The 55922-nt window shown below is 58.2% G+C and carries 55 protein-coding genes and 1 riboswitch (1 of these 56 running past the window's edge); of the genes, 35 read left to right on the top strand and 20 right to left on the bottom strand.

Going from position 1 to position 55922, the window contains the following annotated elements; all coding sequences use genetic code 11:
* Positions 1-487, bottom strand: partial view of an alpha/beta hydrolase gene (locus J7413_RS17520; RefSeq protein ID WP_209100595.1) — the 5' portion only. Its footprint begins 359 nt before the window's first position; 487 of the gene's 846 nt are visible here — the first part of the coding sequence; its start codon is at positions 485-487; its stop codon lies off the left edge, out of view.
* Positions 487-1173 carry a haloacid dehalogenase type II gene (locus tag J7413_RS17515; protein ID WP_209100593.1) on the bottom strand — a complete coding sequence of 229 codons (687 nt, stop codon included), beginning with the start codon at positions 1171-1173 and terminating at the stop codon, positions 487-489. Before J7413_RS17515 ends, J7413_RS17520 begins: the two co-directional genes overlap by 1 nt.
* Positions 1174-1313: 140 nt before the next feature.
* Here J7413_RS17515 and J7413_RS17510 point away from each other — a divergent pair, with 140 nt between their 5' ends.
* Together J7413_RS17510 and J7413_RS17500 are read left to right on the top strand one after the other, a co-directional pair.
* Positions 1314-1742 carry a peptidylprolyl isomerase gene (locus tag J7413_RS17510; RefSeq protein ID WP_209100591.1) on the top strand — a complete coding sequence of 143 codons (429 nt, stop codon included), beginning with the start codon at positions 1314-1316 and terminating at the stop codon, positions 1740-1742.
* Between the two features lie 564 nt (positions 1743-2306).
* The gene (locus J7413_RS17500; RefSeq protein WP_209100587.1) at positions 2307-3359 is read left to right on the top strand and encodes a nitronate monooxygenase; all 1053 of its coding nucleotides are present in this window, start codon (positions 2307-2309) and stop codon (positions 3357-3359) included.
* A 25-nt stretch (positions 3360-3384) separates the two neighbouring features.
* Here J7413_RS17500 and J7413_RS17495 read toward each other — a convergent pair whose 3' ends face one another.
* Entirely contained in the window at positions 3385-4176 is a 792-nt protein-coding gene (locus J7413_RS17495) for an enoyl-ACP reductase (RefSeq protein WP_209100585.1), read from the bottom strand.
* A 5-nt stretch (positions 4177-4181) separates the two neighbouring features.
* Positions 4182-5411: a beta-ketoacyl-ACP synthase I gene (gene fabB / locus J7413_RS17490; RefSeq protein ID WP_209100578.1), complete on the bottom strand. Its 1230-nt coding sequence runs from the start codon at positions 5409-5411 to the stop codon at positions 4182-4184.
* 196 nt (positions 5412-5607) lie between these two features.
* Here fabB and J7413_RS17485 point away from each other — a divergent pair, with 196 nt between their 5' ends.
* Positions 5608-7086, top strand: coding sequence for a DNA/RNA helicase domain-containing protein (locus J7413_RS17485; RefSeq protein WP_209100577.1), 1479 nt, complete (start codon positions 5608-5610; stop codon positions 7084-7086).
* A 94-nt stretch (positions 7087-7180) separates the two neighbouring features.
* On the opposite strand, the gene fabA is transcribed toward J7413_RS17485, so the two are convergent.
* The gene (fabA, locus tag J7413_RS17480) at positions 7181-7690 is read right to left on the bottom strand and encodes a bifunctional 3-hydroxydecanoyl-ACP dehydratase/trans-2-decenoyl-ACP isomerase (RefSeq protein ID WP_209100576.1); all 510 of its coding nucleotides are present in this window, start codon (positions 7688-7690) and stop codon (positions 7181-7183) included.
* Positions 7691-7888: 198 nt separating this feature from the next.
* Here fabA and irr point away from each other — a divergent pair, with 198 nt between their 5' ends.
* Together irr and J7413_RS17470 are read left to right on the top strand one after the other, a co-directional pair.
* Complete coding sequence (irr, locus tag J7413_RS17475; RefSeq protein ID WP_209100575.1) at positions 7889-8335, top strand: Fur family transcriptional regulator Irr; 447 nt, start codon at positions 7889-7891, stop codon at positions 8333-8335.
* A gap of 115 nt (positions 8336-8450) precedes the next feature.
* Positions 8451-9434, top strand: a complete 984-nt coding sequence (locus J7413_RS17470; RefSeq protein ID WP_209100574.1) for an NADPH:quinone reductase — start codon at positions 8451-8453, stop codon at positions 9432-9434.
* A gap of 163 nt (positions 9435-9597) precedes the next feature.
* Here the strand turns inward: J7413_RS17470 and J7413_RS17465 are convergent, their stop codons facing one another.
* Both J7413_RS17465 and J7413_RS17460 read right to left on the bottom strand, forming a co-directional pair.
* Positions 9598-10191 carry a hypothetical protein gene (locus J7413_RS17465; RefSeq protein WP_209100573.1) on the bottom strand — a complete coding sequence of 198 codons (594 nt, stop codon included), beginning with the start codon at positions 10189-10191 and terminating at the stop codon, positions 9598-9600.
* Positions 10192-10286: 95 nt separating this feature from the next.
* On the bottom strand, positions 10287-11156 hold the full coding sequence (locus J7413_RS17460) for a hypothetical protein (RefSeq protein WP_209100571.1): 870 nt from the start codon (positions 11154-11156) through the stop codon (positions 10287-10289).
* Positions 11157-11298: 142 nt separating this feature from the next.
* Here J7413_RS17460 and miaB point away from each other — a divergent pair, with 142 nt between their 5' ends.
* The 12 genes from miaB (at position 11299) to cmk (ending at position 23197) form a co-directional block, all read left to right on the top strand.
* Positions 11299-12639: a tRNA (N6-isopentenyl adenosine(37)-C2)-methylthiotransferase MiaB gene (miaB, locus tag J7413_RS17455; protein WP_209100569.1), complete on the top strand. Its 1341-nt coding sequence runs from the start codon at positions 11299-11301 to the stop codon at positions 12637-12639.
* A gap of 302 nt (positions 12640-12941) precedes the next feature.
* Positions 12942-13448 (top strand): OmpA family protein, encoded by a 507-nt coding sequence (locus J7413_RS17450; RefSeq protein ID WP_247743599.1) that lies wholly within the window; start codon positions 12942-12944, stop codon positions 13446-13448.
* A gap of 12 nt (positions 13449-13460) precedes the next feature.
* On the top strand, positions 13461-13760 hold the full coding sequence (locus J7413_RS17445; RefSeq protein WP_209100568.1) for a hypothetical protein: 300 nt from the start codon (positions 13461-13463) through the stop codon (positions 13758-13760).
* A gap of 172 nt (positions 13761-13932) precedes the next feature.
* Positions 13933-14973: a PhoH family protein gene (locus J7413_RS17440; protein WP_209100566.1), complete on the top strand. Its 1041-nt coding sequence runs from the start codon at positions 13933-13935 to the stop codon at positions 14971-14973.
* Between the two features lie 64 nt (positions 14974-15037).
* Entirely contained in the window at positions 15038-15544 is a 507-nt protein-coding gene (gene ybeY, locus J7413_RS17435; protein ID WP_209100564.1) for an rRNA maturation RNase YbeY, read from the top strand.
* 55 nt (positions 15545-15599) lie between these two features.
* A complete protein-coding gene (locus tag J7413_RS17430; protein WP_209100548.1) occupies positions 15600-16496 on the top strand; it encodes a hemolysin family protein in 897 nt (298 codons plus the stop codon).
* Positions 16489-18003, top strand: a complete 1515-nt coding sequence (gene lnt, locus J7413_RS17425) for an apolipoprotein N-acyltransferase (RefSeq protein WP_209100547.1) — start codon at positions 16489-16491, stop codon at positions 18001-18003. The genes J7413_RS17430 and lnt overlap by 8 nt, the downstream gene beginning before the upstream one ends.
* 35 nt (positions 18004-18038) lie before the next feature.
* Positions 18039-18088: riboswitch (SAM-SAH riboswitch) on the top strand.
* 4 nt (positions 18089-18092) lie between these two features.
* Entirely contained in the window at positions 18093-19274 is a 1182-nt protein-coding gene (gene metK, locus J7413_RS17420) for a methionine adenosyltransferase (RefSeq protein ID WP_209100545.1), read from the top strand.
* Positions 19275-19433: 159 nt separating this feature from the next.
* Positions 19434-20294, top strand: coding sequence for a bile acid:sodium symporter (locus tag J7413_RS17415; protein WP_209100543.1), 861 nt, complete (start codon positions 19434-19436; stop codon positions 20292-20294).
* A 55-nt stretch (positions 20295-20349) separates the two neighbouring features.
* Complete coding sequence (gene trmB / locus J7413_RS17410) at positions 20350-21075, top strand: tRNA (guanosine(46)-N7)-methyltransferase TrmB (RefSeq protein WP_209100541.1); 726 nt, start codon at positions 20350-20352, stop codon at positions 21073-21075.
* Positions 21076-21215: 140 nt separating this feature from the next.
* Positions 21216-22568, top strand: a complete 1353-nt coding sequence (gene aroA / locus J7413_RS17405) for a 3-phosphoshikimate 1-carboxyvinyltransferase (RefSeq protein WP_209100539.1) — start codon at positions 21216-21218, stop codon at positions 22566-22568.
* Between the two features lie 20 nt (positions 22569-22588).
* Positions 22589-23197 carry a (d)CMP kinase gene (gene cmk / locus J7413_RS17400; RefSeq protein WP_209100537.1) on the top strand — a complete coding sequence of 203 codons (609 nt, stop codon included), beginning with the start codon at positions 22589-22591 and terminating at the stop codon, positions 23195-23197.
* Positions 23198-23216: 19 nt separating this feature from the next.
* On the opposite strand, the gene J7413_RS17395 is transcribed toward cmk, so the two are convergent.
* A complete protein-coding gene (locus J7413_RS17395) occupies positions 23217-23603 on the bottom strand; it encodes a helix-turn-helix domain-containing protein (RefSeq protein WP_209100528.1) in 387 nt (128 codons plus the stop codon).
* Positions 23604-23761: 158 nt separating this feature from the next.
* On the opposite strand from J7413_RS17395, the gene J7413_RS17390 reads away from it, so the two are divergent.
* The 4 genes from J7413_RS17390 to J7413_RS17375 all read left to right on the top strand — a co-directional run bounded on the left by J7413_RS17390 (position 23762) and on the right by J7413_RS17375 (position 27668).
* Positions 23762-24397, top strand: coding sequence for an NAD(P)H-dependent oxidoreductase (locus J7413_RS17390; RefSeq protein ID WP_209100526.1), 636 nt, complete (start codon positions 23762-23764; stop codon positions 24395-24397).
* A 129-nt stretch (positions 24398-24526) separates the two neighbouring features.
* On the top strand, positions 24527-24787 hold the full coding sequence (locus J7413_RS17385; RefSeq protein WP_209100524.1) for a DUF6525 family protein: 261 nt from the start codon (positions 24527-24529) through the stop codon (positions 24785-24787).
* Between the two features lie 219 nt (positions 24788-25006).
* Entirely contained in the window at positions 25007-26686 is a 1680-nt protein-coding gene (gene rpsA / locus J7413_RS17380) for a 30S ribosomal protein S1 (protein WP_209100522.1), read from the top strand.
* A gap of 112 nt (positions 26687-26798) precedes the next feature.
* On the top strand, positions 26799-27668 hold the full coding sequence (locus tag J7413_RS17375) for a hypothetical protein (RefSeq protein ID WP_209100520.1): 870 nt from the start codon (positions 26799-26801) through the stop codon (positions 27666-27668).
* Here the strand turns inward: J7413_RS17375 and J7413_RS17370 are convergent.
* The gene (locus J7413_RS17370; RefSeq protein WP_209100518.1) at positions 27659-28420 is read right to left on the bottom strand and encodes an isocitrate lyase/phosphoenolpyruvate mutase family protein; all 762 of its coding nucleotides are present in this window, start codon (positions 28418-28420) and stop codon (positions 27659-27661) included. The genes J7413_RS17375 and J7413_RS17370 overlap by 10 nt on opposite strands.
* Complete coding sequence (locus J7413_RS17365; protein ID WP_209100516.1) at positions 28417-29484, bottom strand: trifunctional transcriptional activator/DNA repair protein Ada/methylated-DNA--[protein]-cysteine S-methyltransferase; 1068 nt, start codon at positions 29482-29484, stop codon at positions 28417-28419. The genes J7413_RS17370 and J7413_RS17365 overlap by 4 nt, the downstream gene beginning before the upstream one ends.
* Before the next feature lie 117 nt (positions 29485-29601).
* Here J7413_RS17365 and J7413_RS17360 point away from each other — a divergent pair, with 117 nt between their 5' ends.
* Together J7413_RS17360 and J7413_RS17355 are read left to right on the top strand one after the other, a co-directional pair.
* Positions 29602-29985 carry a VOC family protein gene (locus J7413_RS17360; RefSeq protein ID WP_209100514.1) on the top strand — a complete coding sequence of 128 codons (384 nt, stop codon included), beginning with the start codon at positions 29602-29604 and terminating at the stop codon, positions 29983-29985.
* On the top strand, positions 29978-30733 hold the full coding sequence (locus J7413_RS17355; RefSeq protein WP_209100512.1) for a class I SAM-dependent methyltransferase: 756 nt from the start codon (positions 29978-29980) through the stop codon (positions 30731-30733). Before J7413_RS17360 ends, J7413_RS17355 begins: the two co-directional genes overlap by 8 nt.
* Before the next feature lie 54 nt (positions 30734-30787).
* Here the strand turns inward: J7413_RS17355 and J7413_RS17350 are convergent, their stop codons facing one another.
* From J7413_RS17350 to J7413_RS17340, 3 genes are all read right to left on the bottom strand, one after another.
* Positions 30788-31699: an ABC transporter permease gene (locus tag J7413_RS17350; protein WP_209100510.1), complete on the bottom strand. Its 912-nt coding sequence runs from the start codon at positions 31697-31699 to the stop codon at positions 30788-30790.
* A complete protein-coding gene (locus tag J7413_RS17345; protein WP_209100508.1) occupies positions 31692-32699 on the bottom strand; it encodes an ABC transporter permease in 1008 nt (335 codons plus the stop codon). The genes J7413_RS17350 and J7413_RS17345 overlap by 8 nt, the downstream gene beginning before the upstream one ends.
* Before the next feature lie 112 nt (positions 32700-32811).
* Positions 32812-34512 (bottom strand): peptide ABC transporter substrate-binding protein, encoded by a 1701-nt coding sequence (locus J7413_RS17340; protein WP_209100505.1) that lies wholly within the window; start codon positions 34510-34512, stop codon positions 32812-32814.
* 295 nt (positions 34513-34807) lie between these two features.
* On the opposite strand from J7413_RS17340, the gene J7413_RS17335 reads away from it, so the two are divergent.
* From J7413_RS17335 to J7413_RS17325, 3 genes are all read left to right on the top strand, one after another.
* Complete coding sequence (locus J7413_RS17335) at positions 34808-36628, top strand: ABC transporter ATP-binding protein (RefSeq protein ID WP_209100503.1); 1821 nt, start codon at positions 34808-34810, stop codon at positions 36626-36628.
* 137 nt (positions 36629-36765) lie between these two features.
* Positions 36766-37929 carry an acetylornithine deacetylase gene (gene argE / locus J7413_RS17330; RefSeq protein WP_209100501.1) on the top strand — a complete coding sequence of 388 codons (1164 nt, stop codon included), beginning with the start codon at positions 36766-36768 and terminating at the stop codon, positions 37927-37929.
* Between the two features lie 162 nt (positions 37930-38091).
* Positions 38092-38913 carry an arginyltransferase gene (locus J7413_RS17325; RefSeq protein WP_209100499.1) on the top strand — a complete coding sequence of 274 codons (822 nt, stop codon included), beginning with the start codon at positions 38092-38094 and terminating at the stop codon, positions 38911-38913.
* Between the two features lie 154 nt (positions 38914-39067).
* On the opposite strand, the gene J7413_RS17320 is transcribed toward J7413_RS17325, so the two are convergent.
* The 4 genes from J7413_RS17320 to J7413_RS17305 all read right to left on the bottom strand — a co-directional run bounded on the left by J7413_RS17320 (position 39068) and on the right by J7413_RS17305 (position 42996).
* Positions 39068-40147: an extracellular solute-binding protein gene (locus tag J7413_RS17320; RefSeq protein WP_209100497.1), complete on the bottom strand. Its 1080-nt coding sequence runs from the start codon at positions 40145-40147 to the stop codon at positions 39068-39070.
* A 240-nt stretch (positions 40148-40387) separates the two neighbouring features.
* On the bottom strand, positions 40388-41020 hold the full coding sequence (locus J7413_RS17315) for a 50S ribosomal protein L25/general stress protein Ctc (RefSeq protein WP_209100495.1): 633 nt from the start codon (positions 41018-41020) through the stop codon (positions 40388-40390).
* Between the two features lie 103 nt (positions 41021-41123).
* Complete coding sequence (locus J7413_RS17310) at positions 41124-41750, bottom strand: hypothetical protein (protein ID WP_209100493.1); 627 nt, start codon at positions 41748-41750, stop codon at positions 41124-41126.
* Positions 41751-41829: 79 nt separating this feature from the next.
* Positions 41830-42996: an alpha-hydroxy acid oxidase gene (locus tag J7413_RS17305; RefSeq protein WP_209100492.1), complete on the bottom strand. Its 1167-nt coding sequence runs from the start codon at positions 42994-42996 to the stop codon at positions 41830-41832.
* 143 nt (positions 42997-43139) lie between these two features.
* Between J7413_RS17305 and J7413_RS17300 the strand changes: the two genes are divergently transcribed.
* Both J7413_RS17300 and J7413_RS17295 read left to right on the top strand, forming a co-directional pair.
* Positions 43140-43685: a heme NO-binding domain-containing protein gene (locus J7413_RS17300; RefSeq protein ID WP_209100490.1), complete on the top strand. Its 546-nt coding sequence runs from the start codon at positions 43140-43142 to the stop codon at positions 43683-43685.
* Positions 43685-45064, top strand: a complete 1380-nt coding sequence (locus J7413_RS17295) for an ATP-binding protein (protein ID WP_209100483.1) — start codon at positions 43685-43687, stop codon at positions 45062-45064. The genes J7413_RS17300 and J7413_RS17295 overlap by 1 nt, the downstream gene beginning before the upstream one ends.
* Before the next feature lie 90 nt (positions 45065-45154).
* Here the strand turns inward: J7413_RS17295 and trpA are convergent, their stop codons facing one another.
* Complete coding sequence (gene trpA, locus J7413_RS17290) at positions 45155-45946, bottom strand: tryptophan synthase subunit alpha (RefSeq protein ID WP_209100481.1); 792 nt, start codon at positions 45944-45946, stop codon at positions 45155-45157.
* Between the two features lie 86 nt (positions 45947-46032).
* Positions 46033-46518: an acyloxyacyl hydrolase gene (locus tag J7413_RS17285; protein WP_209100479.1), complete on the bottom strand. Its 486-nt coding sequence runs from the start codon at positions 46516-46518 to the stop codon at positions 46033-46035.
* A 266-nt stretch (positions 46519-46784) separates the two neighbouring features.
* On the opposite strand from J7413_RS17285, the gene ychF reads away from it, so the two are divergent.
* The 7 genes from ychF (at position 46785) to urtE (ending at position 54461) form a co-directional block, all read left to right on the top strand.
* Positions 46785-47882 (top strand): redox-regulated ATPase YchF, encoded by a 1098-nt coding sequence (ychF, locus tag J7413_RS17280; RefSeq protein WP_209100477.1) that lies wholly within the window; start codon positions 46785-46787, stop codon positions 47880-47882.
* Positions 47883-48341: 459 nt separating this feature from the next.
* Positions 48342-49622, top strand: a complete 1281-nt coding sequence (gene urtA / locus J7413_RS17275) for an urea ABC transporter substrate-binding protein (RefSeq protein ID WP_209100474.1) — start codon at positions 48342-48344, stop codon at positions 49620-49622.
* A 62-nt stretch (positions 49623-49684) separates the two neighbouring features.
* On the top strand, positions 49685-51652 hold the full coding sequence (urtB, locus tag J7413_RS17270) for an urea ABC transporter permease subunit UrtB (protein ID WP_209100472.1): 1968 nt from the start codon (positions 49685-49687) through the stop codon (positions 51650-51652).
* A 3-nt stretch (positions 51653-51655) separates the two neighbouring features.
* Positions 51656-51856, top strand: coding sequence for a hypothetical protein (locus tag J7413_RS17265; protein ID WP_209100470.1), 201 nt, complete (start codon positions 51656-51658; stop codon positions 51854-51856).
* Positions 51846-53027: an urea ABC transporter permease subunit UrtC gene (urtC, locus tag J7413_RS17260; protein WP_209100469.1), complete on the top strand. Its 1182-nt coding sequence runs from the start codon at positions 51846-51848 to the stop codon at positions 53025-53027. Before J7413_RS17265 ends, urtC begins: the two co-directional genes overlap by 11 nt.
* Complete coding sequence (urtD, locus tag J7413_RS17255; protein ID WP_058238114.1) at positions 53024-53764, top strand: urea ABC transporter ATP-binding protein UrtD; 741 nt, start codon at positions 53024-53026, stop codon at positions 53762-53764. Before urtC ends, urtD begins: the two co-directional genes overlap by 4 nt.
* Before the next feature lies 1 nt (position 53765).
* Positions 53766-54461, top strand: a complete 696-nt coding sequence (urtE, locus tag J7413_RS17250) for an urea ABC transporter ATP-binding subunit UrtE (RefSeq protein WP_209100467.1) — start codon at positions 53766-53768, stop codon at positions 54459-54461.
* 46 nt (positions 54462-54507) lie between these two features.
* Here the strand turns inward: urtE and J7413_RS17245 are convergent, their stop codons facing one another.
* Positions 54508-55428 (bottom strand): restriction endonuclease, encoded by a 921-nt coding sequence (locus J7413_RS17245; RefSeq protein WP_209100465.1) that lies wholly within the window; start codon positions 55426-55428, stop codon positions 54508-54510.
* Between the last annotated feature and the right edge of the window lie 494 nt (positions 55429-55922).

Below are 55922 nucleotides of genomic sequence, written 5' to 3'. Positions count from 1 at the left end.
CGTTGTGAAAACCGGGCAGACGCTCTGCCAGCGCCTCGGCGGCTTCTGCGCGGGTTTTCCAGATTGGCTTGCGGCCAATGAAGACAAGGATGATTTCCAGACCTGAGGTTTCGATCACCGGGCCGATGTCATTGAAGCAGACGCCAGTGATGCGGTGCGGGGCCATGTCCATCAGCGTGAGGGCGATGAGACCACCGCGCGACGTGCCAAGGATTGCGGTCTTTTCCAGCCCCAGATGGTCCAGCAGCTCGAGCGCGTCCTGGGCTTCGCGCGGCAGGCTGTAGGTGCTGAAATCTTCGGCCCAATCCGACTGCCCGCGCCCGCGATAATCCATGCGGATCACGCGGGCGTCGGTCAGATAGGGCATAGCATAGTCAAAATCCGTGGCGTTGCGGGTGAGGCCCGCAAGACACAGGACGGCGGGGCCGTCGCCACCGGTGTCATCATAATAAATCGACAGGCCATCGGAGGAGGTGAAATGGGGCATCAGGCGCTCGCAAGATCGGGGATGGTGGTCAGGTCAGACAGGATATGGGCCGGTTGCCAGGGCAGGCGGTCCACCGGCTCGCCTGCGCGGTTGACCCAGGCGGTGGTGAAGCCGTAGCCGGTGGCGCAGCCCGCATCCCAGCCATTGGAGGAGACAAACAGCACCTCATCCTTGGCACAGTTGAAACGTTTGCCCACCAGATCATAGACCGATGCGGCAGGCTTGAAGATGCCCACATCCTCAACGCTGAGCACATCATCGAGAAATTCCCCAACCTGCGCCGATTGCACCGCGCCATTGAGCATATCCGGTGAGCCATTGGACAGGATCGCCGTATTAAAACCGGCGGCTTTCAGCGCGGCCAGCATGGCGGGCACCTCGGGGTAGGCCGACAGCTCCCAATACAGCGCAAGCAGGCGGGCGCGCAGCTCGTCATCGCCCTGCAAACCCGAAGCCTCCAAGGCCCAATCCAGACCGTTTTGCGTGACCTCCCAGAAATCGGTGTGGGCCTCTGCCACGGCGCGCAGCCATGTGTATTGTAGCTGTTTGAGGCGCCAGTTGTTGGCCACATCCTGCCAATGGGCCGCAAATGCCTCTCGTCCCGGCTCGCCTGCGGCTTCCCGCGCCGCAGCGGCTACATCAAAAAGCGTGCCATAAGCGTCAAAAACACACGTTGTGATCGCCATGTGATCCTCCCGTTTTGCCAGCAGCTTGGCAGGTTTGGCGCAGGGCGGAAAGGCCTGTTTGCCAATTAACACCAAGGTCTATAGGGTGCGGCGCTCAAGCCGACGCTTTGGTCGGGACATGCTGACAGATGGGACATTTCATGACCGCAGCAAAATCGGGCGACACCGTCCGTATTCACTACACCGGCACCCTGAGCGATGGGTCGGTTTTCGACAGTTCCGAAGGGCGTGACCCGCTGGAGTTCACCCTTGGCTCTGGTCAAGTGATCGCAGGTTTTGACAGCGCCGTGGACGGCATGAGTGTCGGTGACAAAAAGGTGGCGGAGATCCCAGCGGATCAGGCCTATGGCCCGCGTCATGACGAGGCTGTGCAGGATGTGCCGCGCGAACAGATCCCGGCAGAGATCCCGCTGGAAGTGGGTTTGCAGCTGCAGATGCAATCTCCGACAGGTCAGATTGTGCCGGTGACCGTGGTGGAAATCACTGACGAAAGCGTCAAGCTGGATGCCAACCACATGCTGGCGGGCAAGGATCTGACATTCGCAATTGAGCTTGTGTCGATCAACTGAGCTGACGCTCCCAATACGTTTTGCAGAGCCCGCCTGTATATGGCGGGCTTTTTGCTGTGTGCCAAAGATTGTGAGCGCTTGCGACAGGTTTTGAAGGGCGCGGTTTTTTATCGCCCGATCCAGTCCAGCATTTTTGCGGGGCGTGCCGAAGAGCTTTGCGGCAAGGGGCTTGCGCTATGGGGCGTCGAGGTGAGCAGTGCCCAAAAGACGATCCCCAGACTGAGTGCAACAAGCAGGGGTTCCAGCTTTTTGAGACGGGTTCGCTCGCTCAGGATATTGGCGGCCAGAACAAACAAGAGCACGACCCCAGAGATGGCCAAGAGAACTGCATAAAACTGCATTTGGGTTGAATCCGAAAACTTGTGAAATGAAGGTTTCTATATTGCGCAAAAAGAGGGCATTCCAAGGGGTGTGGCTATGCTGTTCGCGCTGGGCCGCTATGAGATTTTTGAAAGGCTTGAGGCGCTCTGAAAGCGCTTTGAAAGGGTCATTTGGGGCGATGAATGCGTTTCTGGGTGGCCTTTTGAGCGCGGTGCAGTAGCGTGGGCGCAAGGAGGACAGGCAATGGATCTGGTCAAAAAACTGGGCCTCACGTGGCCCTTGTTTCAGGCGCCTATGGCGGGGGTGTCCACGCCTGAGATGGCAGCGGCCGTCAGCAATGCCGGAGGGCTTGGTGCGCTGGGGCTTGGCGCCGCGGGTGTGGACGGTGCGCGCCAGATGCTGCAGGCGGCGCGCGCGCTGACGGAGCGGCCGATCAATGCCAATCTGTTTTGCCATGCGCCTGCCGTGCGGGATGCGGATGTGGAAACTGCGTGGCTGGCCGCACTTGCGCCGACTTTTGCGCGCTACGGGGCACAGCCGCCGGAAAAGCTTCATGAGATCTACAAGAGTTTCGCCGTCGACCGGGCGATGTGTGACATGCTTTTGGAGGAGAAGCCCGGTGTGGTGAGTCTGCATTTTGGTCTGCCGGATACTGGGTGGATTGCCGAGCTGCAGGCGGCGGGCAATCTGGTTTTTGCCAGTGCGACCAATGTGGAGGAGGCACACGCCTGTCAGTCGGCGGGCGTGGATGCGATTGTGGCGCAAGGCATTGAGGCTGGCGGGCATCGCGGCATGTTTGATCCAGAGGCGGAGGACGCGGCGCTGTCGACATTGGCGCTTGTGCGGGCGCTGGGGCCGGAGGTCGATGTGCCGATCATTGCCGCCGGTGGGTTGATGGATGGTGCAGACGTGGCGCGTGCGCTTGCCACTGGTGCGGCGGTGGCACAGCTGGGCACCGCCTTTTTGGATTGTACGGAGTCCGCGGCAGATGCGGGCTATCGTGCGGCACTCAGAGATCCGGCGCTGCAGCCTTCAGAGCTCACGCCCACTTTATCAGGCCGCCCGGCGCGGTGCTTGCGCAACAAATATGTGGCGCTGGGAGAGGCGCTGCATGCACGGGTGCCGGACTATCCTGTGGCTTATGATGTGGCGAAACAGCTGAATGCAGCGGCCAAAGCTGCTGGGGAGCCCGGGTTTGGTGCGCAATGGGCAGGTGCGGGCGTGGCTCGGGTGCGCCAAGGCGGTGCCGCAGAGATCTTGCAGGCCATTGGCGCAGAGTATGAGGCGGCGCAGTGAGCGCGGTCCCCGTCAAATTGGCAGCTTAGAGGTTTTCGGTGAGCGGCATGCCCAGCACATGAAAGCCCCCATCCACACGCAGCACTTCGCCTGTGGTGCAGGCGCCTGCGTCCGAGGCGAGATAGACCGCTGTGCCGCCCACCGCGTCGAGCGTGGCATTGGCACGCAGCGGGGCGTTTTCCTCAGCGTGTTTGAAGGTGGCGCGTGCGCCACCGATGGCTGCACCCGCGAGGGTTTTCATCGGGCCGGGGGAGATTGCATTCACGCGGATGCCATCGGGGCCAAGGTCACTGGCCAGATAGCGGGTTGCGCTTTCCAGTGCGGCTTTGGCCACGCCCATAACGTTGTAAAACGGGGTCACGCGGTTGGCGCCCTGATAAGTCAGGGTCAGGATAGTGCCGCCGTTTTCTGCCATCATCGGGTGCGCGCGTCGGGCGACTTCGATCAGCGAATAGCAGGAAATATCCAGCGAATTCTTGAAGTTGTCGCGTGTGGTGTCAACAAAGCGTCCGGTCAGCTCGTTGCGGTCTGAATAGGCGATGGCATGCACCACAAAATCGATGGTGGGCCATGTGTCCGCCAAGGTGGCAAAGGCCGCATCGAGCGAGGCGTCATCGGTCACATCCACATCAAGCAGAAGATCACTGCCGACACTTTCGACAAGCGGTTTGACCCGCTTGCCAAAGGCGTTGCCTTGGTAGGTGAAGGCGAGCTCGGCCCCAGCCTCATGCATGGCGCGGGCAATGCCCCATGCAATCGAGCGCTCGTTTGCGACGCCCATAATCAGGCCGCGTTTGCCCGCCAGAACACCTGTCATGGGGATTACCCTTTGTATTTGCTGAGAACCATGGAGCCGTTGGTGCCACCAAAGCCGAAGCTGTTGGTCATCACGCTATCAAGGCCCGCGTTCTCCACCAAAGAGGTCGCCACTTCGCCCGGCTCGATGCCGGTGGCCAGCGTGTCCACATTGATCGACGGGGCGATGAAATCCTGATCGAGCATCAGCAGGCAGAAGATGGCTTCCAGCGCGCCTGCCGCACCTTGGGCGTGGCCGGTCATGGATTTGGTGGAGGAGATCGGCGGCACGTTGCCTGCGCCAAAGACGCGGCGGGCGGCCTCAACCTCACCCACATCGCCCACAGGCGTGGAGGTGCCGTGGGCGTTGATGTAATCCACTTTGCGCCCCTCAGGCAGGGTGGAGAGCGCCAGACGCATTGCGCGCTCACCGCCTTCGCCGGATGGGGCCACCATGTCGTGACCATCAGAGGTTGCGGCAAAGCCGGTGACTTCGGCGTAGATTTTTGCGCCGCGTGCCAGTGCGTGTTCCAGATCTTCCAGCACCACAATGCCGCCGCCGCCGGAGATCACAAACCCGTCGCGGTCTTCATCAAAGGCGCGGGAGGCTTTTTCCGGGGTGTCGTTATACTTGCTGCTCATCGCGCCCATGGCGTCAAACAGGCAGGAGAGGGTCCAGTCGAGCTCTTCACCGCCGCCGGCAAACATCACGTCCTGCTTGCCCATCATGATCTGCTCTGCGGCGTTGCCGATGCAGTGCAACGAGGTCGAGCAGGCCGAGGTGATGGAATAGTTGATGCCTTTGATCTTAAAGGCGGTGGCGAGGTTGGCCGAAATGGTCGAGCTCATGCATTTTGGCACCGCAAACGGCCCGATGCGCTTGGTCGCGCCGGTTTTCTCGACAGTCTGGTGTGCGACCAGCATGGAAGAGGTCGAGGGGCCGCCAGAGCCAGCCACAAGGCCAGTGCGCTCGTTCACAACCTGATCTTCGGCGAGGCCGGAATCGGCAATCGCCTGTTGCATGGCGATATGGGCATAAGCCGCACCGGGGCCCATGAAGCGCAGGGTGCGTTTGTCCACATGTTCCTTGGGGTCGATGTCAATATGACCGGCGATCTGGCTGCGGAAGCCATGCTCGCTCATTTCCGGGCTGGCAGAGATGCCAGATTTGCCCGCTTTCAGCGAGGCGGTGACTTCTTCGGCATTGGTGCCGATCGAGGAAACGATACCCAGTCCGGTAACGACGACGCGACGCATGTGCGCTCTCCCTTAGTTTGCTGGCGTCTATGTAGGGGATTTGTGCGGGTAGGCGCAAGGTGGGTTGGGTGTGGGGATCAATGGGCATTTCATGCAGGGTGGCACTGCAGGATGTGCTGAAGTTTAAGTTTCCAGCTTTACGAAGAAATTTGATTGTGCGAGATGGGCGCATGATAACAATCTATGGTAGAGTTGCATGCTTCGTTCGACAAACCTTAAATCTCTTATTCAGGCAAAGCAGCGTTTGGCTCCAGATGTTTTCAAGAGTTATCTTAAGCATCTCAACGCTTCGATCAAAGACTATGAACTGGAAGATCTTGCCAAGTTGGTTGAGCAATTATCTACCCATGAGGGGGGAGCATTAGCTTTTGACGGCTTTTTTGTAGGCTATAAAATTCCTCAAATTGGCAAAGAGTTTGACTTACTGCGGTTTTGTAAAGATGGCGTTATCAACATCGAGATCAAGAGAAAAGCAAGTCGCGATAAAATTGCTAAGCAGCTCAAGCGAAACAGGTACTATCTTTCACCGACTGGTGATCTTGTAGAAACATACCTATTTGTAGCTGAAAGTAGAGAGTTTTTCGGTTTGAACCTGAACGATGAACTTGAGATAGTCGACGCTTGTCAGATCAACGTTTCTCTTCATGAAAGGGAATTTGACTCAGTTTGTGATCCCGATCAAGTTTTTGAGCCGGGAAATTTCTTAGTCTCACCATTTAATTCGACTGAAAAGTTTTTAGAGGGTCAATTCTTCTTGACGCACCAGCAAGAAGAAATTTTGGTAGAAGTAATATCCAAAATAGAAAACACTGGTGGGCCGAATTTCATTTCGATTGAAGGTGCTGCTGGTACCGGTAAGACACTTCTGTCTTACAGTTTGGCAATGGAGCTGCAAAAGTCCCAAAAGAGGGTCTTAATTATTCATTGCGGAAAATTAAACTCGGGTCATTTATCCTTAATCGAAGCGGGGTGGGTGATCACGTCGGTGAAAAACTATTCAAGTAAGATATTTGATGAATTTAGTTGCATAATTGTAGATGAGTCTCAAAGGCTTCGGAATGGCCAGCTTGAAGATATCAAGGCCCGAGTTGAAACAAGTAAGGCAAATTGTCTGTTTTCGTTCGATCGTCGTCAAACATTGGCGAGCTTCGAAACAAACTCAGGGGTTACGGATGAAATATTAAATTTGCCAAATGTGAAAAATTACAAGTTGACCGAGAAAATTAGAACCAATAGGGAGATTTCCGACTTTATTAAAGGTCTCTTCGATGGGAAGCGAAACACTAAGTGTTCAAGCGGGGAGAACGTTTCTCTATTGTACTTTGAGGATGCCGCTAGTGCTCAAGAGTATCTTAGTGCTCTGGATCCCAAGAGAACTACGGTTCTAAATTTCACGCCATCTAGGTACCAAGCAGAGTACCATGAACGCTATGCAATCAGTAGTGCAAATTCGTCCCATGGCGTGATTGGGCAAGAGTTTGACTCCGTAACCGTAGTCGTTGACGATTTTTTTCAATACGATGAGAGTGGTTATTTGGTATATTTCGGCAAGACTTATTATGACCCATCAAAAATGCTATTTCAAAATATAACAAGAACAAGAAAAGAATTGACCGTGGTGTTTGTCGGGAATGCGGATCTATTCAAAAGGTGTATGAAACTATTGTCAGTATGAGTGTTATAGTGTGCTGAATTGGACACTTTTCGCCTGTCCTCCAACAAAAAAGGCCCCGCGGGGCCTTTTCCTTTTCCTCACATGTCGCCCAAAATCAGCTCTCGCTGAGCGCAACCTTCATGTCTTTGACCTCATAGATCACTTCGCCGTCGGCTTCGACGATGCCGTCGGCCACGCCCATGGTCAGGCGGCGGGTTTGGATGGCTTTGGTGAAGTCGATCTTATAGGTCAGCATCTTGCGGTCCGGGCGCACCATGCCTTTGAGTTTCACTTCGCCCACACCCAGCGCGTAGCCGCGGCCGGTCCAGCCGCGCCAACCGAGGTTGAAGCCGGTCAGCTGCCACAGGCCATCCAGACCCAGACAGCCGGGCATGATCGGGTTGTTGGGGAAGTGGCAGTCAAAGAACCAGAGGTCAGGCGTGATGTCGAATTCTGCCAGAATGTGGCCTTTGCCATGGGCGCCGCCGTCGCTGGAGACCTCGGTAATGCGGTCCATCATCAGCATGGGCGGGGCAGGGAGCTGCGCATTGCCGGGACCAAAGAGCTCGCCGCGCGCGCATTTCAGCAGATCGTCTTTGTCAAAGCTCGTTGGATAGTCGGCCATTCTGGGGTCCCTTATCAGTCCGTTTGATTTGGACCCCTCTAGCACTTGCGCCCATGCCCCTGCAAGGCGGCTGTGGGGGCGCCTCTTTCGGGCAGACCCGCTGTCTGAAAGGGGCTGTTTCCCACTTGCGACTCATTTTCAATTGAAACTGCCCTTTAAAATGCGCTAAACATGACCCGCACAATCAGGATTTGACCCATGAGCACGACAGACGGCACACAGGCACATATCTCAGATACCCCGGTACAGGTCGGCACCAAGTGGCTGGCATCCGGTGGGCTGCGCCCGACGCGTCAGCGTGTGGCGCTGGCGGCGCTGCTGGTGGGTGACGGCAATGACCGCCATGTGACGGCGGAAAGCCTCTATGCCTCTGTGCAGGATTCCGGAGATCGTGTGTCGCTGGCGACGGTTTACAACACGCTGCGTGCGTTTTGTGAGGCCGGTCTGATGCAGGAAATCACGGTTGATGGCGCCAAAAGCTATTTTGACACCAACACCGGCGATCACCCGCATTTCTTCTGGGAAGATGACCGTGTGTTGACCGATGCACCGTCTGAGCAGCTGAAGATTGCCCGCTTGCCGGATGCGCCCGAGGGCGCTGAGATTTCCAAGATCGACGTGGTGATCCGCCTGCGCCGCACCTGATCGGCGCCTGACTTTCTGACATGTTGTGACGTGGCGGCCGCGCAATTGTGCGTGGCCTTTGCCTGTGTCAGCATGCGCAGAAAATGACCTTACAACAACAGAGAGGGAGCGCGCGATGAAGGCAGTGACCTGGCGCAAATTTGGCGCAGCGCAGGATGTTTTGCAGGTGGAGGAATTGCCAAAACCATCCCCAGCCGCGGGAGAGGTTTTGGTGCGGGTTGCCTTTTCAGGCGCGAATCCCTCGGACGCAAAGGCACGCAGTGGCACGCGCCCCGGTGTGACCAAACCGCCGTTTGAGGTGATCGTGCCCCACAGCGATGGTGCCGGTGTGATTGAGGCGGTTGGCGCGGGCGTGGATGCGGCGCGCGTCGGCGCGCGTGTCTGGATCTGGAACGGTCAGTGGCAGCGCCCCTTTGGCACCTGTGCGGAATATGTGGTCTTGCCAGCGGATCAGGCCGTGACCCTGCCGGAAACGGTTTCTCTGGAAGTGGGGGCTGTGTTGGGCATTCCCGGTCTGACCGCGGCGCAAACTGTGTTTGGCGACGGGGATGTGACGGGTAAGGTGGTGCTGGTTTCCGGTGGCGGCGGCTCTGTTGGCTTTCTGGCGGTGCAGCTTGCGGCCTGGGGCGGGGCGACGGTGATCGCCACCTGTGGCGCACGCGATATGGCGCGGGTGAAAGCGGCAGGGGCGACACATGTGTTTGACTACGCAAGCCCGACCTTAGCGGAGGACATTCTGGCGGTCAGCGGTGGTGGGGTGGACCGTGCGGTGGAGGTCGAGTTAGGGCCCAATCTCGCGCTGCTTGCCGAGGTCATGAAGCCGTTGGGCACCATTGCCGCCTATGGCTCTGCCAAGGACATGACACCTGAGATGCCGTTTGGCCCCATGCTGTTCAAGGCGCTCAAGCTCGACATCACCTTGATTTATATCCTGCCCAAAGCGGCGCGGGATGCGGCGATTGCACGTCTGCATGCCGCGTTGATGGCGGGCGCGCTGACCTTTGAGACCCCCAATGTGTTTGCCCCGGACGCGGCAGGTGCCGCGCATAATCTGGTCGAGGCCGGTGGGCGCAAGGGCGCGGTTTTGGTGGCGTTCTGAGGGGCTGGAGCATCGCCCAACACGCCGGAAACACCTTCATAGGCCAGCCCCCGGCCCTGGGTGGGGGTGAAGCCCCCTCCCATGGGGAGGGTCGGGGGCTGGTCGGCTTCGCCTTCCGTGGACTGGGGAGGGTCGCGTAAGCCTGGTTTCAATAATGAGGCGCTTACCCGCAATAATGTTCCGGCTTAGAGGTGCCCGTCAGTTCAAACACTGGCGGGCCAAAGCTGTCATTTGAAAAGCTGTATTCATGCACGTGGCCATCAATCACGGCTAAGGCATGCGGGGAGCGAAAGTCCTTGGCATGATGCGCTAAGGCTCTTTGCAGATTGAACGATGAGACGCAGATGGCGTCTTGGCGTTTGCCTGCGGACTCAATCCGCATCTGGGCGATGAATTCTGTTGTTTTCAGGCTGAGGGCCACGCTCACCAAGACAATCACGGGATGCACCAGCGCGCGCCACATGCGACTGCGTGGCGGTTTTGCCAGTTGCAACAGAGCAAACAGACTTGCGCTCATGATAAGCGGCAGCGCCAAGCTTGGGAAAAACAGCTCTGGCATGAGGTAGGCGTATCTGGAGAGGGAGATGAGATACAGCAGGAAGACCGGAGGAAAGGTGACTGCCAAAATGGGCGGGATCAGCGAGAGGTAAAGCGCGCCCAGAACAAAAAGCACAGAGATCTGTGCCAGCGGTATGTAGAGGCTGCGCGTCGTTGTGGTGCCCCGCGCTTTCATGGCTCTGTAGAGCGAGACCGCCATGGTGCCCCACCACGTTGCGCAACACGCAAGCGCGACGAAAGCCAAGAACCAAACGGTTGCCATGCTAGTGAGCACCGCCTGTCAGAACCGCCATGCTAGAACCACTGCCCCGGCTCCATCAGGCCAAGGTCGAGCAATTGGCGGGAGTGCCATTCAAAGCGCACGGAGTTGTGCCAGTTGAATTGCTGAATGTCGAAGGTCGAGCCCGGATTGGATTTCAGCGCTTTGGCCGTGCGGAAGGAGCACACCGCCGCGGTCAGGTTGTTGTGCCAGGGGCAGGCGTAGGTGTTGTATTCCTGATCGTTGAAGGTGAAATCCTCATTGAGGATCAGGCCGGGTTTGCTGCGGAAAATCGAGATCCGGTCGATCTTGCGTCGGTTGGAGGGGATGTGCTCCTCAAACCGCCAGCGCAGGCCGCCAAAGAAATCCAGCTGCCGCTCTTTGGGGTGATCGTGGTTCTCCGCGTCAGGCCGCGCCAGCGCGTAGTAGCCGGAGCGGTCGAGCTGTGCGGTATCAAGTGACACGGCATTCGGGTTTTGCGCGAGATCTGCCGCATAGAGATCAATCACATAAGTGAGCATCGCATCGCGGCGCTCCTCAGAGTGAAAGGCGAGCATCTCGCCAATGCTGCGCGTTTCACAAAACGGATAAAACAGATACTCCGCGTTGAAGCAGTAGTAGAGCCAGATGTCAGGTGCGGCTTTGGTGATGGCGTTCACCGCATCGCGCATGGGTTGGCCATTGGCCCGCTCCATGGTCACACGCTGGCAGCGCTCTGTCAGATCTGCGGGCAGTTTGAAGCTGTGCGGCATAAAGGCGATGACAGATTGAAAGCCCAGCGACAGGTGGTGGCGCAGCGTGCTGGCAAGCTCCACATCATCTTCGGCAAAAATCAGGGCGACCGGGCCTTTGGCAAGGTGGTCCTGACCGGTTTGCAGGAATTGCTCCAGCGAGTCGTATGTCATGCACTGCCCCACATGCGTTTTTGCGCGTTCTTTCATGCGCTTGGTTGTGTTAAAATCTGCCAAAACCCTCTGCATTGCAAGCACCCCTCTTTTTGATGTAGAGACGCGCCTTGAAACCGCGAGACGCGACAGGATGAGTGCCATGGCCGAAAACACTGCAGCTGATAAAAAGAAGCTCTTCATCAAGACCTACGGGTGTCAGATGAATGTCTACGACAGCGAGCGCATGGCAGAGGCCATGGGGGGCGCTGGTTACGAGACGACGGACAACGCAGATGACGCGGATATGATCCTGCTCAACACCTGTCACATCCGGGAGAAAGCGGCGGAGAAAGTTTATTCCGAACTCGGGCGTTTCAAGGGGCTGAAGGCGGAAAAGCCAAACCTGAAGATCGGTGTGGCGGGGTGCGTGGCGCAGGCTGAGGGCGAAGAAATCATGCGCCGCCAGCCGCTGGTGGATCTGGTTGTGGGGCCGCAGGCCTATCACCGTCTGCCGGAGATGGAGGCCAAAACCCAGGAGGGTGTGAAGGCGCTCGACACGGATTTCCCGGAAGAAGACAAATTTGAAAAGCTCAAGCGTCGCCCTAAAGCCAAGCGCGCGCCCACTGCGTTTCTGACCGTACAGGAAGGCTGTGACAAATTCTGTGCCTTCTGTGTTGTGCCCTACACCCGTGGCGCCGAGGTGAGCCGCCCGGTGGATCGCGTGCTGACCGAAGCGCGGGATCTGGTGGAGCGCGGCGTGCGTGAAATCACCCTTCTGGGCCAGAACGTGAACGCCTATCATGGTCTGCATGGCGCGGGAGATATGACCTTGGCGGGGCTGATCTGGGAGCTCGACAAGATCGATGGGCTGGAGCGTATTCGCTTCACCACCAGCCACCCCAACGACATGATGGACGATCTGATCGAGGCCCATGGCACCTGCGAAAAGCTGATGCCCTATCTGCACCTGCCGGTGCAGTCCGGCTCCAACAAGATCCTGAAACGCATGAACCGCAGCCATGACCGCGACAGCTATATCAAGCTCATCGAGCGTATCCGTGCCGCGCGGCCGGATATGCTGCTGTCTGGTGATTTCATCGTCGGCTTCCCAGAAGAGACCGAACAGGATTTCCAGGACACGATGGATCTGATTGAAGAGGTCCGCTACGGGCAGGCCTACAGCTTCAAATATTCCACCCGTCCCGGCACGCCTGCGGCGGAGCGTCCGCTGGTGGATGAGGCAGAATCCAGCGACCGTCTGCAACGTCTTCAGGCGTTGCTCAGCACGCAGCAACGCGAAATTCAGGACAGCATGGTCGGGCGCGAGGTGAGCGTGCTTTATGAAAAGCCGGGGCGTCTGGATGGGCAGATGGTGGGCAAGTCCGATTATCTGCATGCGGTTTATGTGCATGATCCCAAAGGGCAAATCGGCGAGATCAAACGCGTGAGAATCGTGGAGAGCAGCACCAACTCCCTGGGGGGAGTGCTGATCGGCGATTGATCGCGCTGCGGAAACATTGTCGGGTACAGCCAAAAATTGATGACGGCGCTCCATTTTGATGGGAGCGCCTTTGTCACATTATGACCATATTTTTATGTGCCAGCCGCGAGAACTTTGCATTTCTTCTTCACTTAATGCGCTTTTCACTGCATTTTAAGACAATGTTGAAAGCCTTGATTTAGAACGTGTTTCGATTGAACGAAGCTTTCGGGGGATATGGAGAGGGTATCGCTGTGGCGAAAAATTCCAAAAATAAAATGCGGGCGATTTGGGGGAGTGCAGCAGCTGCCTGTGTTGCGCTTATGTCCATTGCCGAACCCGCCCTCGCGCAGAACCAGCGCACGGTGCTTGGTCAGCGCTATGTGCCAACTGTCTGGGTGGATCCGGATGGCTGTGAGCACTGGGTGATGGACGATGGCGTGGAAGGCTACATGACCCCACACGTCAACCGCCAGGGTATTCCGGTCTGCCGCCGGGGCAATATCTGTGGCGTGATGAACTCTGACCAGTTCTTTGCCACGGACAAACATTACATCAACACGGCCAACCGCCAGAAACTGGCGGAGTTTTTCAAAAGCGCAAACGCCTCTGCCTTTATCATCTTGGGCCACACGGACAGCCGCGCCAGCGACAGCTACAACATGCGCCTGAGCTACAACCGTGCCAACGCGGTGGCGAAAGTTGCCCGTCAGAGCGGTGCGCGGGTTGCGGATGTGCGCGGCTACGGCGAGCGTATGCCACGCGCCACCAACCGCACGTCAGCGGGCATGGCGGAAAACCGTCGCGTTGAAATCATCTGCCTGCGCTGAAGGGGAGCGAGCATGAAACGGATCAAAGGTGTTCTTCTTCTTGGGCTGGCCGCGAGCGTGTCTGCCTGTGTGGAGCCAAAAATTGACAAGACTGTGGACAATGGCCGCGACTCTGGCCACCTGAGCAACCTTGTTGCCGGGGTCTGGGTCGATCCAAATGGGTGTGACCACTGGATCATTGATGACGGTGTAGAGGGTTATCTGTCTCAGCGTCTGGATCCCTATGGCAAGCCGGTCTGCTCCGGTGCGGCCCCTTCCGGCGTGGCGACAGGGCCTTACAAAGAAGGTTCCAAGTTCGGCGATTGGATCTGATCAGATTCAGATCATCACAAATGCGCGCCGTCAGCCCTGTGCTGGCGGCGTTTTTCTTTTGTGCGCCTGTGATGAAATTTGCAGGCGTCATGGAAAATTCACTGGCGTGCGCTTGCACGTGGCGGCCCAACTTGGCACGATAGGCACAGACCCTTCGCTACAGGAGAAGTGATTGCCCACCGGCACAACGTCCCAACCGCCCGCCACCACCGCGCCCAAACCAGCGTCGGTCGAGTTCCCAGACAACCGTTTGCTGATCGAACTTTGCGGCGAATACGATCGCAATCTCGCAGATATAGAGCAGAAGCTTGGCGTCCAGATCCTGCGCCGGGGCAACCAGCTTGATATTCACGGCGAAGAGCCTGCACAGGCAGAGGCTGTTGAGGTGCTGACTGGACTTTACACACGGCTGGAGAGTGGCAAATCCGTCGATCCCGGAGATATTGATCGCGAGATCCGCATGGGACCCTCAGAGGCAGAGACCGGCGCACGTGAGGGCGACCAGCTGGAGATGTTCAAGGGCGGCCCGGTTGAGATCAAGACCCGCAAAAAGCTGATTGAGCCGCGCACAGACGCGCAAAAAGCCTATGTTTTGTCGCTGTTTAACAATGAGCTGGCCTTCGGCATTGGTCCTGCGGGTACGGGTAAGACCTATCTCGCCGTGGCTGTGGGCGTGAGCATGTTCATCTCCGGTCAGGTGGACCGGATCATTCTGTCGCGTCCTGCGGTGGAAGCGGGTGAAAAGCTTGGCTATCTGCCCGGCGACATGAAGGACAAGGTCGATCCCTACATGCAGCCGCTTTATGATGCGCTGAATGATTTCTTGCCCGGCAAACAGCTGGCCAAGCTGATCGAGGAGAAGAAGATCGAGATCGCGCCATTGGCGTTTATGCGCGGGCGCACGCTTGCCAATGCCTTTGTGGTGTTGGATGAGGCCCAGAACGCCACCACCATGCAGATGAAAATGTTCCTGACCCGTCTGGGCGAAGGCTCGCGCATGGTGATCACCGGCGACCGCAGCCAGATCGATTTGCCGCGTGGCGTGCCCTCGGGCCTGAAAGATGCGGAGCGCCTGCTCAAGGGCATTCCCAACATCAGTTTCAACTATTTCACTGCCGAGGATGTGGTGCGCCATCCGTTGGTGGCGGCGATCATCAAAGCCTATGATGCCGATGCGGTGCGCGCCCTTGCGGAGAAAGAGAAAAAAGCATGAGCCTTTTTCATTCTTCAAATATCCACGGGGGTCCGGGGGCCGTCAGCCCCCGTGCAACTGCGCCATGCTGACCGACGTCATTGTCGAAGACCCGCGCTGGGAGAGCCTCGATTTTGAAACCCTCGCGGAAACCGCAGCCCAAGCCACTTTGGCGCATCTCGCGCTCACCGCAGCAGATTTCGAGATCGCGGTGCTGGCCTGTGATGATGCGCGGATTGCCGTGCTGAACGCCGACTTTCGCGACAAGGACAAAGCCACCAATGTGTTGAGCTGGCCCAGCGAAGAGCGTGGTGCAGAGGAAGATGGGGGCACGCCCGATGCGCCAGAGCCGTCGATGATGGGCCTGCCGGAAGAGCTGGGGGACATCGCGATTTCCTATGACACCTGCCTCAGAGAGGCGGAGGCGGCAGGTAAATCGCTGACGGATCATTGCACGCATCTTGTTGTTCATGGCGTGTTACATCTTTTGGGGTATGATCATATCCGTGACAAAGATGCCACTTTGATGGAAGGTCACGAGGTGGCCATACTTGGCAAACTGGGTCTGCCAGACCCATATGACGACAACTAAGGGGCGCGACAGCCTCGCATAACAGACCAATGACACCGATCATCGGAAAGGACAGATGGGCGACAGTACAGACGGGTCTTCTAACGCAGCGCTCCGCGCGCAGCCGGAAGGCAAGAAAAACGCATCAAAAGGCTGGTTGAGCCGCCTTTTGGGCTCCAAAGACACCGTGCAGCCGGGCGCAACGCGCGCGGTCGCCCCCTCCGCCCCGGCGGGTCAGGTCCATGGTATGGTCAACCTGCGCCGCATGCGCGTTGAGGATGTGGCGGTTCCCAAGGCTGATATTATCGCGGTGCCCAACACCATCACGAAAACAGAGCTGGTGCAGCTGTTTCGCGACAGTGGCATGACCCGTCTGCCGGTCTATGACAACACGCTGGATACGCCGGTCGGCTTTGTCCACCTGAAAGATTTTGCGCTGCGCCATGGCTTTAACGGCAATGGCGATGCGGATTTTGATGTCTCCAAAGTGCTGCGCCCGCTGTTGTTTGTGCCCCCCTCCATGACCATTGGCGTGCTGCTCACCAAGATGCAGACCGAGCGGCGGCATATGGCGCTGGTGATTGATGAATATGGCGGTGTCGATGGTCTGGTGACCATTGAGGATCTGATCGAACAGGTGATCGGCGACATCGCCGATGAGCATGACGTTGAAGAGGCGGATCTGTTTGTTGAGGAAAAGCCCGGCTGCTACCTCGCCTTGTCCAAAACCCCGCTGGAGGATTTTGAGGCCGCCATTGGCCGCTCGCTGACCCATCACGAAGAGGTGGACCGCGAGGAGATCGACACGCTTGGCGGGCTGGTCTTTATGCTGAGCGGCCATGTGCCCGCACGGGGGGAAGTGGTGGAAAGCCCGGATGGCGTGGAATTTGAGGTGGTGGATGCCGATCCACGCCGCATCAAACGCCTGCGTGTCTTTGTGCCCAGCCCCTCGGTGGTTGTGCAGGATGGCTGACACCCAATCGTCGGAAGGGCGGCGCGGCTGGCGTACTGTGCCTTTCCGCATTGCCGCTGGCGGCGCGTTGCTGGGCAGCATGGCGGGGCTGGGCCATCCGCCATTTGATCTCTGGTGGGCGACGCTTCTGAGCTTTGCGGCGGTGTTTTATCTGCTGCATGAGGTGCAGCGTGGGCGCGAAAGTGCGTGGTTGGGCCTGGGATTTGGCACCGGCTATTTTGCCATGTCGCTGCATTGGATTGTGGAGCCTTTCTTTGTGGATCCGCTGCGTCATGGCTGGATGGCGCCCTTTGCCATTGTCTTTATGGCGGTGGGGCTGGCGCTGTTTTGGATGGCGGCTTTCTGGGGGGCGAAACGGCTGCATCTCAGCGGCTGGCCTGTTGTGCTGACGCTGACGGGGGCAGAGCTTGCGCGCGCCTATGTGCTGTCTGGTTTTCCCTGGGGCATGCCCTCCTATGTGCTGGTGGATCGGATCGCCGGGCAGGGCGCGGCGTTTGTGGGGCCACATGGGCTGAACCTGCTGCTGTTTGCGGTCGGTCTTGCGCTGGGGCTGTCTTTGGTTGCCAAACGCGGGCGGCGCCTGTTGGCCCCGTTGGGCATCGCCGGTGCGGTTGCGCTGGCAGGGCCGATGCCGACACCAGAGCCGATCGCAACGGATGATCGTCCGGTGGTGCGGCTGGTGCAGCCCAATGCCCCGCAACATCAGAAATGGGATCCTGAGTATACCGGCATTTTCTTTGAGCGGCTGGTGCGGGCCTCAGCGGCGGGTGACGTGCGACCGGATCTGATTGTCTGGCCAGAAACTGCGGTGCCGGTACTTTTGAATTACGCCGAAGAAACGCTTCAAATCATCAACCGCTCTGCGGCGGGTGTGCCCGTGGTTTTGGGGATCAACCGGTTTGAAGGGCTGCGCATTCACAACGCGGCGGTGCTGCTCGACGCCAGTGGCACTGTGGCTGCGACCTATGACAAACACCATCTCGTGCCTTTTGGCGAGTACATCCCGCTGGGCAATTTGTTGTCGCGCGTTGGGATCGCGGGCTTTGCGAGCCAGAATGGCGAAGGGTTCTCGCCGGGGCCGGGGCCTGCGCTGATGGATCTTGGGGCGCTGGGCAAAGCCCTGATGCTGATCTGTTATGAGGCGGTTTTTCCGCAGGATGTGTTTGGCGCGCCCGCGCGGCCGGATTTCATCCTGCATCTGACCAATGATGCCTGGTTTGGCAGTTTCTCTGGCCCGTTTCAGCATCTGGCACAGGCCCGGATGCGGGCGATTGAAAGCGGGTTGCCGGTGCTGCGCGCTGCCAACACAGGCGTGAGCGCGGTGATTGATGCGCAGGGGCGTGTGCTGGAGTCACTCCCTCTCAACACAGAGGGGTATCTGGATGCCGCCTTGCCTAAACCTCAAGCGCTGACCCTTTATGCACGCACCGGAGATTGGCTCTGCTTTGCTGTGGTGGTCTTGCTGATATGCGCTGTGGCCTTAACGATGAGGCGCAATAGCGATTGACCCGGCCCGCCCGCTCAGATAGGGCGAAACACACTTTGTCGTCACAACGGCTTCCTGACGTGGCGATCGATTATCCAATGGAGCACTTCATGACACGACAGAACTACACGTTTACTTCCGAAAGCGTTTCGGAAGGCCACCCAGACAAGGTCTGTGACCGTATCTCGGACGCCGTACTTGATGCCTTTTTGGCAGAAGAACCAGAGGCCCGCGTTGCGGCAGAAACCTTTGCCACCACAAATCGCGTGGTGATTGGCGGCGAGGTTGGTCTGTCGGATCAGGACAAGCTGCATGACTATATGGGCAAGATCGACGAGATCGCGCGCGCCTGTATCAAAGACATCGGCTATGAGCAGGAAAAGTTCCACCACGAGACGGTGGAAATCACCAACCTGCTGCACGAGCAATCCGCCCATATCGCGCAGGGCGTCGATGCGGCCGCGGACAAAGACGAAGGCGCGGGCGATCAGGGCATCATGTTTGGCTATGCCACAACAGAGACTGAGGCGTTGATGCCCGCCCCGATCCAGTATTCACACGCGATCCTGCGTCGACTGGCCGAGGTACGCAAATCTGGCCAAGAGCCAACATTGGGCCCGGATGCGAAATCCCAGCTGTCGGTGGTTTATGAAGGCGGCAAACCTGTGGGTGTGAGCTCCATCGTGCTGTCCACACAGCACCTTGATGAGACCATGAGCAGCGCCGATGTGCGCGCCGTTGTGGAGCCTTACATCCGCGAAACGCTGCCTGAGGGCTGGATCACCGATGCCACCGCGTGGCACGTGAACCCGACCGGCAAGTTTGTGATCGGTGGCCCGGATGGGGACGCAGGTCTGACAGGCCGCAAGATCATTGTGGACACTTACGGCGGCGCAGCCCCACATGGTGGCGGCGCGTTCTCTGGCAAAGATCCAACCAAGGTGGACCGCTCCGCAGCCTATGCCGCGCGCTATCTGGCCAAAAACGTGGTGGCCGCAGGCATGGCGGAGCGCTGCACCATTCAGCTGTCTTACGCGATTGGCGTGTCTGAGCCGCTGTCGGTCTATGCAGACACGTTCGGCACAGGTGAGGTCGCCCCGGCGGAGATCGAAAAAGCGATCCGCAATGTGATGAGCCTGACCCCACGCGGCATTCGCGAAAAACTGCAGCTCAACAAGCCGATTTACCAGCGCACCGCAGCCTATGGCCACTTTGGTCGCACCCCGGATGCGGATGGCGGCTTCAGCTGGGAGCGCACCGATCTGGTCGAAGAGCTGAAAAAAGCAATCTGAGCACCGCTGTGACCTGAGATTTGAAAAGGCCCGCCGGAGATTTCGGCGGGCCTTTTTCTTGTGTTGCCGCTTGTTGGTAGGCGTTGGCCGGCAAAGGAAGCCTTTGGACTTCTCTACTTTTGTGTCACGGTCATAGCGGGACACTGGGAGGACGACGGGATGCTTTTAGAAGTGGCACTGCCGCTTGCGCTGGCCATAATCATGTTTTCGCTGGGATTTGGGCTGACATTTGCGGATTTTGGCCGCGTGTTCAGCCTGCCGCGTGCGGTGATTACAGGAATCTTGATGCAGGTGATTGCCTTGCCTGTGGTGGCCTTCGTGCTGGTCAGCCTGTCTGATCTGCCGCCGGGATTGGCGCTGGGCGTGATGATACTGGCGTTTTGCCCCGGCGGGGTGACATCCAGCATGCTCACAAAACTTGCGGGCGGCTCGGTGGCTCTGTCGATCACACTCACGGCAGTGATCAGCCTGTTGTCTGTTTTGACGGTGCCCGTGTTGGTGGGCTGGTCCACCGATCACTTTCTGGGCAGCGCGGCCCCGGAGCTGAATGTCACCGCGATTGGCATGAACATGTTTGTCATCACGGCGGTGCCCGTGGTGATTGGGGTGCTTTTGCGGTTTGTCGCACCGGGATTTGCGGATCGCTTTGAAAGCAAGGTTTCTCTGGTAGCGCTGGTGCTGTTTGTCATCATCGTGGCGGCGGCGCTCACAGCCAACTGGACGATGTTCATCTCTAACGTGGGCACACTTGCGCCGATCCTGATGGGGCTGAATGCGGTGCTGTTGGTGCTGGGCGTGGCTGTCGCGCGGCTTGTCGGCCTGTCTGGTGCGGATGGGCTGTGTATTTCGGTGGAGATGGCGGTTCAGAACGCCACATTGGGCATCGCGGTGGCAGGCATGGTGGCGGCAGCGGCGGGCATTCCGGAATATGCGGTGCCCTCGGCGGTCTATGGCATCACCATGTTTGTGGTGACCCTTCCCGGTGTTGTGGTGTTGCGCCTGATTTTCGGCAAAACTTGACCTTTGGCGCGGCTTTGGGCAAAGGCTGCGCGCAAAGATCGAGGATCACGCTGCCATGTCTGACGACACCAAACCCACAAACCATCCCTCAGGCGCGCCCTGGCGCAACTTCTATGGCCGGTTCAAAGGCAAGGGCCTGCGCCCCAGTCAGGAAGCCTATCTGGATGAGGATCTCGCGGCGCTGTCACCGGGCAAGGTGAGTTGGGAAGACAACCCGGAGCGCGAACAGATTGATCTGAAGGCGCTGTTTGGCGACAAAGATGTCTGGCTTGAGGTCGGCTTTGGCGGCGGCGAGCATATGGTGCATCAGGCGGTGCAGAACCCGGATGTGGGCATCATCGGCTGTGAGCCTTACATCAACGGTGTTGCCATGTTGCTGGGCAAGATCCGGCAGGCCGGGGCAGACAACATCAAAGTGCATCCCGGCGATGCGCGTGACATGTTTGATGTGCTGCCGGATGGCTGCCTGAGCCGGGCGTTTCTGCTGTATCCGGATCCGTGGCCCAAGAAACGCCACCACCGCCGCCGCTTTGTGACGCCGGAGCATCTGGAGCCCTTGTCACGCAAGCTCAAGCCCGGTGCGATTTTCCGGGTGGCGACGGATATCGAAGACTACGTGCGCCAGACGCTGGAACAGGTGCCGCGTCATGGTTTTGAATGGCTGGCCGAAAGACCGGCGGATTGGCAGGAGCCGTGGGAGGATTGGATTTCCACGCGCTATGAGCAGAAAGCTTTCCGCGAAGGCCGCAAGCCGCACTATCTGACCTTCCGAAAGGTGTGAGGGGGCCAGCCCCCTCAGCCAGTTTCTGGCGAACCTGGCCTCACCCCCGGGATATTTTTGGCAAGAGGAAGCGCCGCGCATTTACGGGGCGCGTCTGTTGCGCTAACAGCTTTGGCAACTGAACAAAGGATGACGCGCATATGTCCGGCCATGGCACCCCGATCCCGATGACTTCTTCCCCCTGCGGCCCGCTTTCTGGTGAGGCGCATGTGCCCGGCGACAAGTCGATCAGCCACCGCAGTCTGATCCTTGGCGCAATGGCGGTGGGTGAAACCAAAATCAGTGGTCTGCTCGAAGGCGAGGATGTGCTGGACACCGGCAAAGCCATGCAGGCCTTTGGTGCCGAGGTGGTGAACCATGGCGGCGGCAATTGGTCTGTGCATGGCGTGGGTGTGGGCGGCTTTGGTGAGCCCGACACAGTGATTGACTGTGGCAACTCCGGCACCGGTGTGCGCCTGATCATGGGGGCGATGGCCACCAGCGATATCACCGTGACCTTCACCGGCGACGCAAGCCTGAATGGCCGCCCGATGGCGCGGGTGACCGATCCGATTGCGCTGTTTGGCGCCACGTCCGTTGGCCGCTCGGGTGGGCGTCTGCCGATGACCATTGTGGGTGCGCGCGATCCTCTGCCGGTGCGTTATGAGGTGCCGATGCCGTCGGCGCAGGTGAAATCTGCGGTGCTGCTCGCTGGGCTCAATGCACCCGGACAGACCGTGGTGATTGAGAAAGAAGCCACGCGCGATCACACAGAGCGCATGCTGGCGGGCTTTGGCGCAGAGATCAGTGTGGAAGAAACCAATGAAGGCCGCGTGATCACCCTGACCGGTCAACCAGAGCTGAAGCCGCAGACCATCGTGGTGCCCCGTGATCCAAGCTCTGCTGCTTTCCCGGTTTGTGCGGCGATCATCACGCCGGGCTCTGATGTGCTGGTGCCCAACATTGGTCTGAACCCAACCCGCGCGGGGCTGTTTTATGCGCTGCAGTCCATGGGCGCGGATCTGACCTTTGAAAACGAGCGTGAAGAGGGCGGGGAGCCTGTGGCAGACCTGCGCGCGCGCTTCTCTCCCAACCTCAAAGGCGCAGAGATTGATCCGCTGCGCGCGGCCAGCATGATTGATGAATACCCCGTGCTGTCGGTTGTGGCGGCCTTTGCTGAGGGCGACACGGTCATGAAAGGCGTGAAGGAGTTGCGCGTCAAAGAAAGCGACCGGATTGACGCGATGGCCAAGGGGCTGCGCGCCAATGGTGTTGAGGTTGAAGAAGGCGACGATTGGTGGATCGTCAAAGGGCGCGGTCACGGCAATGTGCCGGGGGGCGCGACTTGTGAGAGCTTCCTTGATCACCGCATTGCTATGAGCTTCATGGTGATGGGCATGGCCTCGCAGAAGCCGGTGAGCGTGGATGATGGCAGCCCGATTGCCACATCTTTCCCGATTTTTGAACCGCTGATGGCGGGGCTTGGCGCGTCTATCTCACGCACAGCTCAATAACAGCGCAGTAAGGGCAACACATGGCATTTACCATTGCGATTGACGGGCCTGCGGCGGCGGGCAAAGGTACGATTTCCAAAGCGATTGCGGCGCATTTCGGCTTTGCCCATCTGGACACGGGCCTGCTGTATCGTGCAGTGGGCGCGCGCACGCTGGACGGCACCGATCCGATTGACGCTGCTCGCGCGTTGACGGCTGAAGATCTTGAAGCGGATAATTTGCGCACGCCTGAGGTGGCGCAGGCCGCCAGCCGGGTTGCGGTGATTGGCGAGGTGCGTGCCGCGCTGGTGGATTTTCAGCGCGCCTTTGCCCGGCGGGCCGGTGGCGCGGTGCTGGATGGGCGCGACATTGGCACGGTGATCTGCCCGGAGGCGGAGGCCAAGTTGTTTGTCACGGCCAGTGCTGAGGTGCGGGCCGAGCGCCGCTATCTGGAACTTGTCGGCAAAGGCCATGACACCAGCCGCGAGGCTGTGCTTGCGGATGTGAAAGAGCGTGACGCGCGGGATATGGAGCGTGCTGAAGCGCCGCTGAAACCTGCTGAGGATGCCGTTCTGATTGACACGTCTGAGCTGGCGATTGACGCAGCCGTGCAGGCGGCCATCGCGGCGGTCGAGGCGCAGCGCGCGTAATCGGGATGCTGGAGTGGCGTCAGGCGCTGTCTTTCAGCGCCGCCGCCTGATCATAGGTTTCTCGCGCCGCGTCAATGGTGGGCAGGTTTTCCAGCGCCCAATATCCCATGGCTTTCACAGGCTCCAAAAACGAATGCCCCAGATCGGTGAGGGCATATTCCACTTTCGGTGGGATGGTCGGGTGATAGGTGCGACTGACCAGCCCGTCACGCTCCAGCTCGCGCAGCGTGAGCGACAGCATCCGTTGCGAAATGCCCAATCTGCGCTTCAGTTCATTGAAACGCAGAATGCCATATTCGCCAAGGGAGATGATAATCAGCACAGACCAGCGGTCGCCGACCCGGCTCAGCACCTCGTTGATGCGTTGACAGTTTGGGCATTGCGCCTTTGGTGTCGTGTCCGGCATGTGAGGCTCCTTTGGGGTGGTTCCCTCGGTGTGACCGGGGATTGAAAATGTGACTTCTTGCGGCGAGATCTGGTTCTTTCTATATCGCCAGTATCGAAAATATACCACCCTTTGCGGCTCGTACCTCCGGCGTGTCGCAAGACAGAGAAAGACCCAAAATGACCGCACTCAAAGATCTGATGAGCTGGCGCTATGCCACCAAAAAAATGGACCCGGCGAAAGCTGTGCCAGAGGAGAAGGTGGAGGCCATTCTGGAAGCGATCCGCATGGCGCCGACCTCCAGCGGCACGCAGCCTTTTGAGGTGTTTGTGGTGACACAGGACGCGATGCGCGAAGAGATCCGCAAAGTGGGTTGGGATCAGAGCCAGATCACCGAGGGCAGCCATCTGCTCGTGTTTGCGGCCTGGGACAACTATTCAGCCGAGCGCATTGATGCGGTGCGCAGCCACATGGAAGAGTTGCGCGGCGAAAATCCGATGATTGCGCAGTATTATGAAAACCTCAAAGGCGCGTATCTGCCGCGCGACGCTGCGGTAAACCACGACCATGCGGCGCGTCAGGCTTATATCGCCCTGGGCTTTGCCATGCTGGCGGCGGCGGAGCTGGAGGTGGATTGCTGCCCCATGGAAGGGTTTGATGCGGATGCCGTGGACGACATCATGGGGCTGAAAGCCTTGGGTCTGAAATCGGTGACCCTGCTGCCGCTTGGCTATCGTCAGGAAGGCGCCGACTGGCTGTTGCCAATGGAAAAAGTGCGCAAGTCGCGCGCAGATATGGTGAAAACCATCAGCTGATCAGCGGCGCGATGTCTCTGTTACGGCGGCACCCTTGCCGGGGTGCCGCTGTTTTGCGTTTTGGCCCTTGTAATTTGCTGTGGAGGGTATGTAATAACGTAACAATATTGTGACGAGAGCAGAGTCGATATGGGTAGAAATCTCAACAGCAGCCTGAAGGGGCGGCGGCGTCAGGGGAGCGCAATGCAGGCCTATGATGCCTTGCCCCCGGAGTTGCGCCAGTGGTTGCGCAGCGCAGCATTGCCCTGGAGTCCGGCCTCGGCCAGTTGGATCTGGAAGAAAGCGGGGGGGGCGCGGGATCCGCAGGCGGCACTTGCGCGGCTGAATGCGGTGGAACAGGCGACACTGCGCCGAGATCGCGTCACAGGCGGAATCGGCTTGCCCACATAGGTTTTTGGCGCTATGAAGCGCTCGTCTATAAGGCGCAAATGCCATAAAACAATGAGACGAGCAGGGTCGGATGTGCCGGCCCTCTTTGTTTTTTGTGTGTTTTCTTGTTGTTGGCGCGCCCAAGACCAAATTGCTCTGCCAGAAGGCGGACACCAACCAAGACCGGCGGAGACAACCGCACGGCCAGAAAAAAACGTTTGTAAAGGAAGTTAGTGCCACATGGCTAACACAACCATGGAGGAATTCGAAGCCCTCCTTAATGAAAGCTTCGAAATGGACACCCCGAACGAGGGTTCGGTTGTCAAAGGCAAAGTCATCGCAATCGAAGCGGGCCAAGCCATCATCGACGTCGGCTACAAAATGGAAGGCCGCGTTGAGCTTAAAGAATTCGCAAACCCTGGTGAAGCTCCTGAAATCGCTGTTGGCGACGAAGTGGAAGTGTACCTGCGCGCGGCTGAAAACGCCCGTGGCGAAGCTGTTATCTCCCGCGAGATGGCACGCCGCGAAGAAGCATGGGATCGCCTTGAGAAAGCCTACGCAGACGATGCACGCGTTGAAGGCGCGATCTTCGGCCGCGTCAAAGGCGGTTTCACGGTTGACCTCGGCGGCGCCGTGGCCTTCCTGCCAGGTTCCCAGGTTGACGTACGCCCCGTACGTGACGCCGGCCCTCTGATGGGTCTGAAGCAGCCGTTCCAGATTCTGAAAATGGACCGTCGCCGTGGCAACATCGTTGTGTCCCGTCGTGCGATCCTCGAAGAGTCCCGCGCCGAGCAGCGCGCCGAAGTTATCGGCAACCTGTCCGAAGGCCAGGCAGTGGACGGTGTGGTCAAGAACATCACCGAATACGGTGCATTTGTTGACCTCGGCGGCGTTGACGGCCTGCTGCACGTCACCGACATGGCATGGCGCCGTGTGAACCACCCATCTGAGATCCTGACGATCGGCGAAACCGTTAAGGTTCAGGTCATCAAGATCAACAAAGAAACCCACCGCATCAGCCTGGGCATGAAGCAGCTGCAAGACGATCCATGGGATCTGGTTGCTGCGAAGTACCCACTGGAGTCCGTGCACAAAGGCCGCGTGACCAACATCACCGATTACGGTGCCTTTGTTGAGCTGGAAGCGGGCGTTGAAGGTCTGGTCCACGTATCCGAGATGTCTTGGACCAAGAAAAACGTGCACCCCGGCAAGATCGTTTCCACCTCTCAGGAAGTGGACGTCATGGTGCTGGAGATCGACGGTGCCAAGCGCCGCGTGTCTCTGGGTCTCAAGCAGACCATGCGCAACCCATGGGAAGTGTTTGCAGAAACACATCCAGAGGGCACCGAGGTCGAAGGCGAAGTCAAGAACATCACCGAATTCGGTCTGTTCATCGGCCTGCCAGGCGAGATCGACGGCATGGTTCACCTCTCCGACCTGTCATGGGACGAGCGTGGCGAAGATGCGATCCAGAACTACCGCAAAGGCGACATGGTTTCGGCCGTTGTCTCCGAAGTGGACGTTGAAAAAGAGCGTATCTCCCTGTCCATCAAGGCCCTCGGTGGTGACAAATTCGCAGATGCGGTTGGCGGCGTGAAGCGCGGCTCCATCGTGACTGTTGAAGTGACCGCGATCGAAGACGGTGGCGTTGAAGTGGAATACGAAGGCATGAAGTCCTTCATCCGCCGCTCCGACCTGTCCCGTGACCGTGCGGATCAGCGCCCAGAGCGTTTCTCCGTCGGCGACAAGATCGACGTGCGCGTCACCAACATCGACAGCAAGACCCGTCGTCTGGGTCTGTCGATCAAAGCACGCGAGATCGCAGAAGAGAAAGAAGCCGTGGAACAGTACGGTTCTTCCGACTCCGGCGCGTCCCTCGGCGATATCCTCGGCGCAGCGCTGAAGTCCGGCGACGAGTAAGATCAACCGATCTTTCGACTATGAATTTGGAAACCCCGCCAGCGATGGCGGGGTTTTCTTTTTGAACGTAAGCACGCCATCAAATCGCCTTTTACGTGTGTGAATTTACGCCATGAACGAGTCGCGGATAAAGGTAGAGATGATGTTGGTTCTGATACGCGGATTGGCCATTGTAGGGGTCATCATTGCGGGGCTGTTTGCGTGGCACGCCCATAGCGCCCAAATCCGCAACGCAGAGGCTGCAATGCCCACTTTAGATTTGGCGGACGCGCCCGGAACCTTCGAGATGGTGAGCAGCACAGCCTTTTATGTGCGTCACTTGAAAACCTATGAGTTTGAAGTTGCCGAGGCGACACGTGCGGCGGCCACGGCACAGAAGACCTTAGACGGAACGCAGCCGGTGACTTGGCATTACTTTGTGCCAGAGACCGATGAAAAGGTGCCTTTGGTGGTGTTGTTTCACGGGCGCGACCGGGAAGGGTTGTCGTTGATCGAGCTCTGGCTGGACACCGCCCGGCGCGAAAACATCGCCATCATTGCGCCAACAGCACCAAGTGGGTCTTGGCCCTATTCGGATCCGTCCCCGCAATTTGTGAACAGGATCATCAGCGAAGTCTCGGAAATTCACCCCATCGATCAGGACCAGATTTACCTCTTCGGGCATTCAGCAGGGGCCGTCTACGCACATGTGTTGCTCAACACGACTCAGGGCCCGTGGAAGGCGGCGGTTTTGCATGGGGGCTTCATGCCCGCCGATTATTTGGTCACCCCGGCCATCCCGAAACCGTATCGCGCCTATATTGGACAGCACGAACGCGGGTTTGAGCGCAGCGCCATTCGGGCCACTGGCGAAGAAATGGCGCGCCGCGGTCATGACAATGATCTGATCATTATTCCGGCGCACACCCATTGGATTTACGACATCGGAGATCAGATCGCGGCTGACAGCTGGCGCTGGTTTCAATCGCTCCCTCAGCTGTAAAGCCGTGCCGCCTGTGCGGTGAGGGTTTTCATCGCGGTGCGATAGGGGGCAGGGCCAAAGCTGATGCGTGCCACCCCAAGTGCGGCCAGGGGTGTGACATCGGCGGCTGTGTCCAGGCACATGGCATTCACCGGCAGACGCACTTTGTCACAGACCTCGCGGATCAGCTCTGGTTCGGCCAGACCGGGCACAAAGATGCCGCTTGCGCCGGCCTCGGTGTAGGCCGCCGCGCGGGTCAGGGCCTCGTCCATCAGCTCTGCGTGCTGCTCGGGTTTGGACTGCAAAAACACGTCTGTGCGCGCGTTGATATAGAGCGGGATGCCAGTGTCCTCAGCGGTGGTCCGGATCGCCTTGATGCGCGCCACCTGTGTGTCCACGTCATGCAGCCCTTTGCCGCCCACCACGCGGTCCTCAAAGTTGAGCCCCACCGCACCGGTGGCGAGCAGCCGTTTGATGTGCAGCGACAGGTCTTCTGGATCGGTGGCATAGCCGCCTTCAAAATCGACGCTTAAGGGAAGATCATTGGTGGCGCTGATGCGCCCGGCGATCTGAAGCAGGACCTCCATGGGCAGGGCTTCGCCATCGTCATAGCCTTGCGCAGCAGCCACAGACCAGCTGCCGGTGGCCAGAGCGGCCGCACCGGCCTTGGCCACCGCAGCGGCGCTGCCTGCATCCCAGATGTTATAAAGCACAAGCGGATTGCCCGATTGGTGCAGCGCGGCGAAAGCGTTTGCGCGGTCTGTTTGTGTCATCCGTCCATCCTCATCGGTTGATACTGTTGTTCGATTTCGATCAATTTCTGTTTGCGCCACAGCCCGCCGCCATAGCCGGTGAGCGCGCCATCCGCGCCCAGAATACGGTGGCAGGGCACCAGAATGGCAAGCTGGTTCGCGCCATTGGCGCGGGCGGCAGCGCGGGTGGCGGTTGGTCGGTCAATGGCGTTTGCAAGTTGCGCATAGGTGCGGGTCTCCCCTGCCGGAATGGCACAAAGCGCGTGCCAGACCTCTTTGGTGAAGGCGCTGCCATGAAAGGCCATAGGTGTCTCAAACCTCGCGCGCGTGCCTGCAAAGAACGCCGCCAGTTCGCCCTCCACCTGATCGGTAGGCGCATAGCGGCCAAAGCCCAGATCGCCTTTGGCGAAATCACGCAGGCGTGTCAGTTCACGCGGCAGCGCTTTGCGTTCGACAAACTCCAGCAGATGCAGGTGAGAGGCGCTGGACACCGCAATCATATCGCCCAGTGGCGTGTTGAACCAATCCGCCCGCAACAGCCCACCTTTTTTCAGCGCATTGGGCGCACACCCCAGAAGGCGGGCAAAGGCTGTGCGAAAGGCGGAGGCACTTTCAAAGCTGGCGCTGTGCTGGGCGTCGATCACGCGTTCGCCTTGGCGCAGCACTTCAAAACCCTCGCGCAGGCGGCGCTGGCGGGCCATTTCCAGAAATGTCATGCCAAACTGGCGTTTAAATGAGCGGCGCACGGTGGACAGATCAAACCCCATTTGGGTGATGTGGCGCTCTGACCAGCGGATGTCGGGCCGCTCATCGAGTGCGCGCAGCAGTGCGGCAATCGCGGGGTCTGCATCTGCAGCAGGGGCCAAAGGATGGCAGCGTTTGCAGGCACGATAGCCGCCTTCGATACAGTCCCCGATGGTTGCAACAAAGGTGCAGTTTTCCGATTTGGGTTTGCGGGCCGGGCAGGTGAGGCGGCAGAAAATGCCGGTGGTGCCGACACAGACATAGGCGCGCCCATCATAGGCCGGATCACGTGCAAGGAGCGCCGCGTAAAGCGCGTCGTGAGAAGGGAGGTCAAACATCATGCCCTCACACTAGCGCGCCCCTGCGACAGGTCAGCCGAAAATCAGGCGCCTATTCTAAAAACTTGGTGAAATGATAGTCTCGTTCTGGACAAGGCCATACATACAGAAAGGCTGACCATGATCCAGATTGACCGCTTGGACCATTTGGTCCTGACCGTGGCGCGGATTGACGCGACAGTGGCGTTTTATAAGCGCGTTCTGGGGATGGAGGCGGTGACCTTTGGAGCAGGGCGTGTGGCGCTTGCCTTTGGGCAGCAAAAGATCAACCTGCATGAGGCGGGGCGGGAGTTTGAACCCAAGGCTCTGCATCCAACGCCGGGATCTGCGGACCTCTGCTTGATTGCCACAACGCCCCTCAGCGAGACTGTTGCGCATCTTGAGGCACAGAAGGTTGCGATAGAACAGGGCCCCGTGGCCCGCACCGGCGCGACGGGGCCAATCACCTCTGTCTATTTCCGCGACCCCGACCAAAACCTGATTGAGGTGTCGACCTATGACTGAGCCTCTGCAGGACGCACTCTATGAAGATCAGCGTCTAGTCGCTGTCTACGACGCGCTCAACGCAAGCCGCGATGATTTTGATTTCTATCAGCGCCAGTTGCCTGCACCCCCCAGTCAGGTGCTTGATATTGGCTGTGGAACTGGTCGCTTTGCCGTGGATCTTGCGCGGCAAGGCTATCACGTGACCGCCTGTGATCCCGCAGTGGACATGGTCGACTATGCACAAAAGCGGCCTGATGCTGCGCTTGTGGCCTGGCATCATGGCGCGGTGACGGGATTGCCGTCGGATCTGGGCTTTGACGCTGCCGTGATGACCGGGCACGCCTTCCAATGCCTGCTGTCTGATGAGGATATGCGACAATTTTTTGAGGTTTCACGCAGCCATCTTGTCGAAAAGGGTGTTCTGATGTTTGAAAGCCGTAACCCCAAGGCCCGCGCGTGGGACAGGTGGATGCCAGATCATGCCGGGCCGCCTGTTGATCTTGGGGCAGGGCAAAGCGTTGCGGTCACCCACGAAGTGATCACGCATCGCGCGTCTTATGTGACCTTTGAGGAGCGCTATCATTTCTGGCCTGACAACGTTGAGAAACGCTCGGTATCCACCCTGCGCTTTGCGAGTGAGCAGGAGATTCTGTCGGGTGCGGAGGCGGCAGGGTTTCAGCTTGTACAGCTCTGCGGCGATTGGCCTGGAGCGCCTTTTCAGGAGGATCAAAGCCCGGAGATGATCTTCAAATTCTTGGCCGTTTAAGGCGCACAAAAAAGGCCGGGCGATGGGCCCGGCCTTTGTGTTTGGATATGTATCTTACCGGCCCCGGATGCGTGGGTCGAGTGCGTCGCGCAGACCGTCGCCAAGGTAGTTCACCGACAGCACGGTCAGAGAGATCGCCAGACCGGGCCAGAACACGCGCTCTGGATAGTCTTGCAGATATTGCACGGCGTCATTGAGCAGGCGTCCCCAGGTCGGGAAGTCCGGCGGGAAGCCAAGCCCGAGGAAGGACAGCGCGCTTTCCGTGATGATCGCGTTGGCGATGCCCAGAGTGGCGGACACCATGATTGGCGACAGCACGTTGGGCAGGATGTGCCGGGTGATCATGTTTGTGTTTGACGTACCGATGGAGCGGGCGGCGAGCACAAACTCGCGCTCTTTCAGCGACATCACATCGCCGCGCACAATCCGTGCGGTCGGCATCCATGAGGTGATGCCAATGGCGATCACAATCAGGATGAAGATCCCACGCTCTGGCCCAACCGCTGCGGAGAGCGGCTCGCGGAAAAGCATCATCATCACCAGCAGCAGTGGCAGGATTGGCAGCGCCAGAAACAGGTCTGTCAGGCGCATCAGCGGGCCGTCGAGCTTTTTGAAATAGCCCGCACTGATGCCCACAAGGCTGCCCAGACCCAGCGCCAGCAACATGGCGGTGAGGCCCACGGCAATCGAGGTCTGTCCCCCGGCCATCATGCGCGCCAGCGTGTCACGGCCCAGCTGGTCGGTGCCAAACGGGTGTGCCAGGCTCGGGCCCTGATTGCGGGAGCGGATGTCGATATAGGTCGCATCATAGGGCCACAGCCATGGGCCAATGAAAACGCCAAGCACGATCACGATGAAGATGATGCCGCCCAGCAAAGCGCCTTTGTGCGCCTTGAACTGATGCCAGACGTCCACCCATTGGGACCGCTGCGGTGTGGTCGGTTCGGTGTTGGTGGTATCAGTCATAGCGGATCCTCGGATCAAGAATGCCATACAGCACATCTGCGATCAGGTTGAAGAAGACGATCAGGAAAGCGAACATAAAGGTCAGCGTCTGCACGGTGGGCAGATCGTTGGCCTGAATCGCGCCGATCAACTGAGCACCGATGCCGTTCACAGAGAAGACCTGCTCGGTGATGATGGCGCCGCCAAAGATGGCAGGCAGACCCAACGCGATCACGGTCACAACCGGGATCATCGAGTTGCGCAGCACATGCACCAGCACCACAACACGCTCGCTCAGACCCTTGGCACGCGCGGTGCGCACATAGTCCTGATTGAGGTTATCCAGCATCGAGGCCCGCATGTAGCGGCTGATTTGCGCGGTGGTCTGCAGGGCAAGCACCATCACCGGCATGATCATCTGGCGCAGCTGATAGACAAAGCTGTCCCAATCCACCACTTCATGGGTGGTGTCATAGATGAAAGGGAACCAGCCAAGGTTCACCGAGAAGATCACAATCACCAGCGGGCCGGTGAAGAACGGCGGGATGGAGTAGCCGATCATGGTGATGAAGGTACCCGCCTGATCGAAGATCGAATATTGCTTATAGGCAGAGTAGATGCCGATAGGCAGGGCGATCAGGATGCCGACGATGTAGGACATGCCCACAACCCACAGGGTCTGAGGCAGGCGTTCTACCACCACATCCATCACAGGAGAGCGGGTCTGCCAGCTGATGATGCGCAGTTTGCCTTCGGCGAAGGTAGTGCCAAACATATGGTCTACAAAGACCTGAGGTTCCACCCAGAAGAACTGCACCAGCCATTTGTAAAAGCGGATGTAGCCAGGTTCGCCAAGGCCAAGAGCCTGACGCATTTTTTCCTTCACTTCTGGCGGGACGGTGAGTGGTACCTGGGCCATCGGATCACCGGGGGCCAGTTCCAGCAGAAGGAAAATGACAAGAGAGATGAAGAGGAGCGTCGGGACCGAGAGGATCAACCGTCGTATCGTGAAGGTCAGCATAAAGCGGCGCCTTTGTGCGTCTGTTTTTGATTGGTGGGCTCTGCGCAGCGACCTGCCTGTTCAGAGCCAAAAGTGAAAAGGCGGGCCCGAGGGCCCGCCCTGTTTTGTCAGCTTACTTGATACGATGCCAATCGGCAATATTCCAAAGCTCGGAGTCCCAGGTGTTCAGAACAACGCCGCCCAAAGAATTGGCATGTGCAGACACACGGCCACGGTGCACCAGTGGCACGATGGTGAAGCTTTCGTTGGTCAGCATGTCGTTCATCTTCTTGGCGATCTCGCCGCGCTTCTCGATGTCGCCGGTGCGGGCCAACTCGTCGATCAGTGCGTCATAGGCCGGATCACAGAAGCGGTTGATGTTCTCACCCTGCCACTGGCTGTCAGGCTTTGGCTCGCCGCCACAACGGTAGGCCGCCAGATACTGCTGAGGGTCAGTGCCGTTGAAGGTGTTGGCGTACATTTCCACGTCTGCGTAGAACTTCTGGAAGGTGTCAGGGGAACCTGGGTCACCACCAAAGAACACGGATGCAGACAGGTTGCGCAGCTCAGTTTCAACACCGATTTCAGACCACCACTGTTTGATCAGCGCTTGGAAATCCTGACGCACAGCGTTGGTGGAGGTCTGGTACAGGACGGAGAGCTTCACGCCGTCTTTGGCGCGGATGCCGTCGGCACCTTTGACCCAGCCAGCTTCATCCAGCAGCGCGTTTGCACCTGCGATGTCTTGGGTGAAACAGTCGGTATTGCCGGAGGCGTAGTTCGCTGGCACAGGCACCAGATCACAGGTCACTTTGCCTGCTTTGCCGTAGCCGATTTCCACCAGCAGTTCGCGGTCGATTGCCATGGACAGCGCTTTGCGCACGTTCACGTCAGACAGGAATGGGTGCGGATGGGCCACCGTCGCACGCTCGCCTTCCGGCAGGCTGGAGGACGGGTCGGTCATGTTCATCTCGATGCGCTCAACCAGCGGGCCGAAGCCTGCAATCGCAACACCTTTGCCGCCTTCTTCCATCTTGGCGATCACGTCGGGCGCCAGCTGGAGGTTCCATGCGTAGTCAAATTCGCCGGTTTCCAGAACCGCACGGCCTGCACCGGTTGCGTCTCCGCCACCTTTGAAGGTTACCGTGGCAAACGCGGGCTTCGCAGGGTCGCGATAGTTCGGGTTGGCTTCGTATTGGATCACGTCGTTGGTTTTGAATTCGGTCACAACGAACGGGCCTGTGCCGATCGGGCCGAAGTTCTCTGCAGTACACTCAGGTGCTTTGGCGCCCATGCAGTTTTCAAACTGCGCTTTTTGCAGAATAGGGGACTGACCGCCAACAAATGGGCCATATGGGTTTGGCTTTGGCTGGTTGAAGGTCACTTTGACGGTTTTCTCGTCCAGCGCTTCGATGGTTTCAACGCCATCAAAGAATGCTGCCTGCGCACAGCCGCCTTCGGGATGCATGCAGTATTCGCCGGTGAATACAACGTCGGCAGAAGTCACTGCGGTGCCATCTGACCATACCATGCCGTCTGCGATGGTCCAGGTGATGGTGGTCAGGTCCTCAGACACGCCGCCGTTGCTGACGGTTGGAATGTCTGCTGCCAGATAAGGCACCATTTTGCCGGTTTCGTCATAGCGCGCGAGCGGTTCGATGGTGAGAGAGGCAGACTCGATATCTTTGGTCCCGGAGGACAGATACGGGTTCAGGATGGACGGGGCTTGCCAGTAAATAATGTTTACGTGGCCGTCAGAGCCGCGCTCTGCCATGGCCGCCGGGGCCATCACAAAGGCCGCCGCAGCGCCCAGCATCAAGGTTTTTGCTTTCATGTCTCACTCCATGTTGGCACGAGAATCGTGCGGAAGTGGCGGATTTTTCCGCCGTTTTTTGGCTGTCAAATTGAGGGGAAAGGCCGCGAATCAATCGTGCCCCATGCACAAGTTAACTGTCGTGATCCCCTCCGACTAGCGGCATCACAGACCAGACAATCAAAAAATGCAAGGATTGTTTTGTATCCAATATACCATTTGGGTCAGGAATATTGCCCTTCGATTTGACCTCTCGCAGCGGCCGCTATAGCGTGACGCTCAGGGGAAATCAAAAACACTCAGGGGAGTAACCCGCATGCTGGACAACGCCATTGCCTCGATCGAGAACCTGCGCGTCGAGTTTCAAACCAAAGACGGCCCAGTGGTTGGCGTGAAGGATGTGTCCTTCAAAGTAAATCCAGGTGAAACCGTTTGTATCGTTGGGGAATCCGGCTCAGGTAAATCGGTGTCCAGCCTGTCGTTGATGCGGCTTGTCGAATTTGGCGGTGGCGAGATTGCCGGTGGGCGCCTGCTTTTTGACCGTCGCGACGCAGAAGATGTGGATCTCTCCACGGCGGATCAGGATCTGATGCGCACGATTCGCGGCAATGAAATCGGCATGATTTTTCAGGAGCCGATGACCGCACTGAACCCGGTGTTCACCGTGGGACGTCAGCTCACCGAGGGGCTGCGGCTGCACAAAAAACTATCGAAAGCCGACGCAGAGGCCCGCGCTTTGGACCTGTTGAAACAAGTGCGCATTCCCGAGCCTGAGCGCCGCATGAAACAATACCCGCACGAGCTTTCCGGCGGCATGCGTCAGCGGGTTGTGATCGCCATGGCGATGGCCTGCGAGCCGCGTCTGCTGATCGCGGATGAGCCCACAACCGCGCTGGATGTGACCATTCAGGCCGAAATTCTGGCACTTATGGATCGTCTCAAACGCGAAACCGGCACGGCTGTGATGTTCATCACCCATGATATGGCGGTGGTGGCGCAGATGGCCGACCGCGTGGTGGTGATGTTCCGCGGAAACAAGGTCGAAGAAGGCACGGTTGAGGAGATCTTTGAAAATCCGACCCATGACTACACCAAGGCGTTGCTGGCGGCAGTGCCAAAGCTTGGTGAAATGTCAGGCACCGACGTGCCAAGCCCGATGAAGCTGTTTGGCGACAACACGCACAACACCGATCCGATCCCCGGCACAGATGAGACCATTCTCGAAGTCAAAAACCTGGTCACGCGCTTCCCGGTGAAAGGCGGCCTGATGCGTCGCACCGTGGCCAATGTGCACGCGGTGGAGGATGTCTCTTTCACGGTGAACAAAGGCCAGACCCTCTCGCTGGTGGGCGAATCCGGCTGTGGGAAATCCACCGCGGGCCGCTCTCTGTTGCGTTTGGTGGATCCGACCTCTGGTCAGGTGCGGTTTGATGGCAAGGATATTCTGTCACTCAATCCAAAAGAGATGCATGCCGCGCGTCAGGACATGCAGATGATCTTTCAGGATCCCTTTGCCTCGCTGAACCCGCAGATGATGCTGATGGATCAGGTGGCCGAGCCGATGCGCAACTATGGCACCCACTCTGGGGTGGAGCTGCAAAAGCGCGTTGAGATGCTGTTTGACCGTGTGGAGCTGCCGCGCAGCTTTATGCGCCGCTATCCACATGAGATGTCCGGTGGTCAGCGCCAGCGGATCGCCATTGCCCGCGCGCTCGCCCTGAACCCCAAGTTGATTGTCGCCGATGAGGCCGTGTCGGCGCTGGATGTGTCCGTGCAGGCGCAGGTGCTCAATCTGATGATGGAGCTGCAGGCTGAAATGGGCATTTCCTATGTCTTCATCAGCCACGATATGGCGGTGGTGGAGCGCGTCAGCCACCATGTGGGCGTGATGTATCTGGGCCGCATCGTGGAAATCGGACCACGCCGTGCCGTGTTTGAAAACCCACAGCACCCCTACACACAAGCGCTGATGAAAGCGGTGCCAATCGCCGATCCACGCCGTCGCAAATCTGAAAAAGATCTGAACTTCAAGCCGATCCCAAGCCCGATCCACAATGTGGGCTATGAGGCGCAACCTTCGGAATACAAGGAGGTGGGGCCGGGCCATAAGGTGCTGATCACCGACAGCGGCTATTAAGAACATTCAGACAATGGGGCGCATCAATGATGGGCCCCATCGCATTCAAAGACCTGAGGAAAAGGGCGTTTGCACCGGTTTCTCGGCCGTTTTGAGCATCGACAAATTTGACGCATTTTAGACCGAAGGGATTGCCTGTGAGCACACGTCTTTCACCCCGCGAGATTCTGGACAAGCTGGTGTCCTTTCCAACCGTCTCCAGCGAGACCAATCTGCCGTTGATTGACTGGGTGGAAAGCTACCTCCAAAGCCATGGCATTGCGGTGCATCGCCACCCGCATGAGACGGACCCGGCCAAGGCTGCGCTCTATGCGCATGTCGGGCCAGAGATCACGGGGGCTGTGGTTTTGTCCGGTCACACCGATGTGGTGCCAGTCGAGGGCCAGCCCTGGAGCAGTGACCCGTTTGAGGTTGTCGAGCGGGACGGCAAACTGTTTGGCCGTGGCACCTGCGACATGAAAGGGTTTGATGCGCTCGCGATCTGGGCCATGGTCGAAGGCCACTATGCAAATCTTGCGCGCCCTCTGCAGCTTGCGCTGTCTTATGACGAGGAAATCGGCTGCACCGGCGCCGCGCCTCTGATCGAAAGCATGGCCGCCAAATTCCCCAAAGGCAGCGCTGTGATCGTGGGCGAGCCGTCGATGATGGGGGCGGTTACGGGCCATAAGGGCGGTGCTGGGTTCCGGGTGCATGTGCGTGGCTTTGAGGTGCACAGCTCGCTTATGCACACTGGTGTCAATGCCATTATGTATGGTGCCAAGCTGATTGAGTGGGCCAATGACATGAACGCCGCCAATCGCGCCCAAGAGCCCAACCCAGTGGCCGCCACCTTTGAGCCGCCCTGGACCACGGTGCATGTGGGTACAATTTCTGGCGGCACGGCGCATAATATCACCGCTCTGGATTGCCACTTCGGCCTCGATTTCCGCTTTGTACCGGGTGACGACAGCGCAGAGTGGCTGGCACGCGCGCGCGCCAAAGCCGCAGAGATCGAAGCGGAGATGCAGGCCGTTGTGCCAGACACGCACATTGAAATGCGGGAAACCTTTGCGGTGCCCGCATTGATGCCAGAAGAGGCAGGCGAGGCGGAAACGCTTGTGCGCCAACTCACCGGCGACAACACGCCACGCGTTGTCAGCTACGGCACCGAGGGCGGGCATTTCCAAAGCGCAGGCTATTCCACCGTCATCTGTGGCCCCGGCGATATCGCGCAGGCGCATCAGCCGGACGAATACCTGACAGTCGCACAGTTTGAAGCGGGTCAGCGCTTTATGGAAAAGCTCCTGACCAGCTGTTCCTGAGGGCAGGCTCTCAGGAACCTCCAAATTGAGCGGAATAAAGAGTTAATCCAATTCAAATCTTAACCAACAGTGCAAAAACAGAGGCCGCAAGCCCTTAGGAGGGCTTGCGCGCGCAAGAGTGCTGTTGATAACTTTGGCGACGTGACCAGTTGATGGAGTACCATGCGCCACTCATTGCCGATAGCACCGCAGTTCTATGTGACCGCCCCACAGCCGTGTCCCTATCTCGACGGACGCATGGAGCGGAAGTTGTTTACAGCGTTACAAGGGGACAATGCGACCGCACTGAATGATGCGTTGTCTCAGCAGGGGTTTCGACGCTCCCAGAATGTGCTGTATCGTCCGTCATGCGCCGATTGTACGGCCTGCATGTCGGCGCGCATTGATGTGTCAAAGTTCAAACCCACCAAAAGCCAGCGCCGCGCCGCCCGCCGGAATGCGCATTTGACGCGACGGGCCACCTCGCCCTGGGCAACCGAAGAACAGTTTGATCTGTTCCGGCGCTATCTGGACACACGCCATGCGGATGGGGGCATGGCGGATATGGATGTCTTTGAGTTCGCGGCGATGATCGAAGAAACCCCGATCCGCAGCCGGGTTGTGGAGTATACGGACCGTGCCAGCGACTCCCTGATTGGGGTGTGCCTGACCGACATGCTCGAAGACGGTCTGAGCATGGTGTATTCCTTTTATGACCCGGCGCAGGCGCGATCCTCCCTTGGGACCTATCTGATCCTCGATCACATCGAAATCGCGCGCGAGGCTGGGCTGCCTTATGTGTATCTGGGCTATTGGGTGCCCGGCAGTCCGAAGATGGCCTATAAGGCGAAATTCTCAGGGTTGGAGATCCATTTCGCAAATCAATGGCTGCCCATGAATGATCCAGAGGCGTTTTCGGCAGAGGCACATCCGTTGTCCACGCCGCCGATTGCCGAGCAGGTGGCCAATATTTCCTTACCGGATCTGCGCGCCCAGAAATTCTGATGTGAGTCCCGGCAGAGGCTTCCGGTAAAGGCCGAGGTCCCCTGCTGTGGGTCGAACGCACGCGCTACAAAAAGTAAGCCGCCGCACCCAACCCAGAGTGCGGCGGCTCCGTCATCTTTCGGGCCCGGAATTTGGGACCGATGCAAGAAGCACTTTAGTTGGTTGCGCCTGCACCCATGGCGCGTTTGGACATCAACTCAATCGCGTTGCCTGCCGCCCGGGTGTAGGGTGGCCAGAACATGCTTTCTTCAAAAAACGCGGGATTTTCGTCGATCAATGGATTGCGTTCCACCAGCGAAGTGGCGGCAACCATACCAAGCTCTTCTACCACACGGGTCTGCACGTCTTTGCCGATGAAGTAGTTGGCAAAGATTTCGGCTGCTTCCAGCTTCTTGCCTTCAAGATGCTTGGCGAAATTGATGGTGTCGAGCCAGACGGTATTGCCTTCTTCAAACGCGACGAGGCCCCAGTTGCCACCGGCGGCAATCGCGGCGGACGCCCCGACCCCGTATGAGGCGACAAGATCATATTCGCCAGTAAAGGGCGGGCTGGTTGTCCAGAAATGGCCCACTTGGCTGTAAAGCGTGTTCACTGTGTCTTGCAGCGCGCCATCGGCGGCCACGAGTTTGCCAAGGGCTGCACGATCCTTCGAGGCATCGTTCACCTCAAACGGGGCATGACCATTGGCCATAGACGCAAGGGCGATATTGGGGTGAACTTGGCCTTCTGTTAGCGACACGCGGCCCTTCCATTCCGGCTTCAGGAGGTCGCTCACAGATGCTGGCATCTCTTCTACAGTGTCTAAATTGGCCCACAGACCATAGGCTCCGCCACCCCAAGGGATATACAGATGCTGATCGCCCTTCATGCCCATTGGGATGTCGGTCAGGGCTGGGGAGAGGTGCTTGTAATTCTCAAGGCGCGGTGAGTTTACATTGATAGGCTGGAGCATATTGGCGGAAGGGTTGCCTTCCATATTGATGTAGTTCAGCGTCAGGAATGAGATGTCCACATCACCCGTGCGCAACATGTCAAACATCTGCTGCGGCCCTTCCGCCCAGCTGTCCACAAGACGCACGTCCACGTCATATCCATTTTCTTGCAAAAGGGCGTTCACCGCCGCAATTTCATGATCCCCAACATAGCCTTCCCAGGTCAGGATGTTCAGGGTTTCAGTTGCTTGCGCCATGCTTGCGGTCGCTGCGAGCATGCAGCCGATCAACGTATATTTCATAAAGTACTCCAAGTAAGAAACGGCCATGGCCAAGCTCGGGACACGGCTGATAGGGCGCACGGTGATCAAAATCACTTAAGAGAATGTGAAGGGAGTACATCTCCTTAAGATTGATGTTAACAGCGTGTTACTATTCAGGGAGAGGTGTGCTGCGCAGCGCGTAGATCGTACTCAGGCGCAAAAAAAAACGCGGCGCCCGGAGGCACCGCGTTCACACAAACCGCTGTTGCGGGGATGTGTTTACTCTTCTGCGGCTTCTTCGCCTTCGCCTTCGCCTTCATCTTCGTTGTCTGCGGAACGCAGGCCAGAAGGTGCGGACAGGTTGGCGATCACGAAGTCACGGTCGATGGTTGGCTTCGCACCAGCTGGCAGGTCGATCTGGCTGATGGTGATCACGTCGCCGATGTCTTTGCCGGTCAGGTCAACAACCAGACGCTCAGGAATGTCACCTGCGGTCACGTTCAGCTCGACTTCAGGGCGCACAACGGTCAGAACGCCGCCTTTTTTGATACCCGGAGCCGCTTCTTCGTTTTCAAAGTCAACGTGAATGAACAGGTTGATTTTGGACGTACGACGCAGACGCAGCAGGTCGATGTGGGTCGGAAGGTCTTTCACGGTGTCACGCTGAACGCCGCGGCAGATCACGCGCACGTCTTCCTGGCCTTCAACTTTCAGGTTGAAGAGTGTGGACAGGAAGCGGCCTTCTTTCAGTTTCTTGAACAGAACGTTGAAAGGAATCTGGATTGCGAAAGGTTCACCTTCGCCGCCGTAAACAACACCAGGAACAAAACCGTCGCGACGCGCTTGACGAGCGGCGCCCTTGCCTGTCCCCGTGCGTACTTCGGCGTGAAGATCAGGAATCTGACCAGCCATATTGAATTCTCCATAGATTAGGGTGGGGTTCCTCCAAGGCTGTAACCCCACGTGAAGCCGCGCCTATAGCGCGGTTTTGCAAGAAAGCAAAGGGGATTCGCCGTTATGCGTCCCGAAAATCACGCAACACGCCACCCGCCGCTTTGACCCGCTCATAAAGCGCAAAGTCATGCGGGCGCGCGGCACGCATTGCCGCGGCCACCTCGTCCGAGATCGGCGCCGCCACATCTGGCGACACATTTTTGCGCTTGGGCAGGATCGGCTCGCCAAAACGGGCCGTCAGAAACGCCAGCAACAGCTCCGGCTGATCATAGGCAAACAGGTGATGGACGGGCACAATGCCCGGTGTGAGCGACAGGAAAGACGCCTGAGAGCCGATGCCGGCAGATGGGCTTGGGGTCTTGCTGATCGCATCCATGACAAAAGCGTCAAAGCTGATGCCGCCATGGCAGGCTGGGTTGTCCACACCCATGCGTTCCGGGCTGCGGTATTTGTACCAGCTGCGCGCGTGGTCAATCGGATCTCGGATCACCGCCACCCGCTCGGGATACATCCCGTAGGTTTCCGCCAGAAACGGCGCAAGTTTTGCGTGATACTTGCCGATGGTCATGTGTTTCACGCTTTTGGTGAACACAACATCGGCATAGGGGCGCAGCGTGGTTTCATACGCCGTGGAGCCGGTCTTCGGAACAGACAAAAACGCCAGATTTTGTTTGAAAAAGACCTGCATGCCTTCCACTTCCTTCTGCCCGGCCCGTTTATTGCGTGCCGGGCAGTAGAATGTCAAAGCGATTGATCAGGCCAGTTGATCAGGCCTGCCAGCGGCCTTCGAAGTTTTCTGGGACCAGCAGGATGTCGCGGTCCAGCTCTGTCACATTGCGACGACCGCAAAGCGCCATGGACACATCCAGCTCTTTGTGGATCACTTCCAGCGCCTTGGTCACGCCCGCTTCGCCCATCGCGCCAAGCCCGTAGACAAAGGCCCGCCCGATGTAGGTGCCCTTGGCCCCCAGTGCCAGCGCCTTCAGCACGTCCTGTCCAGAGCGGATGCCGCTGTCCAGATGCACTTCGACCTGATCGCCAACCGCTTCCATGATGGAAGGCAAAGCGCGGATCGCGCTGAGGGCGCCATCCAGCTGGCGGCCACCGTGGTTGGACACAACAATCGCATCTGCCCCCACTTTCAGCGCCATCTTGGCATCCTCAGCATCCAGAATTCCCTTCAGGATCACCGGGCCGCCCCATTGCTCTTTGATCTTGGCGATCTTGTCCCAATCCAAAGACGGGTCAAAACTCTGCGCAGTCCATGCGCCCAGATCGGCTGTGTCTGTCACGCCTTGCACATGGCCGACGATATTGCCGAAGTTGCGCCGCTTTGCGCCCAGCATCTCAATGCCCCAGCGCCATTTGGTCGCCAGATTGGCAATTGTGGATGGGGTCAGTTTGGGTGGCGCGGACAGGCCGTTCTTGAGGTCTTTGTGCCGCTGACCAAGGATCTGCAGATCAAGCGTGATCACCAGAGCGGAGCATTTTGCATCTTTTGCCCGCTGGATCAGCCGGGACACAAAATCCTCGTCTGTCATGGTGTAAAGCTGAAACCAAAAAGGTTTGGTGGTGGCTTCGGCCACCTCTTCGATCGAATTGATCGACATGGTGGACAGGGTGAAGGGCACACCAAATTTTTCTGCGGCACGCGCGGCTTTGATCTCGCCATCCGCACATTGCATGCCGGTCAAGCCAACAGGTGCCAGCGCAACAGGCATGGCCACATCCTGGCCAATCATCTGGCTCGCAGTTGAGCGCCCGGCCATGTCCACAGCCACACGCTGGCGCAGGTAGATATCTGCAAAGTCAGAGGTGTTTTCCTGAAAAGTTTTCTCTGTCCAGCTGCCGGTTTCGGCATAGTCATAAAACATGCGCGGCGCGCGGCGCTTATAAAGACGTTTCAGATCGTCAATGCAGGTGATCACGGTCATACGCTCAAAAATCTCCGTATTGGTAAATGTTCTTTACCAATGGAGCATGGTTGATGCAATACCCTTGTGGAATTAGGGTTTTGTTTACCATTTGTGCGCATTCTGTTCTTGTTTTTGAGTGTTTTGGTATCGCGGAGGTCCGCATGAAAGGCATTGTTTTTGTCGAGTTGATCCGAATGGCGGAGGCCGTTCTGGGCGAAGAGGTTGTGGACGAGATTCTGGATGAGGCTGTGCTGGAGACAGATGGCGCATTCAGTGCGGTTGGCAATTATCCCTGTAAAGAGTTGCTGACGATTGTGGAGGCCGTGGGTGCGCGCACCGGGTTGCCGGTCGAGGCGCTGCATGTGCAATTCGGTCACTGGATGTTTGACCGATTTGTCGATGGGTATCCTGCGTTTTTTGAGGGAAAAGCCGACGGGTTTCATATGCTTGAATCCATCGAGGACGAGGTGCACGTAGAGGTGCGCAAACTCTACCCAGAGGTCGAGCTGCCCAGATTTGACACGGAGCGTCTGCCAGATGGGCGTTTCAAGATGGTCTATGACAGTGAACGCCCGCTGCACCATTTTTGCAAAGGTTTGATTGAATCCTGCATGGCGCATTTTGATCAGGCCGTGCATCTGGACATGCGTGATTATACGGCCAACGGCCGCTATACGGCTGAATTTCTCATTCAGAAAGCGGCTTGATGTTTCTGGGAGACACCATTCCAACGCCCACGACAGAGGTGTCGCGCCGACGCTACGATCGGCAAATGCGCGCGCGACAAGAGGCGGAGGGTCTGCTTGAGGCCAAAAGTCGGGAGCTTTACGAGGCCAATCAACGCCTGCAGAAGCTTTTGGATACATTGGAAACGGCGGTCAAAGAACGCACTCAGGAGTTGGAAGAGGCCCGGTCAGCTGCGGAATCCGCCAATGAGGCCAAATCGGTGTTTCTGGCGTCCATGAGCCATGAAATCCGCACGCCACTCAATGGCATATTGGGGATGGCGCAGGCGCTGCAGGACAGCGGCTTGTCTGCGGAGCAGGAGCAGCTCGTGAATATCCTGCGCGACAGCGGCACGCTCTTGCTCGCGCTCATCAATGATGTGCTCGACATCTCCAAGATCGAGGCGGGCAAGCTGGAGTTTGAGGCGATCCCCTATGATCTGTCTGATCTCAGGGACGCGATGTTTAACCATTATCGTCTGCGCGCCGAAGAAAAGGGGCTGTCGTTCAACGTCAGCTTGTCAGATGCCGCCAATACGCGCATCATCGCAGATCCGACGCGACTAAAGCAGGTGGCGGGTAACCTGCTGTCCAATGCAATCAAGTTCACCGAAACGGGTTTTGTTACGCTTCATATCGACATGAAATCGACCTGTGCCGGAGATCCGGTTTTGGTCTTGAAAGTGAAAGATACGGGGCATGGCATACCGCAGTCACAGCAGCCGCAGCTTTTTCAACGGTTCAGTCAGGCCAATGCCAGCGTCACCCGTATGCATGGCGGCACGGGGCTTGGCCTGGCGATCTCACGCCATATCTGTGAGTTGACGGGCGGCTCCATAAAGCTGCGCAGCGAGTCAGGCGCGGGGGCGGAGTTTCAGGCCAATCTGCTGGTCAAACACGCGCCGGAGACAGAGAAAGAGGAGCCCGCCCCAACGCAGGCCGCGGACGCAGGTATCAGCTTTGCCGGTTTGCGCATTCTGGCCGCAGAGGACAATCGCACCAACCAGATTGTGTTGCGCCATATGCTGAAAAAAGCCGGGCCACCGGCATTGACGATTGTCGGTGATGGGGAAAAGGCGGTGCAGGCGTGGCAGCAAGGCGGCTATGATATGATATTGATGGACATCAACATGCCGGTGATGGACGGCATGGAGGCCACGCGTCAGATCCGTGCGTTGGAGCATGAGAAAATGCTGGATCCCATTCCAATTGTTGCGGTCAGCGCCAATGCCATGGTGCATCAGGTCGCAGGCTATCTGCATGGCGGCATGACCGGCCATGTGGCCAAGCCCATCAGTCGCGACAAGCTGGTCAATGCGATGCAGGCTGCGCTCGCCCAATGCCAGCGTTCGCTGGAGTAGGCCGCAATTTGGGCGTTTGCGCGCAATAAAAAAGGGGCCAGATGGCCCCTGTTGATACCGTCCTGTACCTGTGTCGGCTGGCTTAAGTGCTCAGGCGCGGTGTGCGCCGTCCGCCAGCGACTTTACAAAGGCCAGCACCTCGGCGGTGGACTTGCCCGCCCCGATTTGGCTCACAATCGCAGAGCCAACCACAGCGCCATCCGCAACCGAGGCAATCTTTTGTGCCTTTTCAGGCGTGTTGATGCCAAAGCCCACGATCACAGGCAGATCGGTGCTGGCTTTGATACGCGCCACTTCCGGGCCCACATCGGTGGCTTCGGCTTCGGCCGCGCCAGTGATCCCGGTGATGGAAACGTAATAGACAAAGCCTGATGTGTTCTGCAGCACTTTGGGCAGGCGTTTGTCGTCGGTTGTCGGTGTGGCCAGACGGATGAAGTTCATGCCAGCCGCCTGCGCGGGAATGCACAGCTCGCTGTCTTCTTCCGGGGGCAGGTCCACCACGATCAATCCGTCGATGCCAGCGGCTTTGGCATCCGCCAAGAATGTGTCGACACCGCGTGAATAGATCGGGTTGTAATAACCCATCATGACAATGGGCGTGGTGTCATCGGTTTTGCGGAATTCCGTCGCCAGATCGAGCGTACGTTGCAATGTCATGCCGTTATCAAGCGCGCGCTGGCCGGCGAGCTGAATGGTCGGCCCGTCCGCCATCGGGTCGGTGAAGGGCAATCCCAGCTCAATGATGTCCACGCCCGCCTCAGGCAGCCCTTTCACAATCTCAAGCGAGCTGTCGTAATCAGGATCTCCCGCCATCACATAGGCCACAAAGGCCTTTTTCCCTGCGGCGGTCAGCTCTGCGAATTTGGCGTCGATACGAGTCATCGGCGGGTCCTTGTTTTTGGGTCACCTTCATGTGCCGGAAGGTGCGTGGGAAATCAATCCCACGCAAGAGCCATCGCAAGGTCGCCTCAGAAAAAGTGGTGATACCGCAAGCTCAGGGTGTTCACGCCGGGGTTGTGATCGCCAAGGCCGCCGTTGGATTTATGCTGCACCGCCAGCGAAAAGGCAGCGCCCTCTGAGACACGTCGCCCAACCGCAAGCAGGCTGCGAAATTCGAGCGTGTTGCCCAGATCATTGCGGCTGTCGCCATCGACATAGGCGCCGGGCATGAAGCTCACCTCGGCAAACCAGTGCTGATTGAAATCATACACACCAGACACCCCCGCCCCGACAAAGGCATCGCCTTCCTCATCAAGGGTCACAACGGTGGCGCCGGCGAAGGACCATCTGCCAACCTCGTGAAACGGGGCAAAGTGATATTCGACATTCAGTTCGGTGGTGTCTGTGGCCTCTCTGTCGTTGAAATCAGCATATCCGAGGCCAACAACGAGCTGTTGTGCGGCCACGGGTGTTGCAAGCAGCAAACTCGCTGCGAGTGATACCAGAAGTTTCATTTGCGTGTCTTTCCGTCAAAAGCATCGCCTCCTGTCTTCCCCAGACTACCACTTAAGCCCTTATTCCGAGATATCAATTTGTCTCGGCCCATGTCACAAACACTTGTAAAGCTGTGAGCCAAGTCGTGATCAGGGGGCGCATTCGGGGCCTTGGTGCAAAAACGCGGTCCAAAACCCGTTATTTCGCAGGGCGATCCCGTCACGTGGCTTGCGTCGCGACAGGACTCTGCCTATGAGCAGCACAAACAAGTGACAGGAGACCGGACATGGGTTTCAAAATGGGCATCGTCGGATTGCCGAATGTTGGCAAATCCACGCTTTTTAATGCGCTGACCAAAACCGCAGCTGCGCAGGCGGCAAACTTTCCGTTCTGCACCATCGAGCCCAATGTGGGCGAAGTGGGCGTGCCTGACGCGCGCCTTGATAAGCTGGCGGCCATCGCGCAATCCAAGCAGATCATCCCGACCCGCATGACCTTTGTGGACATTGCCGGTCTGGTCAAAGGCGCCTCCCAAGGCGAAGGTCTGGGCAACCAGTTTCTGGCCAACATCCGCGAAACCGATGCCATCGCCCATGTGCTGCGCTGCTTTGAAGACGGCGATGTGACCCACGTGGATGGCCGTGTGGATCCGGTGGCCGATGCCGAAACCATCGAAACCGAGCTGATGCTGGCCGATCTGGAAAGCATCGAGAAACGCCGCGCCAATCTGGTGCGCAAACTCAAGGGCAACGACAAAGAGGCCCAGCAGCAGGATCGCCTGCTGCAGATGGCGCAGGAGGTGCTGGAAAACAGCCAGCCCGCCCGTGTGGTTGAGGTCGATGAAGAAGATGCCAAAGCCTGGAAGATGCTGCAGCTTCTGACCACCAAGCCGATCCTGTATGTCTGCAACGTGGGTGAAAGCGAAGCTGCAGAAGGCAACGCCCATTCCGCCGCCGTGGCAGAGATGGCCGCCAAACAGGGCAACAGCCATGTGATCATTTCCGCGCAGATCGAAGAAGAGATCAGCCAGCTGGAAGACGAAGAAGCAGAGATGTTCCTCGGCGAAATGGGGCTGGAAGAGGCGGGCCTCGACCGTCTGATCCGCGCAGGCTACGAGTTGTTGCAGCTGGAAACCTACTTCACGGTTGGCCCGAAAGAGGCCCGTGCATGGACCATCCGCAGAGGCACCATGGCCCCACAGGCCGCGGGCGTGATCCACGGCGACTTTGAAAAAGGTTTCATCCGTGCGGAAACCATCGCCTATGACGACTACATCGCCTGTGAGGGTGAAAGCGGTGCCAAAGAGGCTGGCAAAATGCGCGCAGAGGGCAAAGGCTACGAAGTGAAAGACGGTGACGTCATGCACTTCCTGTTCAACACCTAAACGCCGCATCTTTTGATATGCTCAAGCGCCCGGAGGCCAAGCCTCACGGGCGCTTTTTGTTGTGCATTCAATTTTTAGGCGATGTTGCTGGCGCCAATGCATGATTAAGAAGTGACTCTGGCAGGGCAAAACTGCCCCAAAAACACGCAGTTTACGTCTTTAACGCCCTGTTAATCGATTAAATTGCAGGCATAAGTCGCGATTTTTGCTCAAAAAATGACCTCGTGCCCGCGAGACATGCCCATTCCCGCTCTCAAATTTGATTATCCGGGGCCCATGCCAAAGGGTAAGGGCGCCCAGGCAGGACAGAATTCAATCAAACGCGCTGGGTGTGTGACGGCCAACGAATTGGACCTCGGTACAGCCGCCACACGGATGCAACAAAAGTTGCGGGATCAGGTAATGGAAACAGGCGCCCGGGCGCAAGCGTTTCTGCGCCATCCCCGCAGGGAGAATTTTATGACCTTTCTGAAATCCACGCTCGCCGGATCTCTGGTTTTTGCTTCGCTCGCAGGGACGGCGATGGCTGCGGAAGACACCATCAAAGTGGGCGTTCTGCACTCGCTGTCTGGCACCATGGCGATCTCTGAAACCACGCTGAAAGACACCATGCTGATGCTGATCGATCAGCAAAACGCCAAGGGTGGCCTGCTGGGCAAACAGTTGGAAGCGGTGGTCGTGGATCCAGCCTCAGATTGGCCGCTGTTTGCAGAAAAAGCGCGCGAGCTGCTGACCGTGCATGAAGTGGACGTGATCTTTGGCAACTGGACCTCCGTGTCGCGCAAATCCGTGCTGCCGGTGATCGAAGAGCTGAACGGCCTGCTGTTCTACCCGGTGCAGTATGAGGGCGAAGAAAGCTCCAAAAATGTGTTCTACACCGGTGCCGCGCCAAACCAGCAGGCGATCCCGGCCACCGACTATTTCCTTGACGAACTGGGTGTTGAGAAATTTGCCCTCTTGGGCACCGACTATGTCTACCCGCGTACCACCAACAACATCCTTGAGTCTTACCTGAAAGACAAAGGCATCGCCGACGAAGATATCTTCGTGAACTACACCCCATTTGGCCACTCTGACTGGTCCAAAATCGTGGCAGACGTTGTCGCGCTGGGCGCGGATGGCAAAAAAGTGGGCGTGATCTCCACCATCAACGGCGACGCAAACATCGGCTTCTACAAAGAGCTGGCTGCGGCAGGCATTTCTGCCGATGACATCCCGGTTGTGGCCTTCTCCGTGGGCGAAGAAGAGCTGGCCGGTCTGGACACCTCCAACCTCGTCGGCCACCTCGCAGCGTGGAACTACTTCCAGTCGGCCGACTCTGATGTGAACGCAGAGTTTGTGGAAACCTGGAAAGCCACCATGGGCGAAGAGCGCGTGACCAACGACCCAATGGAAGCGCACTATATCGGCTTTAACATGTGGGTGAATGCCGCGACCGAAGCGGGCTCCACCGAAGTGGATGCCGTGCGTGCCGAGATGTACGGCCAGGAATTCCCGAATCTGACCGGCGGCACCGCCGTGATGCTGCCAAACCACCACCTGGCAAAGCCGGTTCTGATTGGCGAAATTCAGGAAGACGGTCAGTTTGACATCATCTCCCAAACCGCAGAAGTGCCGGGCGATGCCTGGACAGACTTCCTGCCAGAATCTGCGGTTCTGAAGTCCGATTGGAAAGATCTGGATTGCGGCATGTACAACACCGAGACCAAAACCTGCGTTCAGACCCTGTCTAACTACTAAGGTTTGATCCTTTGGGGCGCGGTATGCCGCGCCCCTCATACCACTCGCGCGGACTTCCTCATATGAGACACTTCCTTTTGGCAGGCCTTGCCCTCTTGGCCGCTTGCCTGATTTCGCCCGACCGGGGGCAGGCGCAAGACGCCTCAATCCAGTCGATTTTGCAGGAACATCAAGCGCTTATTGTGAAAAGCTCGCGTAAGACTATTGGCCCGGCGATTGCGGCTGTGGCCAGCTCTGGATTGCCGCAAGCACAGACGGTGCTGGAGGTTTGGGCCGCCAAGAATATGTGGCAGCGCAAATCTGACGGGCTGTTTTTCATTGGCGAGAAAATTGACAGTAAAACCTACGCGCTGACCGATTTTGACAGCGGCGCGTCTGTTGGCGCGTTTCCCAAAAAAGAGCTGAAACAGCTCAAACCCAACAGCGGCATCCGCGCGCTGATCGGCACCGCCTTGGTGCAGTTTCAGCTCAGCGATCCTGACATCACCGCCCGCCGCGCCGCGCTTGTCTCTATTGAGCGCGACCCGGAGGCCAGCCTGCTCGCCCCCCTGCGTGCCTCGATTGAAGGCGAGACAGATGTAGCGCTGAAGGCACAAAAGCAGCGCCTCGAACGTCTGCTGACCATCAGCTACGACACAGATGAAGCTGCGCGCCTTGCGGCCATCGCCGATATGTCCGGCGATCTCGGCGTGGATGTGCGCGCCACGCTCAATCCGCTGCTGACCACCAAACGCGATGTGGTTGCAGGTGCCGCGCCAGAGGGCGCGAACATCGCCGCGCTTCTGACACCGGGGCAGGCGGCGTTTGATCGCCTCACCGCCTATGACATGCTTGTCGCCAAAGACCTCGCGCCCGCACGCATCAGCCGTGATGACATCCGCACCCAGCTTGCCGCTCATATCGATGGCGCCCGCGTCGGCGGTGTACCTGTGGCGCAGCTCAACACCGAGGCCAACCGTCTGACAGCGTACAATGCGCTGGCAGAGGCAGGCACCGTGCCCGCCTTCGTAACCGACACCGCCATTGACGCAGCACTTGCCGCGCACACATTTTATGACGCCTATCTGGAGCCGTCCTATGCAGTGACCGATGCCGCCGCTGAGGCGTTAAAAGACATCGAGTTGAAAGTGGGTCTCAACCAGACTCTCGACCTCACGCTGGATGCGCTCTCGCTTGCGTCCATTTACTTCCTTGCGGCCATCGGCCTTGCCATCACCTTTGGCGTGATGGGGGTGATCAACATGGCCCACGGCGAATTCATCATGATGGGCGCCTACACCGGCTATGTGGTGCAACAGATCATCCCCGATCACACTGTCTCCATCATCGTTGCCATCCCCACCGCCTTTGCAGTGACCTTCGCCGCCGGTGTGGCGATGGAGCGTTTGGTGATCCGCTGGTTGCAGGCCCGCCCGCTGGAAACCCTGCTCGCCACCTTCGGCATCTCCATCGCGTTGCAACAACTCGCCAAGAACATCTTTGGCACACAGGCCCGCCCACTCACCGCGCCCGGCTGGCTCGATGGCGCATGGGTGCTCAACGATGTGGTCGCGATCAGCTACATCCGCATCGCGATCTTCATCCTCGCGCTGATCTTCCTTGGCGTCTTCCTCTACATCATGAAGCGCACGCGCCTTGGCCTTGAAACCCGCGCAGTCACGCAAAACCCGCGTATGGCCGCCTCCATGGGCATCAACCCCGATCGCGTGAACATGCTGACCTTCGGTCTTGGCTCCGGCATCGCGGGCATCGCGGGCGTGGCCATCGGCCTCTTTGCCAAAGTCACCTCGGAACTGGGCAGCGACTACATCGTGCAGAGCTTCATGACAGTGGTTGTCGGCGGTGTTGGCAACATCTGGGGCACGCTGGCGGGGGCTGCCATGATTGGCTTCCTGCAAAAAGGGATTGAGTGGATGAACCCCTCCAACACCCTGGCAGCGCAGACCTACATGATCATCTTCATCATCATTTTCATCCAGTTCCGGCCCCGTGGCATCATCGCCCTCAAAGGCCGCGCGGCGGGGGATTGAACCATGATGATCTCCCAAACACAGGGCAGCCCCCGTGCCGCACGGGGCGCACACCACTCGCACCACACCATGATGTGCCACGCCTTTTCCACCCATTCTATGATGTGCACCCAAGCCCCCGCCCCTTGGGGGGGCGGTACGGGGGCAACCCGGCCGCTTGGCCGCGAGGTGCAGCTTGCAGGAGATCTGTCCCATGCAGCGTAGTTTTATCGCCAAGAACCCCTCGGTTCTCATCTTCCTCGCCATCCTCGCGCTGTTCACGCTGTTGGTAACCGTCATGTCCGAAGGCTTTGGCGTGGGGGGCATCTCGACCAGCTTCATCAAGACGCTGGGCAAAACCCTCTGTCTCTGCCTGATCGCCCTCGCGATGGATCTGATCTGGGGCTACACGGGCATCCTCAGCCTCGGCCATTTTGCCTTCTTTGGGTTGGGCGGCTATATGATCGGCATGTGGCTGATGTATGAGCGCACCCGCCTGATCGTGGTGGACAGCCTCGCCAACGCCGAAATACCACCCACCGACGGCGAAGTGATCGACGCCATCGGCAATCAGATCTTTGGCGTTGTCGGCAGCAGCGACTTCCCCCTGATCTGGGCCTTTGCCGACAGCCTCACCATCCAGTTGGCGCTGGTCCTGCTGGTGCCCGGCCTTCTGGCCCTGATCTTTGGCTGGCTCGCCTTCCGCAGCCGCGTCACCGGGGTCTATCTCTCGATCCTCACCCAAGCCATGACATTGGCACTGGCCCTCTACCTGTTTCAGAACGACAGCGGCCTGCGCGGCAACAACGGCCTTTCGGGCCTGCAAAACCTGCCAGGTGTCACCGCCTCACAGGATCATGTCTCGCTCTGGTTCTTCTGGGCGTCGGCGGCAGCACTTGGCGCGGGCTATCTGCTCTGTGCCTGGTTGGTCAGCGGCAAATTCGGCTCTGTCATTCGCGGCATCCGCGACAATGAGGCCCGTGCGCGCTTCCTCGGATATTCGGTGGAAACCTACAAGCTGGTGATCTTCACGCTCACCGCCTGTATCGCGGCTATCGCCGGGGCGCTTTATTATCCGCAGGCCGGGATCATCAATCCGGCAGAAATCGCCCCGATTGCCTCGATCTATCTCGCGGTCTGGGTCGCCATTGGCGGGCGTGGGCGGCTCTATGGCGCGGTGATTGGCGCGGCTTTTGTCAGCCTGCTGTCCACATGGTTCACGGGTGGGCAGGCCCCGGATGTGAACCTGGGCTTTTACACAATCAAATGGGTCGACTGGTGGCTGGTGCTCTTGGGCCTGTCCTTCGTGCTGGTCACACTGTTCGCACCCAAGGGCATCGGCGGGCTGATCGACATCCTGTCTGACCGCCGCGCCGCCAAGGAGGCTTCCCAATGAGCACACTTCTTGAAGTTTCCGGTGTTTCGGTCACTTTTGATGGCTTTCGCGCCATCAACAACCTGTCGTTCCAGATTGGCGAGGCCGAAATGCGCGCGGTGATTGGCCCCAATGGGGCGGGTAAAACCACCTTCATGGATATTGTCACCGGCAAAACCCGACCCGATGAAGGTCGGGTGATCTGGGGGGAGAAATCCATCAGCCTGCTTGGCATGAATGAGGCCCGCATCGCACAGGAAGGCATCGGGCGCAAATTCCAGAAGCCCACGGTGTTTGAAGAGCAGACCGTGCAGGAAAACCTGCTGATGGCACTCAAAAAGCCGCGCGGCTGGTTTGCGGTGCTGACCTACAGGCCCAGCGATGCGGATCTGGCCAAGGTCGATGACCTTGCCGCACAGATCGGCCTCACCGATCAGCTCACCCGCACCTCCGGCGAACTCAGCCACGGGCAGAAGCAATGGCTGGAAATCGGCATGTTGCTGGCACAGGAGCCGCGCCTGCTGTTGGTGGATGAACCCGCCGCCGGCATGACCCCGGCAGAGCGCGAACACACCACCGACATTCTGGTCGAAGCCGCCAAAACCCGCGCGGTGGTGGTGGTGGAACATGACATGGAATTTGTGCGCCGCCTCAATTGCAAAGTCACTGTGCTGCACGAAGGGGCCGTTCTGGCCGAGGGCAGTCTGGATCACGTCACCGCCGATCAGAATGTGATCGACGTCTATCTGGAGCGCTGAGATGCTGACACTGAAAGACATCACGCTGCATTACGGCCATTCCCAGATCCTGCATGGCATTTCCATGGAGGCGCAAAAGGGCGAGGTCACCTGTGTCATGGGCACCAATGGGGTGGGCAAGACCAGCCTGATCAAGGCGATCTCCGGCACCCATCCCCGTTCAGGTGGCACGCTGTCGCTTGATGGGGAGGCCCTGCCGCCATTGCCCGCACAGACCATGGCCCACAAAGGCGTCGCCTATGTGCCGCAGGGGCGCGAGATCTTCCCCCTTCTGACCGTACGCGAAAACATGGAAACCGGCTTCAACTGCCTGCCGAAGTCAGAGCGCGCCGTGCCCGAAGAGATGTTTGAACTCTTCCCGGTGCTCAAGGAAATGCAGGGCCGACGCGGAGGGGATCTCTCCGGCGGGCAGCAGCAACAGCTCGCCATCGCCCGCGCGCTGATCACCCGACCCAAGCTCCTGCTACTCGATGAACCAACCGAGGGCATTCAGCCCAACATCATCCAACAGATTGGCGAGGTCATCAAACTGCTGCGCGATCAGGGGGAGATGGCGATTGTGCTGGTCGAGCAGTATTTCGATTTTGCCTACGATCTGGCGGATCGCTTCGTTGTGCTGCGCCGGGGGGAGGTCATGCTGGAGGGCACCAAAGCCACACTGGATCGGGGCGAGCTCCTTCAGAGCGTGTCCGTGTGACGCTGGGCTGAGTGGGGCGCCTCAACAATTTGGTTTGGCGACGATGTTAGTCTGTAGCTTCCTCGAAGTAACCTTCATCAATTTGCTTGATGTGCAAAATCTCTTTGTCGCGGCACCCTACGTTGTATTTGATCATTAGCCTGGCAAGTTGAACGCCGTCGATCAGCACAATCCGCGTCCCCAAGTCATTGGCCGTTTGTTTGGCGGAGTTGGTGAAGTGTGAGGTTGTAACAAAGATCCCTTTGGTCGCTTTCTTGAGGCTGAGAGCGCCAAAGAAGTCTCGTATGTCAGAAGACCCGACACTGTTTCCCGTGCCATATCGTTTGGCCTGGAGGTAAATTTGGTCGACGCCTAGCGGGTCTTGATCGATCACGCCATCAACACCGTTGTCGCCGGATTGACCAAGCGCGCGCCCTGCGTCTTGTGACGTGCCGCCGTATCCCATGGCAATGAGCAGCTCTACAATTAAGTGCTCAAAGAAGGCAGGGGAAGAGGAGCGTACGGCATCCAATAGTGTGACAGCTAGGGCATTGTCGAGTTTTCGATGCGCAGCTTGTAGGTCTTCGTCTGGTGTATAAGACGGTGACGTGTTTTCGGAGGCGTGATCGGCGTTGTCGTCGGTCTCCTTTGTGCGCGACCTGAAGTCCTGAAACTCCGCGAATTGCTCCAGATATTTTACGTCCAAAGAAATCGACGGATCGTCTAATACCTTCTTGCCGCGCTCTGTAAGCTCATACCAGCCGCGACGTATGTTCCTGACCAGTCCTGCCTGTTTCAAATAGGAGCGTGCCCAGTGAACGCGATTTGCGATGGTTGTTTGTTTGCCGCTAGGGAGCAGTTGTTGCCGTTCATCGCCACTTAATTGGAAATGATCGGAGATGTCTTCGACTGCTTCGGAGATCTTTCTCGGTTCTTCGCGCGCGCATTCCAAAACAGGACGCATGAGGGTCTGGTAGTCAGGTATCATCTGTTGCCACACTTCACATCTAATGGGGTATTCAAAACGTGTGCGCTATTCTCTGGCGGGAAGCCGGAAAAGAAAACCCTCTTCACCCCCCCCGTTGCGTTTGTCTTTCTGCAGCGTTCGTTGGCCCTCGCGGGTAGATTATTCCACCTCTGTGATACCGATGTGAAACCGACGTGATACCGACGTTGCTTGCGGGTGTTGCTTGGGGTGTTTTGGGAGATTGTTCTGTTTTTGTTGTGAGTCTGCGGCCGAGTCCTTTGTGAGTCTGTGTGTTGTTTTGTGGATAAGTTGGGTTTTGGGTGTTTTGGGCTGGATTTGGGCGATGTTTTGGTTGTGTGATTTTGTGTAAGGTATTGTTATTGTTTGTTTTTGTAAGTTTTTTGTGATTTTTTGGAAAAAGTTGGAAAAAGCGCTTGCGGCTTTTGGGTGATAACCTTAGAACCCCCTTCACCGGCGGCGCTGAGGCGCACAACGGCGGGACGGACTGGGACGGA

Origin of the sequence: Shimia sp. R10_1, from assembly GCF_017744095.1 — a bacterium.
Lineage (GTDB): Bacteria > Pseudomonadota > Alphaproteobacteria > Rhodobacterales > Rhodobacteraceae > Shimia.
Note: the sequence above shows the minus strand (reverse complement) of the source record. Positions and strands in the feature narration are given on the sequence as shown.

Bases quoted from the DNA above. Each gene is read 5' to 3' on its own strand.
- J7413_RS17515 (WP_209100593.1), bottom strand. From the start codon at position 1,173: ATGGCGATCACAACGTGTGTTTTTGACGCTTATGGCACGCTTTTTGAT.
- J7413_RS17510 (WP_209100591.1), top strand. From the start codon at position 1,314: ATGACCGCAGCAAAATCGGGCGACACCGTCCGTATTCACTACACCGGC.
- J7413_RS17500 (WP_209100587.1), top strand. From the start codon at position 2,307: ATGGATCTGGTCAAAAAACTGGGCCTCACGTGGCCCTTGTTTCAGGCG.
- J7413_RS17495 (WP_209100585.1), bottom strand. From the start codon at position 4,176: ATGACAGGTGTTCTGGCGGGCAAACGCGGCCTGATTATGGGCGTCGCA.
- fabB (WP_209100578.1), bottom strand. From the start codon at position 5,411: ATGCGTCGCGTCGTCGTTACCGGACTGGGTATCGTTTCCTCGATCGGC.
- J7413_RS17485 (WP_209100577.1), top strand. From the start codon at position 5,608: ATGCTTCGTTCGACAAACCTTAAATCTCTTATTCAGGCAAAGCAGCGT.
- fabA (WP_209100576.1), bottom strand. From the start codon at position 7,690: ATGGCCGACTATCCAACGAGCTTTGACAAAGACGATCTGCTGAAATGC.
- irr (WP_209100575.1), top strand. From the start codon at position 7,889: ATGAGCACGACAGACGGCACACAGGCACATATCTCAGATACCCCGGTA.
- J7413_RS17470 (WP_209100574.1), top strand. From the start codon at position 8,451: ATGAAGGCAGTGACCTGGCGCAAATTTGGCGCAGCGCAGGATGTTTTG.
- J7413_RS17465 (WP_209100573.1), bottom strand. From the start codon at position 10,191: ATGGCGGTCTCGCTCTACAGAGCCATGAAAGCGCGGGGCACCACAACG.
- J7413_RS17460 (WP_209100571.1), bottom strand. From the start codon at position 11,156: ATGACATACGACTCGCTGGAGCAATTCCTGCAAACCGGTCAGGACCAC.
- miaB (WP_209100569.1), top strand. From the start codon at position 11,299: ATGGCCGAAAACACTGCAGCTGATAAAAAGAAGCTCTTCATCAAGACC.
- J7413_RS17450 (WP_247743599.1), top strand. From the start codon at position 12,942: ATGTCCATTGCCGAACCCGCCCTCGCGCAGAACCAGCGCACGGTGCTT.
- J7413_RS17445 (WP_209100568.1), top strand. From the start codon at position 13,461: ATGAAACGGATCAAAGGTGTTCTTCTTCTTGGGCTGGCCGCGAGCGTG.
- ybeY (WP_209100564.1), top strand. From the start codon at position 15,038: ATGCTGACCGACGTCATTGTCGAAGACCCGCGCTGGGAGAGCCTCGAT.
- J7413_RS17430 (WP_209100548.1), top strand. From the start codon at position 15,600: ATGGGCGACAGTACAGACGGGTCTTCTAACGCAGCGCTCCGCGCGCAG.
- lnt (WP_209100547.1), top strand. From the start codon at position 16,489: ATGGCTGACACCCAATCGTCGGAAGGGCGGCGCGGCTGGCGTACTGTG.
- metK (WP_209100545.1), top strand. From the start codon at position 18,093: ATGACACGACAGAACTACACGTTTACTTCCGAAAGCGTTTCGGAAGGC.
- J7413_RS17415 (WP_209100543.1), top strand. From the start codon at position 19,434: ATGCTTTTAGAAGTGGCACTGCCGCTTGCGCTGGCCATAATCATGTTT.
- trmB (WP_209100541.1), top strand. From the start codon at position 20,350: ATGTCTGACGACACCAAACCCACAAACCATCCCTCAGGCGCGCCCTGG.
- aroA (WP_209100539.1), top strand. From the start codon at position 21,216: ATGTCCGGCCATGGCACCCCGATCCCGATGACTTCTTCCCCCTGCGGC.
- cmk (WP_209100537.1), top strand. From the start codon at position 22,589: ATGGCATTTACCATTGCGATTGACGGGCCTGCGGCGGCGGGCAAAGGT.
- J7413_RS17395 (WP_209100528.1), bottom strand. From the start codon at position 23,603: ATGCCGGACACGACACCAAAGGCGCAATGCCCAAACTGTCAACGCATC.
- J7413_RS17390 (WP_209100526.1), top strand. From the start codon at position 23,762: ATGACCGCACTCAAAGATCTGATGAGCTGGCGCTATGCCACCAAAAAA.
- J7413_RS17385 (WP_209100524.1), top strand. From the start codon at position 24,527: ATGGGTAGAAATCTCAACAGCAGCCTGAAGGGGCGGCGGCGTCAGGGG.
- rpsA (WP_209100522.1), top strand. From the start codon at position 25,007: ATGGCTAACACAACCATGGAGGAATTCGAAGCCCTCCTTAATGAAAGC.
- J7413_RS17375 (WP_209100520.1), top strand. From the start codon at position 26,799: ATGAACGAGTCGCGGATAAAGGTAGAGATGATGTTGGTTCTGATACGC.
- J7413_RS17370 (WP_209100518.1), bottom strand. From the start codon at position 28,420: ATGACACAAACAGACCGCGCAAACGCTTTCGCCGCGCTGCACCAATCG.
- J7413_RS17365 (WP_209100516.1), bottom strand. From the start codon at position 29,484: ATGATGTTTGACCTCCCTTCTCACGACGCGCTTTACGCGGCGCTCCTT.
- J7413_RS17360 (WP_209100514.1), top strand. From the start codon at position 29,602: ATGATCCAGATTGACCGCTTGGACCATTTGGTCCTGACCGTGGCGCGG.
- J7413_RS17355 (WP_209100512.1), top strand. From the start codon at position 29,978: ATGACTGAGCCTCTGCAGGACGCACTCTATGAAGATCAGCGTCTAGTC.
- J7413_RS17350 (WP_209100510.1), bottom strand. From the start codon at position 31,699: ATGACTGATACCACCAACACCGAACCGACCACACCGCAGCGGTCCCAA.
- J7413_RS17345 (WP_209100508.1), bottom strand. From the start codon at position 32,699: ATGCTGACCTTCACGATACGACGGTTGATCCTCTCGGTCCCGACGCTC.
- J7413_RS17340 (WP_209100505.1), bottom strand. From the start codon at position 34,512: ATGAAAGCAAAAACCTTGATGCTGGGCGCTGCGGCGGCCTTTGTGATG.
- J7413_RS17335 (WP_209100503.1), top strand. From the start codon at position 34,808: ATGCTGGACAACGCCATTGCCTCGATCGAGAACCTGCGCGTCGAGTTT.
- J7413_RS17325 (WP_209100499.1), top strand. From the start codon at position 38,092: ATGCGCCACTCATTGCCGATAGCACCGCAGTTCTATGTGACCGCCCCA.
- J7413_RS17320 (WP_209100497.1), bottom strand. From the start codon at position 40,147: ATGAAATATACGTTGATCGGCTGCATGCTCGCAGCGACCGCAAGCATG.
- J7413_RS17315 (WP_209100495.1), bottom strand. From the start codon at position 41,020: ATGGCTGGTCAGATTCCTGATCTTCACGCCGAAGTACGCACGGGGACA.
- J7413_RS17310 (WP_209100493.1), bottom strand. From the start codon at position 41,750: ATGCAGGTCTTTTTCAAACAAAATCTGGCGTTTTTGTCTGTTCCGAAG.
- J7413_RS17305 (WP_209100492.1), bottom strand. From the start codon at position 42,996: ATGACCGTGATCACCTGCATTGACGATCTGAAACGTCTTTATAAGCGC.
- J7413_RS17300 (WP_209100490.1), top strand. From the start codon at position 43,140: ATGAAAGGCATTGTTTTTGTCGAGTTGATCCGAATGGCGGAGGCCGTT.
- J7413_RS17295 (WP_209100483.1), top strand. From the start codon at position 43,685: ATGTTTCTGGGAGACACCATTCCAACGCCCACGACAGAGGTGTCGCGC.
- trpA (WP_209100481.1), bottom strand. From the start codon at position 45,946: ATGACTCGTATCGACGCCAAATTCGCAGAGCTGACCGCCGCAGGGAAA.
- J7413_RS17285 (WP_209100479.1), bottom strand. From the start codon at position 46,518: ATGAAACTTCTGGTATCACTCGCAGCGAGTTTGCTGCTTGCAACACCC.
- ychF (WP_209100477.1), top strand. From the start codon at position 46,785: ATGGGTTTCAAAATGGGCATCGTCGGATTGCCGAATGTTGGCAAATCC.
- urtA (WP_209100474.1), top strand. From the start codon at position 48,342: ATGACCTTTCTGAAATCCACGCTCGCCGGATCTCTGGTTTTTGCTTCG.
- urtB (WP_209100472.1), top strand. From the start codon at position 49,685: ATGAGACACTTCCTTTTGGCAGGCCTTGCCCTCTTGGCCGCTTGCCTG.
- J7413_RS17265 (WP_209100470.1), top strand. From the start codon at position 51,656: ATGATGATCTCCCAAACACAGGGCAGCCCCCGTGCCGCACGGGGCGCA.
- urtC (WP_209100469.1), top strand. From the start codon at position 51,846: ATGCAGCGTAGTTTTATCGCCAAGAACCCCTCGGTTCTCATCTTCCTC.
- urtD (WP_058238114.1), top strand. From the start codon at position 53,024: ATGAGCACACTTCTTGAAGTTTCCGGTGTTTCGGTCACTTTTGATGGC.
- urtE (WP_209100467.1), top strand. From the start codon at position 53,766: ATGCTGACACTGAAAGACATCACGCTGCATTACGGCCATTCCCAGATC.
- J7413_RS17245 (WP_209100465.1), bottom strand. From the start codon at position 55,428: ATGATACCTGACTACCAGACCCTCATGCGTCCTGTTTTGGAATGCGCG.